General features: G+C 41.1%; 67 protein-coding genes, 1 pseudogene and 2 riboswitches (1 of these 70 cut by a window edge). Of the genes and pseudogenes, 9 read left to right on the top strand and 59 right to left on the bottom strand.

The features are described 5' to 3' along the window. On the top strand, positions 1-97 hold a 97-nt coding region (locus SB660_RS07155; protein WP_326376927.1), incomplete at its 5' end, for an IS3 family transposase. A 63-nt stretch (positions 98-160) separates the two neighbouring features. Here the strand turns inward: SB660_RS07155 and prsW are convergent. The 10 genes from prsW to SB660_RS07205 all read right to left on the bottom strand — a co-directional run bounded on the left by prsW (position 161) and on the right by SB660_RS07205 (position 9574). Beyond that, complete coding sequence (gene prsW, locus SB660_RS07160; RefSeq protein ID WP_169057080.1) at positions 161-817, bottom strand: glutamic-type intramembrane protease PrsW; 657 nt, start codon at positions 815-817, stop codon at positions 161-163. Between the two features lie 155 nt (positions 818-972). Then, a complete protein-coding gene (locus SB660_RS07165; protein WP_058014797.1) occupies positions 973-1944 on the bottom strand; it encodes a YpdA family putative bacillithiol disulfide reductase in 972 nt (323 codons plus the stop codon). A gap of 122 nt (positions 1945-2066) precedes the next feature. After that, entirely contained in the window at positions 2067-3341 is a 1275-nt protein-coding gene (locus SB660_RS07170) for a Glu/Leu/Phe/Val family dehydrogenase (RefSeq protein ID WP_058014796.1), read from the bottom strand. Between the two features lie 195 nt (positions 3342-3536). Next, positions 3537-4118 carry a genetic competence negative regulator gene (locus SB660_RS07175; RefSeq protein WP_058014795.1) on the bottom strand — a complete coding sequence of 194 codons (582 nt, stop codon included), beginning with the start codon at positions 4116-4118 and terminating at the stop codon, positions 3537-3539. A 165-nt stretch (positions 4119-4283) separates the two neighbouring features. Then, complete coding sequence (locus SB660_RS07180) at positions 4284-5072, bottom strand: metallophosphoesterase (RefSeq protein ID WP_410581954.1); 789 nt, start codon at positions 5070-5072, stop codon at positions 4284-4286. Positions 5073-5159: 87 nt separating this feature from the next. Beyond that, complete coding sequence (locus SB660_RS07185; RefSeq protein WP_058014794.1) at positions 5160-5612, bottom strand: DUF2663 family protein; 453 nt, start codon at positions 5610-5612, stop codon at positions 5160-5162. A gap of 64 nt (positions 5613-5676) precedes the next feature. Then, positions 5677-6438: a LysM peptidoglycan-binding domain-containing protein gene (locus tag SB660_RS07190; RefSeq protein WP_058014793.1), complete on the bottom strand. Its 762-nt coding sequence runs from the start codon at positions 6436-6438 to the stop codon at positions 5677-5679. After that, positions 6383-7024 (bottom strand): CPBP family intramembrane glutamic endopeptidase, encoded by a 642-nt coding sequence (locus tag SB660_RS07195; protein WP_058014792.1) that lies wholly within the window; start codon positions 7022-7024, stop codon positions 6383-6385. Before SB660_RS07195 ends, SB660_RS07190 begins: the two co-directional genes overlap by 56 nt. After that, entirely contained in the window at positions 7021-8529 is a 1509-nt protein-coding gene (locus SB660_RS07200; RefSeq protein WP_410581957.1) for a RecQ family ATP-dependent DNA helicase, read from the bottom strand. Before SB660_RS07200 ends, SB660_RS07195 begins: the two co-directional genes overlap by 4 nt. Beyond that, positions 8522-9574, bottom strand: a complete 1053-nt coding sequence (locus tag SB660_RS07205; RefSeq protein WP_410581959.1) for a YpbB family protein — start codon at positions 9572-9574, stop codon at positions 8522-8524. Before SB660_RS07205 ends, SB660_RS07200 begins: the two co-directional genes overlap by 8 nt. Positions 9575-9841: 267 nt before the next feature. On the opposite strand from SB660_RS07205, the gene SB660_RS07210 reads away from it, so the two are divergent. After that, entirely contained in the window at positions 9842-10090 is a 249-nt protein-coding gene (locus tag SB660_RS07210; protein WP_003215700.1) for a ferredoxin, read from the top strand. Between the two features lie 34 nt (positions 10091-10124). Here the strand turns inward: SB660_RS07210 and fmnP are convergent, their stop codons facing one another. Next, positions 10125-10706 carry a riboflavin transporter FmnP gene (gene fmnP, locus SB660_RS07215; RefSeq protein ID WP_012010414.1) on the bottom strand — a complete coding sequence of 194 codons (582 nt, stop codon included), beginning with the start codon at positions 10704-10706 and terminating at the stop codon, positions 10125-10127. 143 nt (positions 10707-10849) lie between these two features. Continuing rightward, positions 10850-10981: riboswitch (FMN riboswitch) on the bottom strand. Between the two features lie 287 nt (positions 10982-11268). On the opposite strand from fmnP, the gene serA reads away from it, so the two are divergent. Then, positions 11269-12843, top strand: a complete 1575-nt coding sequence (gene serA / locus SB660_RS07220) for a phosphoglycerate dehydrogenase (RefSeq protein ID WP_058014789.1) — start codon at positions 11269-11271, stop codon at positions 12841-12843. 35 nt (positions 12844-12878) lie between these two features. Here the strand turns inward: serA and SB660_RS07225 are convergent, their stop codons facing one another. The 16 genes from SB660_RS07225 to SB660_RS07300 form a co-directional block, all read right to left on the bottom strand. Beyond that, positions 12879-13523, bottom strand: coding sequence for a M23 family metallopeptidase (locus SB660_RS07225; protein WP_169057071.1), 645 nt, complete (start codon positions 13521-13523; stop codon positions 12879-12881). Positions 13524-13623: 100 nt separating this feature from the next. Then, positions 13624-14730: a sigma X negative regulator gene (locus SB660_RS07230; protein WP_410581962.1), complete on the bottom strand. Its 1107-nt coding sequence runs from the start codon at positions 14728-14730 to the stop codon at positions 13624-13626. Then, entirely contained in the window at positions 14642-15250 is a 609-nt protein-coding gene (gene sigX / locus SB660_RS07235) for an RNA polymerase sigma factor SigX (RefSeq protein ID WP_003215976.1), read from the bottom strand. The genes SB660_RS07230 and sigX overlap by 89 nt, the downstream gene beginning before the upstream one ends. Positions 15251-15453: 203 nt before the next feature. Further along, positions 15454-17235, bottom strand: a complete 1782-nt coding sequence (locus SB660_RS07240; protein ID WP_180310574.1) for an ATP-binding protein — start codon at positions 17233-17235, stop codon at positions 15454-15456. Next, entirely contained in the window at positions 17232-17954 is a 723-nt protein-coding gene (locus SB660_RS07245; RefSeq protein WP_003215596.1) for a response regulator transcription factor, read from the bottom strand. Before SB660_RS07245 ends, SB660_RS07240 begins: the two co-directional genes overlap by 4 nt. Before the next feature lie 87 nt (positions 17955-18041). Further along, the gene (ccsB, locus tag SB660_RS07250; protein WP_058014785.1) at positions 18042-19220 is read right to left on the bottom strand and encodes a c-type cytochrome biogenesis protein CcsB; all 1179 of its coding nucleotides are present in this window, start codon (positions 19218-19220) and stop codon (positions 18042-18044) included. Next, positions 19204-20883, bottom strand: a complete 1680-nt coding sequence (resB, locus tag SB660_RS07255) for a cytochrome c biogenesis protein ResB (RefSeq protein WP_410581965.1) — start codon at positions 20881-20883, stop codon at positions 19204-19206. The genes ccsB and resB overlap by 17 nt, the downstream gene beginning before the upstream one ends. Position 20884: 1 nt before the next feature. Beyond that, complete coding sequence (gene resA, locus SB660_RS07260) at positions 20885-21415, bottom strand: thiol-disulfide oxidoreductase ResA (protein WP_058014783.1); 531 nt, start codon at positions 21413-21415, stop codon at positions 20885-20887. A gap of 90 nt (positions 21416-21505) precedes the next feature. After that, entirely contained in the window at positions 21506-22240 is a 735-nt protein-coding gene (gene rluB / locus SB660_RS07265) for a 23S rRNA pseudouridine(2605) synthase RluB (protein WP_058014961.1), read from the bottom strand. Between the two features lie 137 nt (positions 22241-22377). Further along, on the bottom strand, positions 22378-22914 hold the full coding sequence (locus SB660_RS07270) for a spore maturation protein (RefSeq protein WP_061408402.1): 537 nt from the start codon (positions 22912-22914) through the stop codon (positions 22378-22380). Between the two features lie 4 nt (positions 22915-22918). Further along, positions 22919-23506 (bottom strand): nucleoside recognition domain-containing protein, encoded by a 588-nt coding sequence (locus tag SB660_RS07275; protein WP_106037951.1) that lies wholly within the window; start codon positions 23504-23506, stop codon positions 22919-22921. Next, on the bottom strand, positions 23494-24645 hold the full coding sequence (locus SB660_RS07280; RefSeq protein ID WP_410581969.1) for a D-alanyl-D-alanine carboxypeptidase family protein: 1152 nt from the start codon (positions 24643-24645) through the stop codon (positions 23494-23496). Before SB660_RS07280 ends, SB660_RS07275 begins: the two co-directional genes overlap by 13 nt. A 180-nt stretch (positions 24646-24825) precedes the next feature. Continuing rightward, a complete protein-coding gene (locus tag SB660_RS07285; RefSeq protein WP_410581971.1) occupies positions 24826-26181 on the bottom strand; it encodes an IS1182 family transposase in 1356 nt (451 codons plus the stop codon). A gap of 107 nt (positions 26182-26288) precedes the next feature. Further along, positions 26289-26768, bottom strand: a complete 480-nt coding sequence (locus SB660_RS07290) for a YpuI family protein (RefSeq protein WP_003215803.1) — start codon at positions 26766-26768, stop codon at positions 26289-26291. A gap of 113 nt (positions 26769-26881) precedes the next feature. Then, on the bottom strand, positions 26882-27475 hold the full coding sequence (scpB, locus tag SB660_RS07295) for an SMC-Scp complex subunit ScpB (protein WP_034661126.1): 594 nt from the start codon (positions 27473-27475) through the stop codon (positions 26882-26884). After that, the gene (locus SB660_RS07300) at positions 27465-28223 is read right to left on the bottom strand and encodes a segregation/condensation protein A (RefSeq protein ID WP_012010429.1); all 759 of its coding nucleotides are present in this window, start codon (positions 28221-28223) and stop codon (positions 27465-27467) included. The genes scpB and SB660_RS07300 overlap by 11 nt, the downstream gene beginning before the upstream one ends. A 208-nt stretch (positions 28224-28431) precedes the next feature. Here SB660_RS07300 and SB660_RS07305 point away from each other — a divergent pair, with 208 nt between their 5' ends. Together SB660_RS07305 and SB660_RS07310 are read left to right on the top strand one after the other, a co-directional pair. Further along, complete coding sequence (locus SB660_RS07305) at positions 28432-28524, top strand: YjcZ family sporulation protein (RefSeq protein ID WP_012010430.1); 93 nt, start codon at positions 28432-28434, stop codon at positions 28522-28524. An 87-nt stretch (positions 28525-28611) separates the two neighbouring features. Further along, on the top strand, positions 28612-29136 hold the full coding sequence (locus SB660_RS07310; protein WP_180310570.1) for a DUF309 domain-containing protein: 525 nt from the start codon (positions 28612-28614) through the stop codon (positions 29134-29136). Between the two features lie 24 nt (positions 29137-29160). On the opposite strand, the gene SB660_RS07315 is transcribed toward SB660_RS07310, so the two are convergent. The 7 genes and pseudogenes from SB660_RS07315 to SB660_RS07345 form a co-directional block, all read right to left on the bottom strand. Further along, complete coding sequence (locus SB660_RS07315) at positions 29161-29514, bottom strand: GNAT family N-acetyltransferase (protein WP_003215830.1); 354 nt, start codon at positions 29512-29514, stop codon at positions 29161-29163. 113 nt (positions 29515-29627) lie between these two features. Beyond that, positions 29628-30092, bottom strand: coding sequence for a 6,7-dimethyl-8-ribityllumazine synthase (ribH, locus tag SB660_RS07320; protein ID WP_012010433.1), 465 nt, complete (start codon positions 30090-30092; stop codon positions 29628-29630). Between the two features lie 66 nt (positions 30093-30158). Further along, positions 30159-30746: pseudogene (ribB, locus tag SB660_RS07325) on the bottom strand (3,4-dihydroxy-2-butanone-4-phosphate synthase); the annotation flags it as partial. Between the two features lie 11 nt (positions 30747-30757). Then, on the bottom strand, positions 30758-31408 hold the full coding sequence (gene ribE / locus SB660_RS07330) for a riboflavin synthase (RefSeq protein ID WP_410581977.1): 651 nt from the start codon (positions 31406-31408) through the stop codon (positions 30758-30760). 254 nt (positions 31409-31662) lie between these two features. Beyond that, a riboswitch (FMN riboswitch) is annotated at positions 31663-31804 on the bottom strand. Between the two features lie 106 nt (positions 31805-31910). After that, a complete protein-coding gene (locus SB660_RS07335) occupies positions 31911-32255 on the bottom strand; it encodes a hypothetical protein (RefSeq protein WP_058014778.1) in 345 nt (114 codons plus the stop codon). Between the two features lie 224 nt (positions 32256-32479). Continuing rightward, positions 32480-32713, bottom strand: a complete 234-nt coding sequence (locus SB660_RS07340; protein ID WP_003215556.1) for a DUF2164 domain-containing protein — start codon at positions 32711-32713, stop codon at positions 32480-32482. Between the two features lie 212 nt (positions 32714-32925). Beyond that, positions 32926-33507 carry a TetR/AcrR family transcriptional regulator gene (locus SB660_RS07345; protein WP_180310568.1) on the bottom strand — a complete coding sequence of 194 codons (582 nt, stop codon included), beginning with the start codon at positions 33505-33507 and terminating at the stop codon, positions 32926-32928. Positions 33508-33753: 246 nt separating this feature from the next. Between SB660_RS07345 and SB660_RS07350 the strand changes: the two genes are divergently transcribed. Next, positions 33754-35013, top strand: a complete 1260-nt coding sequence (locus SB660_RS07350) for an MFS transporter (protein ID WP_180310567.1) — start codon at positions 33754-33756, stop codon at positions 35011-35013. Between the two features lie 42 nt (positions 35014-35055). Here the strand turns inward: SB660_RS07350 and SB660_RS07355 are convergent, their stop codons facing one another. Continuing rightward, the gene (locus tag SB660_RS07355; RefSeq protein WP_003215505.1) at positions 35056-35493 is read right to left on the bottom strand and encodes a peptidylprolyl isomerase; all 438 of its coding nucleotides are present in this window, start codon (positions 35491-35493) and stop codon (positions 35056-35058) included. A 321-nt stretch (positions 35494-35814) separates the two neighbouring features. On the opposite strand from SB660_RS07355, the gene SB660_RS07360 reads away from it, so the two are divergent. Beyond that, positions 35815-36699, top strand: a complete 885-nt coding sequence (locus SB660_RS07360) for a DUF1002 domain-containing protein (protein WP_180310566.1) — start codon at positions 35815-35817, stop codon at positions 36697-36699. A 39-nt stretch (positions 36700-36738) separates the two neighbouring features. Here SB660_RS07360 and lysA read toward each other — a convergent pair whose 3' ends face one another. From lysA to SB660_RS07475, 23 genes are all read right to left on the bottom strand, one after another. After that, a complete protein-coding gene (lysA, locus tag SB660_RS07365; RefSeq protein WP_180310792.1) occupies positions 36739-38064 on the bottom strand; it encodes a diaminopimelate decarboxylase in 1326 nt (441 codons plus the stop codon). A gap of 116 nt (positions 38065-38180) precedes the next feature. Then, positions 38181-39653, bottom strand: coding sequence for a spore germination protein (locus tag SB660_RS07370; protein ID WP_050943818.1), 1473 nt, complete (start codon positions 39651-39653; stop codon positions 38181-38183). Further along, positions 39607-40215 carry a stage V sporulation protein SpoVABEA gene (gene spoVAEA, locus SB660_RS07375; RefSeq protein ID WP_058014774.1) on the bottom strand — a complete coding sequence of 203 codons (609 nt, stop codon included), beginning with the start codon at positions 40213-40215 and terminating at the stop codon, positions 39607-39609. The genes SB660_RS07370 and spoVAEA overlap by 47 nt, the downstream gene beginning before the upstream one ends. A 6-nt stretch (positions 40216-40221) precedes the next feature. Then, positions 40222-40572, bottom strand: coding sequence for a stage V sporulation protein AE (gene spoVAE / locus SB660_RS07380; protein WP_003215479.1), 351 nt, complete (start codon positions 40570-40572; stop codon positions 40222-40224). Further along, the gene (spoVAD, locus tag SB660_RS07385; protein ID WP_003215736.1) at positions 40572-41588 is read right to left on the bottom strand and encodes a stage V sporulation protein AD; all 1017 of its coding nucleotides are present in this window, start codon (positions 41586-41588) and stop codon (positions 40572-40574) included. Before spoVAD ends, spoVAE begins: the two co-directional genes overlap by 1 nt. Before the next feature lie 12 nt (positions 41589-41600). Next, positions 41601-42053 (bottom strand): stage V sporulation protein AC, encoded by a 453-nt coding sequence (spoVAC, locus tag SB660_RS07390; protein WP_058014773.1) that lies wholly within the window; start codon positions 42051-42053, stop codon positions 41601-41603. A 19-nt stretch (positions 42054-42072) separates the two neighbouring features. Beyond that, positions 42073-42489 (bottom strand): stage V sporulation protein AB, encoded by a 417-nt coding sequence (locus tag SB660_RS07395; RefSeq protein ID WP_058014772.1) that lies wholly within the window; start codon positions 42487-42489, stop codon positions 42073-42075. Next, a complete protein-coding gene (locus SB660_RS07400; RefSeq protein WP_058014771.1) occupies positions 42479-43099 on the bottom strand; it encodes a stage V sporulation protein AA in 621 nt (206 codons plus the stop codon). The genes SB660_RS07395 and SB660_RS07400 overlap by 11 nt, the downstream gene beginning before the upstream one ends. Positions 43100-43213: 114 nt before the next feature. Then, the gene (sigF, locus tag SB660_RS07405) at positions 43214-43981 is read right to left on the bottom strand and encodes an RNA polymerase sporulation sigma factor SigF (RefSeq protein WP_003215778.1); all 768 of its coding nucleotides are present in this window, start codon (positions 43979-43981) and stop codon (positions 43214-43216) included. A 13-nt stretch (positions 43982-43994) separates the two neighbouring features. Beyond that, a complete protein-coding gene (gene spoIIAB, locus SB660_RS07410) occupies positions 43995-44435 on the bottom strand; it encodes an anti-sigma F factor (protein ID WP_012010447.1) in 441 nt (146 codons plus the stop codon). Next, positions 44432-44785: an anti-sigma F factor antagonist gene (gene spoIIAA, locus SB660_RS07415; protein WP_044141066.1), complete on the bottom strand. Its 354-nt coding sequence runs from the start codon at positions 44783-44785 to the stop codon at positions 44432-44434. The genes spoIIAB and spoIIAA overlap by 4 nt, the downstream gene beginning before the upstream one ends. 162 nt (positions 44786-44947) lie before the next feature. Beyond that, on the bottom strand, positions 44948-46102 hold the full coding sequence (locus SB660_RS07420) for a D-alanyl-D-alanine carboxypeptidase family protein (RefSeq protein ID WP_218976400.1): 1155 nt from the start codon (positions 46100-46102) through the stop codon (positions 44948-44950). Between the two features lie 157 nt (positions 46103-46259). Then, on the bottom strand, positions 46260-47072 hold the full coding sequence (locus SB660_RS07425; RefSeq protein ID WP_180310564.1) for a purine-nucleoside phosphorylase: 813 nt from the start codon (positions 47070-47072) through the stop codon (positions 46260-46262). Positions 47073-47083: 11 nt separating this feature from the next. Next, positions 47084-48268, bottom strand: coding sequence for a phosphopentomutase (gene deoB / locus SB660_RS07430; protein WP_058014767.1), 1185 nt, complete (start codon positions 48266-48268; stop codon positions 47084-47086). Between the two features lie 151 nt (positions 48269-48419). Next, the gene (xerD, locus tag SB660_RS07435; RefSeq protein WP_003215982.1) at positions 48420-49310 is read right to left on the bottom strand and encodes a site-specific tyrosine recombinase XerD; all 891 of its coding nucleotides are present in this window, start codon (positions 49308-49310) and stop codon (positions 48420-48422) included. A 6-nt stretch (positions 49311-49316) separates the two neighbouring features. Continuing rightward, positions 49317-49544, bottom strand: coding sequence for a YqzK family protein (locus SB660_RS07440; RefSeq protein ID WP_003215798.1), 228 nt, complete (start codon positions 49542-49544; stop codon positions 49317-49319). A gap of 117 nt (positions 49545-49661) precedes the next feature. Continuing rightward, on the bottom strand, positions 49662-50114 hold the full coding sequence (gene fur, locus SB660_RS07445; RefSeq protein WP_058014766.1) for a ferric iron uptake transcriptional regulator: 453 nt from the start codon (positions 50112-50114) through the stop codon (positions 49662-49664). Positions 50115-50232: 118 nt separating this feature from the next. Continuing rightward, a complete protein-coding gene (gene spoIIM, locus SB660_RS07450) occupies positions 50233-50880 on the bottom strand; it encodes a stage II sporulation protein M (RefSeq protein WP_034661156.1) in 648 nt (215 codons plus the stop codon). Positions 50881-50995: 115 nt separating this feature from the next. Next, a complete protein-coding gene (locus SB660_RS07455; RefSeq protein ID WP_180310563.1) occupies positions 50996-52126 on the bottom strand; it encodes a S8 family peptidase in 1131 nt (376 codons plus the stop codon). Between the two features lie 105 nt (positions 52127-52231). Continuing rightward, complete coding sequence (locus SB660_RS07460) at positions 52232-52453, bottom strand: hypothetical protein (RefSeq protein WP_058014765.1); 222 nt, start codon at positions 52451-52453, stop codon at positions 52232-52234. Between the two features lie 67 nt (positions 52454-52520). Continuing rightward, complete coding sequence (locus tag SB660_RS07465; RefSeq protein ID WP_058014764.1) at positions 52521-52973, bottom strand: GNAT family N-acetyltransferase; 453 nt, start codon at positions 52971-52973, stop codon at positions 52521-52523. Next, positions 52960-54141: a TIGR00375 family protein gene (locus SB660_RS07470; protein ID WP_180310562.1), complete on the bottom strand. Its 1182-nt coding sequence runs from the start codon at positions 54139-54141 to the stop codon at positions 52960-52962. Before SB660_RS07470 ends, SB660_RS07465 begins: the two co-directional genes overlap by 14 nt. Beyond that, positions 54138-54695 (bottom strand): NUDIX hydrolase, encoded by a 558-nt coding sequence (locus SB660_RS07475; protein WP_058014762.1) that lies wholly within the window; start codon positions 54693-54695, stop codon positions 54138-54140. The genes SB660_RS07470 and SB660_RS07475 overlap by 4 nt, the downstream gene beginning before the upstream one ends. Before the next feature lie 167 nt (positions 54696-54862). Between SB660_RS07475 and SB660_RS07480 the strand changes: the two genes are divergently transcribed. Next, complete coding sequence (locus SB660_RS07480; protein ID WP_410581987.1) at positions 54863-55786, top strand: aldo/keto reductase; 924 nt, start codon at positions 54863-54865, stop codon at positions 55784-55786. A 180-nt stretch (positions 55787-55966) separates the two neighbouring features. On the opposite strand, the gene SB660_RS07485 is transcribed toward SB660_RS07480, so the two are convergent. Then, positions 55967-56188, bottom strand: coding sequence for a YqkE family protein (locus SB660_RS07485; protein ID WP_044141056.1), 222 nt, complete (start codon positions 56186-56188; stop codon positions 55967-55969). A gap of 125 nt (positions 56189-56313) precedes the next feature. Here SB660_RS07485 and SB660_RS07490 point away from each other — a divergent pair, with 125 nt between their 5' ends. Then, on the top strand, positions 56314-57025 hold the 5' portion of the coding sequence (locus SB660_RS07490) for an alpha/beta hydrolase (protein ID WP_061408438.1). The gene runs 221 nt beyond the window's last position; only the first 712 of its 933 coding nucleotides appear in the window; its start codon is at positions 56314-56316; its stop codon lies beyond the right edge, outside the window.

Here is a 57025-nt window from a genome sequence, read left to right on the forward strand (position 1 = left end):
CACTGTCAAAGAATACATTTATTATTATAACAACATTCGTATTCAAACGAAACTAAACAACCAATCACCGATAAACTATCGGCAATTGGCTGTATAAAGGTGTTTTGATCCCTGTCTCAATAACGGGGGTCAGTCCCAACTGATAGGACGTTTTTCCACATTAAATCTGCACCATTTTCACGGAACGAGCCTTTTTTGCTTTTCGCAGGCCAAACCACCATAAAAAAATCATGAATGGCAGCATGATATATCCCCAATTTTTCATCCCTAACAATATAAAATCATAAAGGCCGTGAAAAAGCACAGGAAGCGTTAAAGAAAGGATCAGCCATTTGCGCTGCTCCTTTTTTTCAGAGAAGCGGGCTTTGCCGATATAAAACCCCATCACAACACCGAATAAAGCATGACTTGAGACGGGTAATAAAGCACGGGTAAACGCATATTCAACCCCGTGACCGACCAAATAAAGAATATTTTCAAGTGTTGCGAAACCAAGTGAGACACTTGTTCCATATACAATCCCATCATAGTGTTCGTCAAATTGGGCATGCGCATAGACGCTGACCATTAAAATAAACCATTTTAAAGATTCCTCTAAGAAGCCCGACGTCACAAATGAAATCAAGATAGGGTTCGTTGCGATATGCTCCTCTTGAAGGACATATTGAATAAACATGGTTGGAAACACAAGAATAACGCCTAGCATAAAAGATCTGATGACCATGTGAACCGGCTCATTGTCGTATTGATCTTTCAAATAAAAATAACTTAAAAGTGCGATGCCGGGAGCTAATCCTGCTGAGATGATTGCGATCATAACCAGACCTCTTTCCCTACATTATCCTTCATTATCGTACCATGATTTACCCTTTTTTTATATGACTCGAGCCCATTTTTATGAAAATTACTTTCTATATAATCCCATTTTATATCAAAAAGAACCGAATCCCTTAGAAGGATCCAGTTCTTTATTTATCCGTTCATTCTTTTGTTGATTTCTTCTGCAATAAGCCCCCCATGAAATCTTCCATTTTCAATGAAAATTTCATTGGCATTGTTTCCAGCTGCAATCACTCCTGCGATGAAAATACCTTCTACATTTGTCTCCATCGTCTCTTCATCAAATGCTGGACGACCTGATTCTTGATCAATTGTCACACCCATTTTTTCTAAGAAAGAATGATCTGGATGATAGCCTGTCATGGCAAAAACATAATCACTTTTCACTCGCTCTGTTTGCTCTTGCTGGTTAGTAAAAATCACTTCTTCTTCTGTGATTTCCTTCACCTGCGCTCCAAACTCCATTCGAATCGTTCCATTCCGCACAAGCGCTTCAAACTCTGGCAAAATCCAAGGTTTGATGCTAGATGAATATTCAGTGCCTCGATAAAGTACAGTGACTCTGCTTCCACATTTCACAAGTTCTAGCGCAGCATCGACACTCGAGTTTTTCCCGCCGATCACCGTTACATCTTTATCAAAGTATGGGTGTCCTTCTTTAAAATAATGATACACATGTGGAAGGTCTTCTCCTTTGACGTTCATATAGTTTGGATGATCATAGTAGCCAGTAGCAATCACGACATAATCACATACATAGTCGTCTTTTGATGTGCTCACGGTAAAATGACCGTCTTTTTTCGTCACAGCGTTCACTTTCTCAAAAGCATGTACACGCAGGCTTTTTCGTCTGACTACTTCTCGATAATAAGAAAGTGCCTGGATACGAACGGGCTTGCGATTTTCAGTAATAAAAGCGACATCACCAATCTCAAGCTTTTCACTTGAACTAAAAAAGGTTTGATGTGTTGGGTAATGATAAATACTGTTGACGACATTCCCCTTTTCAATGACAAGTGCATCAATTCCAATTTGCTTGAATGCGATGGCAGCTGATAGCCCGCATGGGCCGCCTCCTATTATGATCGCTTTTTCTTGTTTCATTTGTTCCACTCCTGTCGTTTCAATGCAATAACAATTGCTAGCTGTTTATGAGTTGTTCCATTCCATAAAAAAATCTCCTATTTAAGGATAGGAGATTTTAAGGCACGATGCAAATGAGCCGCTTAAATCCAGCCTCTGAATCGAGAAGCTTCAGCCATTTTACGTACGCCGACCATATATGCAGCAAGACGCATATCGATGCGGCGATTTTGCGCCATTTCATAAATATTATTAAATGATTTCACCATCATATCTTCTAAACGAGTTTCGACTTCCTCTTCAGTCCAGTAGAACCCTTGGTTATTCTGCACCCATTCAAAGTAAGAAACCGTTACACCACCCGCACTCGCAAGTACGTCTGGGACAAGCAGTACTCCACGATCTGAAAGAATTTTGGTTCCTTCAAGTGTCGTTGGACCATTTGCTGCTTCTACGACAATTTTAGCTTTAATGTTTGCCGCGTTATCTTCAGTGATCTGGTTCTCAATGGCTGCAGGTACTAAGATATCACAATCGAGCTCAAGCAGCTCTTTGTTTGTGATGGTATCGTTAAATAATTTAGTAACGGTTCCAAAGCTGTCACGTCGGTCAAGCAAGTAGTCAATATCAAGACCATCTTCATCGTATAACCCGCCGTAAGCATCTGAAATCCCTACGATTTTCGCTCCGGCATCATACATGAATTTAGCCAAGTAGCTTCCTGCATTTCCGAATCCCTGTACGACAACACGTGCTCCGTTAATGTCAATTCCTTTTTTCTTCGCCGCTTCTTTGATGCAGATCGTCACACCTTTTGCTGTTGCAGTATCACGTCCGTGTGATCCTCCAAGCACAATTGGTTTTCCTGTAATAAATCCTGGCGAGTTAAATTCATCCATTCTAGAATATTCGTCCATCATCCATGCCATAATCTGAGAGTTTGTAAACACATCTGGTGCTGGTACATCTTTCGTTGGACCAACGATTTGACTGATTGCACGAACATAGCCGCGGCTTAGTTTTTCAAGCTCCCTAAATGACATTTCTCTTGGATCACAGATAATACCGCCTTTTCCTCCGCCATAAGGAAGATCCACAATACCACATTTTAAACTCATCCAAATTGAAAGCGCTTTTACTTCTTTTTCAGTAACGTTCGGGTGGAAACGGATACCGCCTTTTGTCGGTCCGACAGCATCATTGTGCTGCGCACGGTAACCAGTGAAAATTTTCACTGATCCATCATCCATTCGTACTGGAATTTTCACAGTTAATAGACGAATTGGCTCCTTTAGCAATTCATACACTTCTTGCGGATACCCTAATTTGTCTAGCGCTTTATGTATGACGGTTTGAGTTGACTTTAAAACATCTAGCTTATCTTCTGCGTTATGAGCGGCGTTTTGATCGGCTGCCATTAAAATAAACCCCCTAGAAATCTTTCATGATCTACTGCTCCCTTTCAAGCAATAGTATACACCTTCGTACTGGTAAAGCAAAGGTAAAAAACGTTTTTTATCAAAATAAAATATCAGCGTTTATAAATATAAAAAGGATATAAAAAAATACTGTTGTTTCATCACAACAGTATTAAATATAATAGAAAAAAGTGATTAAAAATACATTTGAATCGTTTTCACTGCATCATCTTGCATGATCACTTTTCCGTATTCTTTTAGCCGATGGATCGTTAATGTCGTAGGAGAACCGAACTCCGCTAAAATGGAAATGACGGTATCAGCAGACAGTTCTTCAAAATCATCTAGGCTGAGAAAATATTGACCTTCATAATGGTAAACTGTACCCCCTAAAAGTCCAATACGACTTAAACTATGGGACAGTTGAATCACATCTTCAAACGAGGCAAATTGATAGAGCACATGATGACTCTCGTCGAGCTTGACTTGCATCTCAATGTAATCTTCATCAAACTCTTCATCATCATCCTCATCCTGCTGACTCTTTGTGACAATGACGACCATCCCCTGCGCCTGAAGTGAAAATACTTCAACAGCAATCGGTCCACTCGCTTCAAAACCGAGCTCCTGATTCGCTTCGTTCATCATGTCTTTAAACAGTTGATGGACTTTGAACGAATCTTTCCAAAGGTCTTCTTTCGTAAGACCCCGGTCTGTCAGGTCATCTAGTGTGAGAAAAATTTTGATTTTATTATAATTCAGACGCTCCAGTCGCATAACGTTCCCTCCTGCCTCTTCTAAACACACATCATACTGTAGTATATGAGATGATAAGTCATAGGTTCTTAATTTTGTATTCAGTTTACACTGTGTCAAGACGGAAGACAAGCATGAAGCTATGCTTCCGGTGACTTTTATGGAAAATATTGAGGGCGCAGCAAGTCATCGCGTTTTGACAGGCATTAAATAGATCAGATGAGTTTCTGGTTCTGCCCCGAGACGCATTGGAAACTTTGTTGTTCCATAGCCATTACTAATGAGAAAAAATGCGCCTTTGACCTGACCTGTTCTTCCTTTTTCATACGGACCAAATTTCCCAATTCTGATCTGACCTCCATGCGTATGACCGCTCAGAACAAGGTCGATCCCCTCATCTTCACTCATTAAATGATGTATATCTGGGTTGTGTGATAAGAGAATATTTACGTCATCTTTTACAAACTCAGGCCGTATCGCTTCATAATCCGCCTTTTCAAGCCGAATATCGTCGATGCCTCCAATTTTGATTGGCTGGCCTTCGAAATCCCACACAGCTGTTTCATTTTGCAGAGTCGTCACATCGCAAGCATGAAGAATCTCTTTAAGCTTTTGCTGGTGCAGCTCGTGATCATTATTTCCCCAAACAAAATAAACGGGTGCAATTCTTGATAAACGTTTCACATTTTCTTCAATTCTGGCGTAGGGTACACCTTTTTCTGCTAAGTCCCCGCCTATCATAATGACATCCGGTTTTTCTTGTGTGACTTCCGCTAATAATGAGTCACTAATCAGCCGCCGGTGTGTATCAGAAATAAAGAAAATCACTGCTGGTCGATCTGATTGAAGTGCTTCTATTGTAAAGTAATGCTTTTTGATGTTGTTTTGTTTTGCCGTTTTCACCATTTTTGCCGTTACACACACACCTGTTGTAACAGCCGCAATGGCGGCAGTAAATCCGATGGCATATTTCATCATAAATGGCTCCCTTGCATATGTGTCGTTCATAAGACGCTTGAATGAAAAAAGACGTTTCAACTATTAAAACGTCTTTTTACACATTTATTTACTTTCATAATAGAGATTAATGTCATATTGCTGCTGCATATAGTGAAAAACCGCTTCACGCTCTTTCCACTGGTCTGATTGCGGCCATAAGTCTGTGCTTTTTTGTATAATCTCACATCTGAGGCGATGATATTCATCCTCAGCCTTTTCTTCTTTTTTCTTATAATAATAAGAAGCATAAAAAGCAAACACCTCAGCCATTATCCAAAATAGAAAAACCTCATGACCGAGCAGTGTTGCAATCATCGCTTCTGGCTGAAGAGAGCCTCCCTTATTTGCCGTTATCACAAAATAAAACAAAAGAATCGCCAGTGACAAAAGGGCTGTCCATTGCCACCTTTTGCACTGCTTGGCAAAGCCCTCATATTTGTGCTTTCTTTTGATCAATGTTTCCATCATTTTCAGTGTCGGCTGATCCATATAGCGGCTGATTGCGTGCAACGTCATCACATACACCCTGTCCCTTTTTTCTACATATGTATGTGCTTTTTCATTCGTTCATGTCAGGTAATTAGTTTTCCAATGGAATGTTGAGCACTTGACCACTGTATACACTGTTCCCATTTAAATGATTGTAGGCTTTTATTTTCTCTTCACCTGATCGGCTTTTGTAATATTTCATCGAGATTCGATACAGGTTTTCCTCTGGTCCAACAGTGTGCTGCACGACACGGACTGGCTTTTCTTCCTGCTTCTTTTTCTCTTCGGCTTCTTTTCGTTTTTTCTCTTCTTGCTGTTTTTGGAGAGCTAGCTGCTGCTGTTCACGCTTTTTCGCAGCTGCGGCTTTTTCGCGCTCTTTTCTCTCTTTAGCAGCTTTTTCTTTTTTCTTTTGTTCTGCTTTTTCTTTTGATCGCTGCTTTTCTTTTTCTTCATCTTTCTTTTTCTTCTCTTCATCAGACGCATCCGCTTTATCAGCGGTTGCGTCATTTTTTGTTTCGGCTAGTGCTGACGGAACTGGGTCTGTGTCAGCACTTGAGGTTTTATCAATGTATACACCTTGATTGTTATTATCGTTAATTTCCTTTGAAGTGTAGTAGATCAATAGAAAGAAAACAGTGATGACGATGATTGGAAAAATAATAGCCAATGTCGTAAATAAAGGATTGCGCACTTTTTTCGTACGCTGCTTCTTATATTCATGAAAGTCTTCTCGCGTAGGAAAGTGAGAGTCATCAGAAGGATGTACTTTTTCTTCAAGAATTTCCTCTACATTGTCGTCATGATTGTTTGTCAGCTGCGCCTTCTTTCTCTGCATTCTCGACATTTCTTCCATGTTCATCCCTCCCCTTATATTTCAAACGAATTTGACAAGCAAAGACTAAGTCAATGACAAAATGTGTCATGACAGGAACAAACAAATTCCCCGTCCACTCGTATAAAAGTCCTAAAAAAATACTAATGGAAACCACGAGGATAAACAAGAGTATTTTTGATAAATAGCGAAAGTGAAGAAGCGCAAACACGATGCTGGCAATCTCAAGTCCAAATTGCTGTTGAACAATTCCGCGAAATAGTATTTCCTCTGAAAAGGCAATGAGAAGTGCTAACCAAACAATATGCGGGATGCTTCGGTTTTTGAACATCTTTTCATTTAAACCGCCATCATCATACATATGAGCAGGAAACACCTTCATGACAATTGCATCCACAATAATGACGAGCAAAGCACCGCCAATTCCATATGTCAGAATGCGCATATCACGAATCTGCCAAAGGGCTGTAAATTCCGTCCATTGATCGAACATAAATATGCCTAGTAAAAAAGAAACGATAAGCATGAGCAACTGAGTGAAATACAGCTGTTCTACGACTTGTCGATCGGTTAATTTTTCAATGATTCGGCGATGTTGTTCAATCAATGCTGCGCCTCTTTTGTCAGATGAAACATACGATCCAGCACAGTCTTCCAGTGTTTCATTTCATTCAGCTCCAATGATTGTTCTTTTTTTTCATAATCAGACAGGTTCAGCCCGCAAGAAGAGCAGCAATAATCAGAGGATTCGCGCTCTGTTTGATCAAACTGTTCGTGAAAATATGATAACAGAGATTGTCTAAAGCAGTCATGATCCATGATCAGCTCTTTAAATTGCCACACTTTTCTCAGCTTTTCTGTTTGTCTGTCCTGTAATTTTTCTTTTAGATTCATAAGGATTGCCAGGCGCTGTTCGGACTCATGCATCATGTAATAATGCGTCAGCATTCTTGCACGCGTCTCCTGAAGCCCTGTTTCCATCAATCGTTCACGTAATTTTTTTTCATCATTTGTCTGCATTTGTGTCAGTTGGGCTAAATAGAAATCAATTTCTGGCTCGTCAAATCCTTCTGCTTGGATCAAGTGTTGCTGAATATCTGCATCCTCTTCTGTATATAAAAGAATGCTCACACTGTTTTTCCCGTCCCTTCCCGCTCTTCCAATCTCTTGCATAAATGCTTCAATCGATTGCGGAGGGCTCATATGAATGACAAATCGGATATTCGCTTTATCAATTCCCATGCCAAAAGCACTCGTACAGCAAATGAGATCAAGCTGACCGCTGATAAATTGCTGCTGAATGAGCATACGGTCTCCTGCATCCATTCCGCCATGATAAAACTCAACACGCTGATTGGTTTTTTGTTTCATACAGAGAGCAAGCTCTTCTGTCATTTGCCGGGTTGGGCAATAAATAATGCCTGGTCCTTGCAGAAAATCCGCAAGCTCAATGGCCCGTTTCTCTTTTGCTTCTTTCGATTCGTGCACTTCTTTGACTAAGGCAATGTTCGGACGGTTGACAGAATGAATATGAAAGTCTGGATGCTGTAATCTTAGCGTTTGTACAGTATCTTTTAGTGTTTGTTTCGTTGCTGTAGCTGTAAGAGCTAAAGCCACAGGATGACCTAACGCTTCTCTCCATTCTCCGAGCTTCGAATATTCAGGACGGAAATCATGCCCCCATTCTGATATACAATGCGCTTCATCGACGACAAACAGACCAATACGCATCGATTTGAGCTGTTCAAGCAGCACTTTTGACATTAATGCCTCAGGTGCGACAAATAGAAATTTATATGATGGCAAATGCCGAATGATATGTCGCTTCTCCTGAAAAGACAATGTGCTATTAAGCGCCGCCACTCGTTTTTCTCCGCGCATTTTCATTCGTTCGACTTGGTCCTCCATAAGCGATAAAAGCGGCGAAATAATCAGAACCAACCCGTCTGTCATATAACCGGGAATTTGATAGCAAAGTGACTTCCCTCCACCAGTAGGCAGCATGGCAACCGTATCTTTTTGTTGCAGTACACTTCGAATAATGTCCTCTTGACCTGCTTTAAATGTGTCATGGCCAAAGTATCGCATGAGCGTCTGATGAAGCTTATCCATTTGCTTTCACCATCCTTGTCAGTGCCAATCGTATTTGAAAATAAGTAAATGGATGCTCGAGTTTTTCTTTAATCAGCTTCATTTTATTTGTTTGCAGCTCTCTGGCTACAGTAAGGATCTCCCGCTGCTCTTTTATACTCACATAGGTATCTATTGAAAAGCTTGGCTCGTGTATCGACAGCTCCACGATATGATCTTCAATCGTTGCCTTTTTTAATGAACGAATGTGAGCAATTTGTTCAATATCAAATCCTTTTTGGACAAGCTCAAGTGTTTTGTGAGTAGAAGTTGTTAACACGCGTTTGAATTCAAGGTCACCTACGAGCTGCTGCAAAATCGGCGCCTCACCTTTTTGGGCAGATTGAATAAAATAATGGAGTACATTCCAAAAAAGTATGTACACATACCACACATCTTCTTTCATCCACTCCGCCATTTGCTGATACGTACGCCCGATTCGTTCATTTGAGGTCAATGAGTAAACAAAAATCAGTGCCTCTTGATCACTTAGGTTGATTAGGAGGTGTTCCATTTCATGATGCAGATCTTCTGAAAGCTTGCTTTTCTGCTGATGCTGTTTCAAAAAAGACTTCGTCCAGCTTTGAACCGAGACATCTCTTTGTATTGGAACATATTGATGCGATCCAGCCATATGGTGAGAAAGTACTTGTACAAGTAAAGAGAGCCTCATCCATAGCATCTTTGCTTTATCATGGTATTTGGCACCATGAAAATAAGCAGGCATCGGTTTTTCAGAAAAATGCTGATACAGCATTTGCTTCCCTGCTTCAGTGATGCTGAGTGTCTCATCGATTTTTCTAATGTAGTGCTTCTCTTCAAGCTTTAAAGCAGAACGATTCAGCTGATCCCTCGTAAACCCCGGGTAACAGCCGAAGTACCTGGAAAGCTCAAACAAGCTGGCATCCTGTATGGTTTGTGATGATTTTTTTCCTTTAAAAAGATGGTAGACAGCACTAATGGAGCGTTCGCCGTTCAATTTATATACGCTGTCCATTAACATGACATCCAAATAATGAAGAGTCATTCATCAAAGCACCTGTCTTCCTGACAAAATTCGAATATTTTCTCCCTTTATTTTAACAGATTTCATACAAGAAGAAATGTTTAAACTCAATTTATGGGGGAAAGTTATGAACAAACCCTTATGTGATAAGCATTCTCAATCACTTTACAGTTGAAATGTGAATTTAAAATCATTACAATAAGGTTTGAGGAAATCGTTTTTTATCGGTGAAACTAAAAAGGTTAAACCATGTGTTCCATCGAACTATTTGGGAGGTATTTTTTTAACATGGCAAAATATACAATTGTAGACAAAGACACATGTATTGCTTGCGGCGCATGCGGTGCAGCTGCTCCAGACATTTATGATTATGATGATGAAGGCATTGCATTTGTTACGCTTGACGACAACCAAGGGACTGTAGAAGTTCCAGAAGTACTTGAAGAAGATATGCTTGATGCATTTGAAGGATGTCCAACTGACTCAATCAAAGTTGCGGACGAATCTTTCGAGGGTGACCCACTTAAGCATGAATAGTATAAAAGCCCCTTATGCAGGGGCTTTTTTTATATTAACTATTTTGAAGTCGGCGCTTATTTTCAAACCATGGACGCATTTTCACAAAAATGAAGCTAAATACGATGGTAATGATGATTCCTTTAATAAAGTTAAAAGGTAAAATCCCTGCTGTAATGGTCGTCTTGAGCGCATGATCTGATAGTTCTGGTGCGTTTAAAAACCATGTGTAAGCTGGCAGGAATAAGAAGTAATTTAAAATGCTCATCATCACAGTCATAAGTAATGTACCCATGATCATTGACCAAGCCATTCCTTTTGCTGATTTAATTTTTTTGAACATAAAGGCGACTGGTAAGATGAATAGTGTGCCTGCAATGAAGTTCGCGACTTGCCCAACTGGAACGCCGGACATACTGCCTTGAATGAGATAATGCAGAACATTTTTTAATGCCTCAACGGCAATTCCTGCACCTGGCCCATAAATTAAAATCGCAATAATCGCTGGGATATCGCTGAAATCAATTTTCAAATACGCTGGAAGCCCTGGGAAAGGGAAATCCAATAAAATTAACACGAACGAAATACTGCTAAGCATACTGGTGACGACTAAACGTTTTACTTTACTTTGATTCAATATTCTCTCTCCTTTTCGATCAAATCTTTCGAAAAGAGGATTGTTCAATTTCAGCCACAAAAAACCGCTCATGAAAACAGGAGCGGGGAATTTAGGCTAGACAAATAAACGTGTGAAAAACCAAGTTTTCAACGTTTACGAACCTCCATCTTCTCCCATCCAGACTATACTGTCGGCTTCGGAATCACACCGAATCCTGCCAAAAAAGGCTCGCGGGCTTAGAGACTATGCTCATCACCGCCGGTAGGGAATTGCACCCTGCCCCGAAGATTGATCATTATTCAATTCGACATCATTATATATGATATATGAGCATTTGTACAGATAAAAATCCTGAGCAATTTCATCAGTTTTAAGAAATCGCAAAAAACTTAAAAATTATAATGACAAATGCGAAAAAATTGGTTATCTTTTGTTTAAAGGTGTCCATTCTTGATAAAGACACCAAGAAATGTTCGTGTTTTCTTTTTCGCTTTACTGCTTTAATTTGATTGACACAGTGAAAAGGAATATGGTAAATTATCAGATATTTATGACGTTTATTTTAGGAGGAAATCTTACGATGTTTCGAGTATTAGTCTCAGATAAAATGAGCAATGACGGTCTTTTACCACTTTTAGAATCAGATTTTGTTGAAATTGTCCAAAAAAATGTAACAGAGGCAGCAGATGAATTACACACATTTGATGCTTTACTTGTCAGAAGTGCGACGAAAGTAACGAAAGAGCTTTATGAAAAAATGACTTCATTAAAAATTGTCGGCCGTGCCGGTGTGGGAGTAGACAATATTGATATTGATGAAGCAACCAAGCATGGCGTCATTGTGATCAATGCACCAAACGGTAATACGATCTCCACAGCTGAGCATACATTTGCGATGATCTCTTCACTCATGCGTCATATTCCACAAGCCAACATTTCTGTGAAATCAAAAGAATGGAACAGAGGTGCATATGTTGGTGCTGAGCTTTATGGAAAATCTCTTGGGATTGTTGGACTTGGCAGAATCGGAAGCGAAATTGCCCAGCGCGCAAGAGCATTTGGCATGACAGTCAACGTATTTGACCCATTTCTGACAAAGGAACGTGCAGAAAAAATTGGTGTCAATGCCAAGTCACTTGATGAAGTACTCGAAGTATCAGATATCATCACTGTACATACCCCGTTAACAAAAGAAACAAGAGGGCTTCTCAATAAAGAAACAATTGCAAAAACGAAAAAAGGCGTCCGCTTAGTGAACTGTGCACGCGGTGGTATTATTGACGAGCGTGACCTTCTTGAAGCGCTTGAAAGCGGCCATGTTGCAGGAGCTGCACTCGATGTATTTGAGGTAGAACCTCCTACTGATAATCCGCTTGTAGATCATCCGCTCGTCATTGCGACTCCGCATCTTGGCGCATCGACGAAGGAAGCACAATTAAATGTAGCGGCGCAAGTATCTGAAGAAGTACTTCAATTTGCAAAAGGACTCCCTGTTATGTCATCTATTAATCTACCAGCGATGACAAAAGATGAGTTCAAAAAAATTCAGCCTTATCATCAGTTTGCAGGAAAGCTCGGACGTCTTGTCTCTCAATCTATGAGAGAACCGGTAAAAGAAGTAGGCATCTCTTACGAAGGCTCTATTTCAAAACTCGAAACATCCTTTATTACAAAAAGTCTCCTGTCAGGCTTTTTAAAAGAGCGTGTTGATTCGACTGTAAATGAAGTCAATGCTGGAATGGTGGCAAAAGAACGCGGCATTAGCTTTAGTGAAAAGATTTCTTCCAGCGAATCTGGTTACGAAAACAGCATTTCTATTGAAGTCAAAGGCGACCTTTCAACCTTTACTCTAAAAGCAACCTATATCCCGCATTTAGGAGAACGCGTTGTTTCCATTAATGGATTTAATATTGATTTTTATCCAGATGGACACCTTGTCTACATCCAGCATACTGATGCACCTGGTGTGATTGGAAAGGTTGGACAAATTTTAGGCGACCATGATGTCAACATTGCGACAATGCAGGTAGGACGTAAAGAAAAAGGCGGCGAAGCCATCATGATGCTTTCTTTCGACAAGCATCTTGAGGACGAAATTGTCAAAGAATTAACCGAAGTGCAAGATATACTTTCTGTGCGTCTGATCGACCTATAAAAAATCATGATAAACCTCATGCAAATGCATGAGGTTTATTGTTTTGAAATCATTAAACGATCTCCCGTTCGGATGAGATGAGTGGACAGCTCATTGATCTTTTTCAATTGTTCCACAGTCATCTCATGCGCCTTTGCAATCGACCAAAGGGTATCTCCTTGTTTAATGAGATATGTATTGTTCTCTTGTCCGTTTACATGTAGAGCCGGCTCTTGGAAGCGATCCATCGCAATGATTGTGAGTGGATCTACCGCATCTTCTTTGCTGGCTGACCAATGACCCCTGTGCACCTCAAAATGCAAATGAGTGCCTCTAGACGCCCCTGTGTTGCCGATAATGCCAATTGGCTGTCCTGCTTCTACATGGTCACCCTTTTTAACAAAACGCTCATGTAGATGTGCATAGACGGTTTCATATCCATTTGGATGCTGGATAAACACAACCTCGCCATATGTAGCAGATACATACGAACGCGAGACCACACCTTCACTTGCAGCAAAGATGGATTCTCCTTCTGGCGCAGCTATATCTAATCCCATGTGCGAGCCGCCTCTTGTCCCAAACAAATCCGTGACTTCTCCTTTTATCGGCTCCACCCATTCGCTTGTTTCCTGTGCATGAGCAAAAGGCGAAAAGATCATCAAAAAACAGCTGGCACATATGAAGCAATACCTTTTCATCAGTGACTCCCCTTCTTTGAGGTTCTTTTTATGACAGCTTAGTATACAGCAAGGAAGCTATTTTCTATACATCAAAAAAGAACGCAATTTCTCGCGTCCTTTAACGGTCTTTTATGACAACTGGATTCGGCAGAGCCGGCACCTCTATCGGTTCTTCTAATTCATACGGCCCCACTTGATCTGTTCCTGCCTGTTGAATGGTAACCTCTGTAAAACCAAAATCTTTTGCTGAGAGCAGCAGACCTTCAATGAGTAAAATATGATCATTTGAGTCCGATAATCGCGCTGATGCTCCAAACGTAATGGTCACATGTTTTCCTTTAGACGTCACTTCTTTAATCGGTTCGTCTTTAATTAATGGATCAAGTCCTGCATCGCTTGTACGCTTCATGGCTTCTACCGCATCTTCATACGATGAATAATGCGCTTTTGACGGCACCAAAAAAGTCCCGCTCTTATTCTCTAAAACATAATAAGCGTGCTTTGTTTGTTTTTCAATCGATATTGCTCCAACGCTTCCATTTGCCAGTTGAAGGTGAGACCCTTTGGCTGTCTTGACTTGCACCTGCTTATATTTGCTCCATTTTAGCGTTTCTTTTACCATATCTTTAAACCGGTTGGCTTCTTTTAACGTATCAAGGGACAAATCACTTTTTAATTGAAAAATAAGTGTATCTCCTTTTTCGCGAAGGTCCACCATATCCATATAAGATTGAAGGGGCTTTGTCATTTCAGGCAGCTGCACCTGTTCATATGTGTTCACCATATCCTGCAAATGATCATACCCATCCTCTTTTTCAATGCTAATTGGAACCACTTGAGAGGTCGATTCATCTATGTATGCAATGGTCATATACTTTTGCTGCTGCTTATAAGAAACAACGTGTGAGGGCCCATCAGTCTGCTTGACCGCCTCTAATGTGGCGTTCACCTGACTTTTGTCAGCACTTGAATCCATTTTCATTTGCTGTTGATGATCTTGAGCAGCCGGCTGAAATAAATGAGGAGAAATTAAAAACGCCATAAATAAAACCACAACGGTTGCGACCGCTGGACCGATCCATTTGGCACTTTTCTTTTTCTGCCCGCTTGCCATCAGCATCTTCTGGTATATTTGCTTAGATGAACGGTTGTCCTCCACCTTTGGAAGCTGACTTAGTAACACCTTGATTCGTTCTTCGCTCCAATCGGACCTGTTCGTTTTCATTCACTAGCTCCTCCTTCAAAAGCTCCATATGTTTTCGGAGCACTTTCAGGCCTCGGTGCTGAGTTGTTTTGACTTTGCTTTCCGAGAACTTTAGCGCCTTTGCCGTCTCCATGATTGAGTAGCCCTGGATAAATCTTAAAATGATGACAGCTCGTTGATCAATCGTGCACTGATCAAGTGCGGCATAGATTTCTTTTACATTTTCATCCTGCACAGCCAGTTCGTCCGGGAGCAAGTCTGGGTCCTTTACATCCTGCTTATCCCAATCAAACGTGCCGAGTACCCGTTGTCTAATGGTTTGCTGTTTGCGAAACCAATCAATTGCCACATGCCTTGCAATCGAAAACAGCCATGTTTTCTCGCTGCTTCTTCCTTCAAAAGTTTTATATGAGTGAAGTACCCGGATGTAAACCTCCTGAACGAGATCCTCTGCCTGATTTTTATCTTTAACCATATAAAATAAAAACTGGTACAAATCTTGATGGTACGAATCATATATTTTTTGAAAGGTTTCATGCATAGGAAACCCCTCCGTTCACTTATTTTTGTCGAGTGACTCTTACAAAACGTTACATTACAACTTTATGACAAATATATTACAAGTTCGACAATTTTGAAAGGGCTTTTTGTTTAACTTCTCCTTAAAAATATGAAAATAAAAAAAAACACTTCTTTTTCTTTCGAAAAGAAGTGTTTCTCATGTAACAAGATTCTTCGTCAGGATTAGACGAGTTCCTGCTTTTTTCTCGGAATATAAAAGGTAAAGTGTGTACCTGTACCCGCTTTGCTATGTGCATGAATGGAGCCTTGATGCGCTTCTACGATGTTCTTCACAATCGCAAGACCAAGTCCAGTACCAGAACGCCCTCTTGTTCTTGCCTTATCCGCTTTATAGAAACGTTCGAAAATAAATGGCAGATCCTCTTCTGGGATTCCGCTTCCTGAATCTTTTACATCCATTTTCAGACCGCTTTCCACCGATTGAACCGAGAAGTGAACCTCTCCGCCCTCTGGTGTATGACGAATGGCGTTATCAATAAGATTCGTAAACACCTGCTCAATCTTATCTGGATCGAGTACAAAGTGGGGTTCATCCACTTGAATGTCATATGTGAGATCAACTTGCTTTTCTTTTGCAATGCCGAGAAATTTGCGGTAAATCTTCTCGATCAGCTCTTCTGTATCCGTTGATTCAAGACTCAGTGTAATATGGCCAGCTTCCATTCTCGCTAGGTCTAGAAGATCGTTCACAAGACGTCCCATTCGAAGCGATTCGTCGTAAATAATTTGCGCAATCTCTTTCTTTTCCTCTTCTGACCCTGCAATATCATCTACAATCGCCTCACTATATCCTTGCAGCATAGCAATTGGAGTACGAAGTTCATGACTGACATTGGCAATGAAGTCTTTTCTCAGCTTATCAAGTCTTCGTTCCTCTGTCATATCACGAAGGACCGCAACTGCTCCCCTAACGTCCTGCTGATTATAAAGCGGAGACATGAGAAGAACCCAAGTACGCCCTTGCAGCGTGACTTCGATCATTTGCTCTTTTTCCGTGCTGACGGCTGTATGAAACAGTTCTCGCGCTTCTGGAGGCAGTTCATCTCCATCTTTGATCTTCATATTTTGCTCGTAATACCATGCCTGCAAGAATCGTTCTGCAGGAGGATTCGTCATAAGGATCGTTCCATCAATATTAATGGTGATGACACCATCGGCCATACTGCTTAAAATATTGGACAGATGCTCTTTTTCTTGATTTAAGGCTGTGATATGAAATTTAAGCTGCTTGCCCATTTGATTAAAGGCGATGGCCAGTTCTCCAATTTCGTCTTGCGTTAATATAGGAATCTTTGTATCAAATTTCCCTTTCGCCAGATCCTGTGCTCCCTCTTTCATTTTTCTAAGAGGATAGGTGACACGTGTTGATAAGAAGAAAGCGAATATAGTGGTCAGAACAATGGCAATTCCGGCTGCTAGGAAGATATAACGCGTCGTATGTTTTGTTGTTTGCTCTACAGCGAGTAATGATTGAGAAAGAAAGACCATGCCTTTTTTCCCGTTTGCCTCAAATGGAACACCGACGACAATTCGTTCATCTTTATGGTTGCCTGCATTTGGTTCTGCACGTTTACTGATTTTTTTACGATTTTTTAGCGCTTGATTCAAATCACTGTCTGCTTCAATTTGTTTCTTTGTAATCGCAGGAAGCTTCCCGTCTTTTTCAGACGAGTACCACTCTAGCCCGTCCTCTTGGATAATCGCAATACTCGTCAATTTGTCAGCAAGCTCTGATGTAATCGACCTTGCGAGTGATTGATCGTCATGGCTTTCTAAAATGACCGCCACTTTATTTGCCATTTGCGTTAAATCTGACTTTGCTTCTTCTACATGGTAATTTTCAATGAACTCTAAAAGAAGCACGGTTAAAATAGATAAAACGATGAGGACGAGGAAGAGAATGGTTAACCATAGCTTTCCAACGACACTTTTCCACAGTTTCATTCAGCGCCGACCTCAAATTTGTACCCGACACCCCATACCGTCACGATTTTTTTCGCAGCTTCTGGTGACACTTTATTCAGCTTTTCCCGTAGTCGTTTGACGTGGGTATCAACTGTTCTCAAGTCTCCAAAGAATTCATACTGCCATACTTCTTTTAACAGCTTCTCTCTGTCATAAACCTTATCCGGTGTTTTCGCAAGGAAATATAAAAGCTCATATTCCTTCGGCGTGAGACTGACTTCTTTGCCATCAGCTGTCACTCTATGCGCATCGTGGTCAATTGAAAGATGAGAAAACACAAGTACATCTTTTGTTGTTGTCCCAGTATTGAGATAAGATGTTTGAGAAGATCTTCTGAGCAATGCCTTTACACGTAAAACAACTTCACGCGGGCTAAAAGGTTTGACGATGTAGTCATCCGTTCCTGCTTCAAACCCTTGCACGCGGTTGGCTTCTTCTCCTTTTGCCGTCAGCATAATGATTGGAGTTGCTTTTTTGTCTCGAATTTGATTACACACTTCGATCCCATCTGTGCCAGGCATCATTAAATCGAGCAAAATGAGGTCATAATCTGTTTGGAGTCCTTTTTGAATGGCCTCATCTCCATTTTCAGCTTCATCGATTTCATAATTTTCACGTTCTAAATACATTTTTAAAAGGCGGCGAATTCTTGCCTCATCATCTACGACTAATATTTTCGTTTGAGTTGTGTGTTCCATTAGACAATCCTCCTGCTTTCTCCGTTGTTACATTCATTTTAACAAAAAGCCGAATCGATTCATAAAAAGTTGGCCTTTTTCATGTGATTACGCGTAAGAATGAAGCCCTGCAATCACGAGATTGACAAAGATGAGATTAAACATAATGATGGCGAATCCGATGACAGCTAACCAAGCGGACTTTTCGCCATGCCAGCCCCTGGATAAGCGAAGATGAAGGTAGGCTGCATAAAAGAGAAACGTAATCAATGCCCATACTTCCTTCGGGTCCCAGCCCCAGAACCGAGTCCATGCAATTTGCGCCCAGATCATTGCAAAAATGAGTCCGCCTAACGCAAATACAGGGAAACCAATGGAAACAGCTCTGTATCCAATTTCATCGACTAAATCTAGGTTCACCTGTTTCACGAGCGGTTGAAGTAGAGCGCTTAGTCGTTTGCGAATGATCAACCGAATCAGCCCATACAAGATCAGCCCCGTGCCGAATGACCATAACACCGTATTGACCTTTCTTCCTGAAAAAACAGGCGGCAAATCAACAAACGGTTCCAAACGATCTTGCGTCACAAGCTCTCCTTTATGAGGTCCAACTAGAGCTGGCAGCTCATAGACCATCACACTTTCCTCTTTATTTTTATCGACCCAATTAAATTTCGCTTCGTATCCTGTCATTCTAAAGATGGACGTGACTGCGATAAATGCAAGTGTCACAACAATCATAAACATGACAAGCTCTAAACCAAATGTCTTCTTACCTGGTTTAGTTTGATCGACATGCTTTAATAAGAAGATGACACCCGCCACAAAGCTGATCGCTAAAATAGCTTGCCCTAGTGCTGCTGTTGTCACGTGAATATAAAGCCAATTACTTTGTAATGAAGGAATTAGCGGTGATATATCAGATGGGAACATGCTTGCATAGGCAATAATCAATAAAGCGATTGGAAGTGTAAATAAACCAAGTACCGACACTTGATACACAAAATATAAAATGATGAATGCGAGCACAAGCATCATGCCAAAAGCCGTTGTGAATTCAAACAAATTACTGACTGGTGCATGACCAGACGCCATCCATCTTGAAATAAAGTAACCAAATTGACTTAAAAAACCGATGATGGTGAGCGTAATACCGATAAGTGCCGCCTTATTTTTGCGCGGTCCATCAACTTTCTTTTTTCCTTTAATGGCACCACCAAAAAAAGGAACTGCCGCTAAATACAATAGAAAAGCTGCAAATAACAGGTTTTCACTGACTGCTGCCATCTAATCCTTCCCCCTTGCTTTTGCTGATACTTGTTGTATCAGGCAGTTCTTTTTGATCAACTGGCTGTTTGATGCCACTGTCACTTAGGATCACACCAAGATCAGACTTTAAGCCAAACCAGTTTTTGTTTGTGTGTCCTGCCACGAATACTTTTCCATCCTTTGCAGACAGCCAAATTCTTCTATGCTGCCAATACATCCCCTGCACGACACCAATCATGAAGATGATCCCGCCTACGATGAGCACCCCAAGAGTTAAATCTTTTCTCACCGTCAATCCCGTGACGTTTTTGGTTTCCACTCGATCAAACTTCATTTTATATAGGTTGTTATCAGAACCCTCAACTGTCTCTTGAATCGCCACAAAGCTTTTTTCACCTTTAGGCTTTTCAGGAGAAAACATTTCAAACACAAAAGCAGGATTATTCGGATTCCTTGTTTTCGTACTTGGCGTTCCATCATCGTCAAAATAAAAATCAGGGAGATAGCTCATCACTTTGACTTTGTAACCGCTACCAAGATCATATTCTGACTTAGGCTCCAGCAGATTAATCTTCACTGTTCCGAAAGATTTTTCAGTATCTTTACGAATCAGCTGAAAGACCATTTGATCGAGTTCATTTTGTTTAAAATCCACTTGATATAATGAGAAATGATCAAACTTGAGCGGTTCGTTCACTTTAATATCGTGTTCTGATACCTGCTTCAGCTTGGGCTTTTCACCAAACACAACTTCCCCTTCACGTTTGTATAAAGTGGCATCGGTTTTATAACTTTTCACTACTTGACCGTCGCCAGCTCTTTCAATCGCATTCTCAAACACTTCTTTTTCATTTTCAGTTTCATAGCGGTCAATTGAAAACGCATTATTTTTCAAAAAATATTGACCATCTGTGCCTGGAATTGGGGCAGTTTCACCCTCTCTAACCCACAGCGTTTCATCCACATACATGCCTGGGACAAACCGGAGCATTGATCCAATGAGAAAGATGATTAATCCAATGTGATTGACGTAAGGGCCCCAGCGTGAGAAGCGGCCTTTTTCCGCTAAAATATGTCCGTTTTCCTCTCGTACTCGGTAACGCTTTTGTTTCATTGCTTTCATGATGCCTTCATATGTATGCTGATCTAACGTTTTGTCTGTCTCACTGAACAGACGCTGTCTTCTCATAAAGCCTTCTTTTTTGATAACCCCTTGGTTTTTGAGTGCTCGATAAAGAGGAATAACCCGGTCGAGACTGCAAATGACAAGGGAGATTCCGATGGATGCAACTAGAGCTAAAAACCACCAAGAATTATAAAGATCATGGAATCCAAGTGTGTAATACAGCTTGCCAAACGATCCATATTGCTCTTCATAGTAGGTGGAAGCAGATGCACCTGGCGGAATAAATCGCTCCTGCGGAAAAATCGTTCCTAATGAGGAAGCAAGCAGTGTAATGACAATCAGCCACACACCCACCTTAACGGAAGAAAAAAAGTTCCATACTTTATCAACAATCGTTTTGTTGTATGTTTGCGAGCGTCTCGCACTGCCGTCGTATCTCATATCAAGCAGCTTTGAAGAGTTTTTCTCTTTAGCCGCAATAGGATTCCCGCAGGATTCACATAAAACAGTACCGATTGGATTAATATGTCCACACTCGCATTTTACCTCTTTCATTCTATGACCCCTTTGGTTTAATCAAATTCATATATTCATAGACATTGCGTTCTGTCATGGTTCCCTTTATGACTTTGATTACCTTGCCTTCAGGATTAATTAAAAATGTGGTTGGCAGCGGCGTAATATCATATGCCTCTGTCACTTGACGATCTTTGTCCATGGCAACAGGAAAATTCACGCCATAGGATTCCATAAAATTTTTCACGGCAATATTGGATTCCCCAACATTCACTGCAACAATTTCCACACCGCGATCCTTGAACACTTCATATTGATTTGCCATGTAAGGGAATTCTTGTTTACACGGACCACACCAGGTCCCCCAAAAATTAAGAAAGACGCCTTTGCCTTTTAAGTCCTTTAGTTCAATCCGTTCCCCATCCACAGATTGAAGGACAAAGTTTGGCGCAATAGATCCTTCTTTCACCCGATCCTGTTTGGCAAATACTGAGTTATACATGGTATAACATAATGCAGCAAGCATCACGAGGAGAATGCCCGTCCGTATGAAAAACCGTCTTTTTTTCATCTGAAGTACCCCTTCCCCATAGACATTCAGGTAAATTATAGCATTCTCCTTCTTTTGATGCTTCTTCATTTTTTGAAGTTTATGTGAAAATTAAAAAGCGCTTTTCCCGTGATCCGCAATCGCTCTCAGACGCTTCACTTCATGTGGAGACAATTCTCTGCGGTCTCCTGGTCTCATGCCTTCAATATGAAGGAACGCATATTGCTCTCTTTTTAGCTTTAGCACATCATGACCGATCGCTTCAAACATGCGGCGCACTTGTCTGTTTCTGCCTTCATGAATGGTTAATTGAACAATAGATGTCTGCTTTCGTTTATCAATCGAAAGCATTTTCGCACGGGCAGGTGCAGTTTTTTTATGATCTAACATAATCCCTTTTTCTAGCTTTCTCAGCAATTCCTTTGATGGGATTCCTTTTAGCTTCGCTGCATATGTTTTATCAATTTCGTATTTCGGATGCATGAGCTTATGGGCAAATTCCCCGTCATTTGTAATTAAAATCAAACCGCTCGTATCATAATCTAACCGGCCGATTGGATAAAGGCGCTGCGGGACGTCATCAAAGAAATCTGTGACCACCTTACGTCCTTTATCATCCTCGGCAGCTGAAATGACGCCGCGCGGTTTATAAAGCATAAAGTAAACCGGTTCTTCTCTTTCAAGCTTTAATCCGTTGACTTCAATTTTATCTGAAGAGCCCACTTTTACTCCGAGCTCTGTCACTGTTTGACCATTAACGGTAACTCGTCCTTCTTTAATTAATTCTTCTGCCTTTCGTCTTGAAGCGACGCCGGCATGTGCAATTACTTTCTGTAAACGTTCCATTTTGTCTTTCACCTCATGTACTATCTTACTTGCTTGACTTAAAACAAACAAGCATTCGTGGAAAAATAAGCGATTCGTCTGTTTAATTTCAGCTAAAAAGCAATTTCCCATCCATTGAAAGACAAAAAAGCGCCTCTTTAGGCGCCGCTAAATAACAAACTAACGATGATGACAGATGCAATGATTCCAATAAGGTCCGCTAACAAACCTACTTTCAGCGCATCTCCCATTTTTTTAATACCAACTGCCCCAAAATAGACCGTTAAAACGTAGAGAGTGGTATCAGTTGACCCTTGCATGACAGCTGCGAGCTGTCCGATAAAAGAATCTGGTCCATATGTTGCAATGAGGTCTGATGTCATGCCGAGTGCAGCCGTGCCAGATATCGGACGAATAAACGCAAGCGGCACCACTTCTGCCGGGAAGCCGATCGCTGTAAACACGGGTTTTAACAGGCCCATGACAAAATCAAGCGCACCAGACGCACGGAATATCGTAATAGCCACGAGCATGCCGACTAAATAAGGAATGATTGAAAAGGCAATTTGAATACCCTCTTTCCCGCCCTCGACAAATGTTTCATAGGTCGGTACCTTTTTAATGGTTCCCGCAATTAAAATTCCTGCGATGATCAGTGGGATCAAAGCAAGTGACAGCCAGTTAATAAATGACACGAGATCACCCCCGCCTGCTTCTGCGATAGTGGAAATAGCGATCAATTAGAATGGCACCAATGCCTGAAATGAGTGTCGCCAAAATGGTTGGCCCTACAATGTCTGTTGGCTGATCTGCACCATAGGTCATTCTAATCGCAATGACGGTTGTTGGCACGAGTGTGATAGAGGATGTGTTGACCGCTAAAAATGTAATCATGGACCGGCTTGCTTCATTTTTCCCGCCGTTTAATGCTTTCATCTGCTCCATCGCCTTAATCCCAAGCGGTGTAGCGGCATTCCCAAGACCAAAGAAATTCGCCATCAGATTGGACAAAATATATCCCATCGCAGGATGGTTAGGCGGAATTTCCGGAAATAGCTTTGAAATAAAGGGACGGCACAATTTACTAAAGAAATTTAACAAACCTGCCTCTTCTGCAATCTTCATCAGCCCGAGCCAAAAAACGAGGACACTAATCAGACCAATTGAAATGGTCACTGCTTCCTTTGATCCCTTAAATACAGCTTCGTTTACTTCCTCCATCGTTCCGTTGAACATCGCATACACAAGACCGATGACAGTGAGGAATACCCAAATTAGATTGACCATGAAGATCCGCCTATAGATGTCTGAAAGACAGACTTAAACATTTCTTGAAAGCTTTTTTGTGGCATTCGATTTCGTTTATTTTCATAAAAAATCGGTACTTGCTCGATCACCTGACCATCTAGAAAAAACGTCATTTTCCCTACAACATCCGGGATGGCTTCGGCGTTTTTTTTCCACTTTTTTTGAGGAGTAAGCATTTCCGTTTCAATTTCTACTAGTTTTTTCTCATCTTCATTTAAAAAATAGTCCACATCACGTTTGATAAATGCCTTTTTTTCGTAAAAGGTTCCCTTTAATGAAGCGAGTCTTCCTTTTTCAGCAAGTACGTACGTTTTATAGTGATCAAATGCATATTCAAACATAGAGATATGATCCTTCCAATCATCTGGCGCATTAATGGTCACAGCGATCAGCGCCGCATCTCCTTTTGCAGCTGTAGAGACAAGTGTGCGTTTCGCAAGCTTCGTATATCCCGTTTTCCCTCCAGTAGAATATTGATATAAACCAGTAAGGAGCTTGTTTTTATTTTTCCAATAACCCTCCATCGTTTTTGCTTTATAGAAAGTCGTGCCCGCAATTTTTTGATATTGTTTATGCTCCATGGCGTATTTTGTTAAGATGGCCATGTCATAGGCTGATGAATAATGATGTTTATGATCATCCAGTCCATGCGGATTTTGAAAATTCGTATTCTCCATTCCAAGTTCAGACGCTTTTTGATTCATCATAAAAATAAATCCTTCTAAGCTGCCGCCCACATGCTCTGCAATGGCAACAGCTGCATCATTTCCAGAACGCAGCATAAGCCCGTATGTCAAGTCTTCTAGGCTCACCTTCTGCCCTTCTTTTAAATAAATCGATGAGCCCTCTGCTTGAATCGCGCGCTTTGATACTTTGACGGTGTCTTTCATTTTCCCTGATTCAATGGCTAATACCGCCGTCATTATTTTTGTAATACTGGCGATTCTTCTTTTTTCATGCTCGTCCTTTCCAAATAGGACTCTGCCTGACTGTCCATCTATTAAAATGGCGCTTCTTGCACTCACCGATAATGACATATCTGCTTTGGCATGTGAGGAAAAGGGCAGTAAGAGTGTAAATAGAAGAAGGACTGCTGTTCCAATTTTTAAATAGGGCATGTTCATTCACGTCCTTGTCCGTTTTGTACAAGTGTATGCGCGGCTGAAAAAGTTATGATGCCTCGTCCATAAAAAAAAGCGTCTCTAAATGTAGAGACGCTTCAGACCGTAGACAAACCCTACCTTTACTTCAAGTAAAAGTGGGGTTTTCACTTATTTTGATAAAATTGATCAGTTACTTTACGCTGGACATGGCTCTTCCCATGTCCAGTTTGCTAATTTCTTAAGATTCATGGCAGCGAAAGTAAGCATCGCCTGCATCGAAACTTTTTTCAATCCTCGCAGTTTCGTCCAACGCATTCCATGCTTTTCTTTTGCATCCGCAAAAACGCGTTCAATCGTTTCTTTCCGTTTTGCATAGATGTTCTTATTCATTTCAGTGAGTCTCAGATGGTCTGCTTCGTCTAGGTAGTCCTGCCAAATATGTCGATGGATCTGTTTAGTGTGATTTTGACTTTGTGTACAGTTATCAAGAAACGAGCAGGATTTACACACCTCTGAATCAGACGCATATTGTTTATATCCCTCTCTAGTCGTTGTACGATAAGAGAGAATTTGCCCGTTTGGGCAAATGTAACAATCAAAATGTGCGTCATATACGTATTCATTCTTTTTCAAGTAACCAACTTTTGTTCTCGGGCGAGTGTAAGGCATGACAGGTCTTATCTCTTGATCCATTAAAAACTTGGCGATATATGGTGTTTTATATCCAGCATCCACTGCGACTACATTGGGTTTCCCGACTTTCTTTGTCACCTTTGATACGAGTGAATCTAACATACGACTATCATGAACGTTTCCGCCAGTGACCAGTGATCCTAAAATAAATCCTTTTGAATCACAGGCCGTATGAAATGAATAAGCAAATAACTTTTCACGTTCATCCTTTACATAGTAGCCACTCTCTGGGTCAGTTGTACTGACCTTGATTTCTTTTTTCTCTTCTTTATTCTGTAGGGGTAACGGCTTTTTTCCATGTTCCTCACGATCAACATTGATCTCCTCATGAAGCTGATTTTGATAATTTCTCGTTTCTACTCGAACAATTTTCTTTTCAAGTTTTTTCTTATTGGCGTTCGCTTTTACATGAGTTGAGTCAATAAAAGCGATAGATGGATCAACGAGACCTTTTTTCACCGCTTCTCTTAAGATTCGATAAAAAATTTGTTCGAATAAATCTGTATCATGAAAGCGTCTCACGTAGTTCTTACCGAAGGTAGAAAAGTGCGGAATTTTCTCAGAAAATCCATACCCAATAAACCAACGATAAGCAACATTGGTTTCAATTTCTTTAATGGTTTGACGCATGGAGCGAATGCCGAATAGGTATTGGATCAAAACCATTTTAATAAGAACAACGGGATCCACACTTGGTCTGCCGTTATCAGAACTATAATGATCTTTGACAAGATCATAAATGAAATCAAAATCAATCACTTGATCAATTTTTCGTACAAGATGATCTTCAGGCACTAATTCATCTAAGGCCACGACTTCTAATTGATTTCTTCTTTCTTCTTCACGTTTCGATAACATGTTCATCCCCCACAGAAATGTGTTATTACCCTTATTATACAAAAAAGCTTGTAGACTTTGTCTACAAGCTGAAGCGTCTCTAAATGTAGAGACGCTTTTTCCTCTTGCTATACCATTTTCATTTGCTGATGAGATGTCGTATATTCTAGCTCTTCTCTCATCGCTAAAAAATCTTTTTCTAATGAAGAAAATAATCGTTTGATCTCAGCGGATACTTCATGGTGGAAAACAATGCTGCTTTTTCCTGTATACGCGGAACGGCTGTCTTCATACCATGTATCCTTTTTCGGCGTGAAAAACTCTTCAATACATTGATGATAAATACGGTGAAGCGTCTGCTGCGCGGCTTGCTGCGGGAATGTCTGCTGCTGGCTGATTTTCCTGCAAACTGCCGCTGCATCCTCGCTGTACACTGCAAGCTTCCGTAATGTATTCAATATGTCACAATAATAGGCTTCCGCTTCAGGGTTTAAGCGTTTCATACTTGATAAGGTAGCTTCATTCAGAAAACCATTCATTTCAGTTGCAACCTTTGATAAAAAGACGCCTGCTTGATCAACTTGAGCCTTTACATTCATATGTGCCATTTGTTTTGTGTTTACCTTCCCCTCATGGCTTTATGACCATTTTATCTGACATCAATAGATGTTAGACCTAATATCTTTTTTATATTTTATCATACCTTTTTCATTCTTTTGAACTATTTTATCTCTTCAAATGTTTGATTGAAGTTTTCAAAAAATAGATCAGCTTCTTCTTGTACACCATCTGCTTCTACATTCTCTGGAAGCGGCGGTAATTCATCCAATGCCTTTAAGCCAAACTGCTCTAAAAAGGTCGGTGTTGTCCCATAAAGAATTGCTCGCCCAGGTCCATCGGCACGTCCAACTTCACAGAGCAGTGCTTTGGCTACTAAACTATGTAGCACCCGCTCTGATTTGACTCCTCTAATTTCTTCCACCTCACTGCGTGTGATCGGCTGTTTATAAGAAACGATTGCGAGTACTTCAAGCGCTGCCTGAGACAAACCTTTGGATGGGGTCTCGACTAATTTTTTCAAATAAATACTGTATTCTTTTTTCGTCAGCAGCATATAAGAATCTGCATATTCAATGAGCTCAATTCCTCGTTCTTGTTTTTGATATTCTTCCTTTACGGCAGACATCATGTCGAGTAACGCTGCCTCTTCTACTTCAAGAACAGACATGAGCTGTTTTTTTGTTAAGCCTTCGTCACCTGCTGCATAAAGCAGCGCTTCTATGATGGCTTTCCAATTCACGATATCAAGCGTCATGAATCGTTTCACTCCCTATTATATAAATGTCTTCAAAGTTTCCTTCCTGCTCTAACATGATTTGATGACTTTTCATCAATTCAAGAACAGCAAGAAACGTCACGACAAGGTGCTCCTTTTGATCATGTTGAAATAGAGTCATGAAATTGGTGCGCTTTTTCGTTTTTCTTAAATGGTTCATAATCTCATTCATTTTGTCTTCAATCGGAATTTCTTGTCTTGTAATCCTAGATGGTGCTGGTTTCGTTATTTTTTTTCGGTTCAATACCTTTTGGAACGCACCTAACATATCATACACCGTGACATGCAAGTTTGTGTCCTTCGCTTCCGATTCTTTTGCAAATTCGCTTAAATCACTCGGGGGTTTTGTAAAGGCATTTTGCCTTTCTTCCTCGCGTTCCTTTAGTTCTTGTGCTGCATCTTTATACTTTCGGTATTCAATGAGTTTACCAATCAGTTCTTCTCGAGGGTCCTCTTCTTCTTCAAGCAGGTCTTCATCAAATAGCTCTTCCTCTTGTTTCGGAAGGAGCATTCTGCTTTTAATGCTCAGGAGGGTTGCAGCCATCACCAAATATTCACTTGCCACATCAAGTTCAAGCTCCCTCATGGTGTGGACATATAATAAATACTGCTCCGTAATTTTAGCAACGGGAATATCATAAATATCAATTTCCAACCGGTTGATTAAATGTAAAAGCAAGTCCAAAGGACCTTCAAACGAATCTATTTTCACCTGATATTCCAGCATTTTTTCTCACCATTTCTACTGTCTTCTAAGTACCGTTTCACCGGCTAACCTTTAGTATAAGACAGGATAAAGCTCTCGTCCAATATAATTTCGACCATGATGTCCTAGGCAAAATGAGAAAAACATTGGATTCGCCCATACCACTCAGGGCATTTATACATAGAATACCATTGTAAACAGAACTGATGAAAAAGGAGGCCGTATCATTATGGGAGATGGCTATAACTTTGGCGGAGGTTTCGCGCTTATTGTCGTGCTTTTCATCTTGCTGATCATCGTTGGCGCGGCTTGGGTTTATTAAAGAAACAGAGCGTCCTTTCACGAAGGGCGCTCTTTCTTCTTTTCTTTTCAATATGTTAGACTGAGAGTGGAAAAGGAGATGACCACTGTGTATCCTGAAGCGTACGTGGCTTTTTTACATGAATTTCATACGACAAGAGATTATTTTGAGTGTCATGAAATTCTTGAGGAATATTGGAAGGAAGACCCGCCTGAGCAGCGCAAAGAATATTGGGTTGGCTTCATTCAGCTTGCCGTTGCTTTGTATCATCAAAGACGGGGAAATGGAAAAGGAGCAAAACGGCTCATTTCAAATAGCCTCCACTTGCTGGAAGCAAACCGGCCGGTATTATCGAACCTCGGTCTGGATGATGAGGCGTTTCTCATACTTCTTAGAACGCTGAAGAAGAAAATGGCTGAAGATATGTCATACGAAAGTGTGATGCTCCCGATTAAAGATAAAGCGCTTCTGTTTCTATGCCAAGAAATGGCTCAAAAAGAAGGACTGACCTTTGGCCAGGAGAGCAACTTATCCCACACATTTTTGATCGAAAAACATAGACTGCGCGACCGAACAGATGTATTACTTGAACGAAAAAAGCAAATCGAACGTAAAAAAAGCAGAGGACTGTAGCCTCTGCTTTTACATGTGTGATATTTAGTTTGTTTCGCTGTGACACTTATGAAAGAAGCCTTGCGTTAATTCATTTGGAATGAGTGTTTTGGTTTTGAATACCTCTTCCACGGCTAATACCATTTCCTTGCCGATTCCTTGATCACGATGGGATGGATTCACACTAATATGCTCGATTTGTACTTGGTCGTCTGTTTTCAACACACCAATGGCACCAACGATATCCTCGCCATCTTTCCAAAGGAACAGCTGCCGATTTTCATCCATTTCATAAGACTTCATCGTCTGCTGAAGCTGTTTGACGTCTTTCTCACCCGGCATGAAGGAAAGTAGCCCCATGGCAATTTTTTCAAAAGACCTCTTATAACGAATTAACATATATACCCCTCAATATTCAAATTATCCTTATGTCCAGCAAATGTCTCACGAATCATTTGCTCATCACACATTATAAACATTTTTATACCGTTTTTAAACTCTTTTTCACTAAATTAACGAAAGGTACGATTGAGATTCGCCATTTCAATGGCAGCTGCAGCCGATTCGCTGCCTTTATTTCCAGCTTTTGTGCCGGCTCTTTCGATGGCTTGTTCAATGGATTCTGTTGTTAGTACACCGAAGATAATCGGTACACCTGTTGACATGGCACTTTGAGCAATTCCTTTAGCGGCTTCATTACAAACATAATCGTAGTGAGTTGTTGCGCCCCTGATTACAGTTCCAAGTGTAATGACAGCATCGTATTTCTCTGTTTCAGCTAGTTTTTTTGCCATGTACGGAATTTCAAAAGCACCCGGTACCCACACAACATCAATATCGTCACCGTTCGCTCCGTGTCTGAGCAATGTATCTTCTGCTCCGTCAAGCAGTTTACTTGTAATAAAGTCATTAAATCTCGCGACGACAATTGCAAATTTTAGTCCTTCTGCTACTACATGCCCTTGTATTGTATTCATATGTTGATCATCCTTTTTTGTGATTTTTTATTTTGTTTCGATAGAAGCTGTTTCTTTATGATTTAAATAGGTCTGTAATGCTTCTATTGTCAGCATTTTTAAACCGTGCTGTTTTTGGATTTTTTTTAGTTCTGGAACCCGCGCCATTGAGCCATCTACATTCATAATTTCACATATGACACCCGCTGGCTCTGATCCTGCCAGTTTCGCAAGATCTACCGCTGCCTCTGTATGACCTGGTCTTTCTAGTACGCCGCCTTCTTTTGCAATGAGCGGAAATACATGACCTGGGCGGGCAAATTCTTCTGGTGTTGCGTCTTTATTTAACATGGCAAGCATGGTCATAGAGCGCTCAAAAGCACTAATACCAGTCGTCGTTGTCACATGATCGATGCTCACAGTAAAAGCTGTATGGTGTGCATCTGTATTTTGTTCTACCATTGGATGCAGGTTCAGATGTTTAGCAATCGACGCTTGAACCGGTGTACAAATGAGGCCTCTTCCATATAAAGCCATAAAGTTAATCACTTCAGGCGTGGCATGCTCAGCAAGTGCCACAAAATCTCCTTCGTTTTCTCTGTCTTCATCATCCACAACGATAATGATTTCTCCTTCTTTTAGAGCGTTTACTGCTTCTTCTACTGAATGATACATACAATCGCCTCCTAGAATCCGTGCTCTTTTAAAAATGATGGGGTCAATCGAGATGGCTGCTTTTCGCCTTGTTCTTTTGTTAAAAAGCGATAGATGTATTTACCGATCATGTCACACTCTATATTCACAGTCTCTCCCATAGATTTAGTCGGGAAAATAGTTCCTTCAAGCGTATGAGGAATAATAGAGACTGTGACGTGTGAATCTTGCAAATCGAAAATGGTTAAGCTGACACCATCTATTGCAATCGAACCCTTTTGCGTGAGCATATCTGTGAGGGTCTTGTCCATCTCTAAATCATAGTAAATGGCATTACTTTTCTTTTGTATTCGGGTAATGACTGCCGTCCCGTCAACATGGCCTGAGACAAAATGACCGCCGAACCGTCCATTCGAGGACATGGCCCGCTCTAAATTCACTGGACTGCCTGATGTCAGCTGATCCAGTGATGTCGCTTTGACCGTCTCTGGCATCACATCTGCTGCGAACTGTGCTTTTGTAAAGCTTGTGACTGTAAGACATACACCATTGATCGCTATACTGTCTCCAAGGTGAACATCTTCTAGCACACGGCTGCACTGAATGACAATTTCCATGGCATCTGCTGACTTTTTGCTTAATGACTGAACGGTGCCTACTTCTTCAATTATCCCCGTAAACATGTGATCCTCCCTTTCTTTTCATTTGTATTTCTCACTTTTAAAAAAAGCGATGTTAGGGACATGTGATCGATTGAGCACCTTCGTCGCTTTTTATGGTCCATACAAGGTAGATGAGGGATCACCTAATAAACACTGCATGCCAGTCTATTCACTACATGTACATACAGAAAGCCCCGGAAAAAATTCCGGGGCTTTGGCTTTTTTGCATCAGAAATAAAACTATGATCAACAAATATTTTTCGTTCATAGCTTTCTTTATCCTTCTCCCATCCAGACTTTCACTGTCGGCTTCAGTTTTTCACTGAATCAACCGTTAATAAATTAACGGGTCACGGGCTGTAAAGCATTTGCTTTATTACCGTCGGTCGGGATTTTCACCCTGCCCCGAAGGATACAATCGATATTTAGCTGTCCTTAGGGGATATTATAGCGATCCTTGTTGGCAAATGCAACAATCAAGATTTTTCACAAAAAAAAGACTCCTTATAGGAAAGGAGACTTGTTAATTAACGACTTTTACTACTTTTATAAGACCATCTATTCTTTTTTCATTACTAAAGTAGGCTTTAATACGATCGCCTTTCTTCAAGTCGGCCACATCATCTTCGAATTTCTTTCCATTAAAAATGATTTTCGTGCCGTTTTTTGCTTGACCGTAATATTCATCTCCGTCAATTTTCGTAATGGTATATTCATAGATGGTATAATCTTTATCATTATTTGTTAAGCTCTCACCAATGGCTGTTGGCACATCTTCAATTTTCATGCCATTCATGTATAAATAACCTACGCCTAAAAAAAGCAGTAAAACAAATAAAATGGCCATTTTCAATTTAATTTTCCCCATATTTAGAACCTCCATCATCTGCACTTCGCCTATTTGTATGTTTTATTCCTTCTTTTGTTGAAATAAAACCAAAAGAGCTGATTTCCATTAATGGTTACTTATATAACGATTGAGATGGACCTTTGGTTCCACCTTTTCATCATTACATATGTTACGAATATGCGTTCTTTATTAAGGGGGTCTCTTTCCTCTTTATCAGTTAGCAAGGTACACATCATTGATGATCATCTTTTTTCGAGTGCGAATAAATCTTCCTCTAACAATTGTGATCTCTGAACAGCGATGTTTCGGCTGTCACGAACCCCTTGATTATAATAGTAGCTTCCAAGATTTTTTGTGATAAATTCTAGTATATTGATGGCTGCTAATTCACCAATTTCTTCTTCTCGTTCTTCGGCAAAATAACGCTGAATGGCAATCATCATTTGATTTTTTTCTTCTTTTGTTAATGGTTTCAAATTATCTCCTGCTTTCTTTCAGCATGACCACGCTTTTTTGATTTGTACTGACAATGTGGTGACACCCACAAATACGAATGTTTGTTCCCTTATCATATCACAAAATCGAATTTTGTCCATCACTGACCTAAAAGAAAAAGCGTATTTTGATATTTAGTTCAAATTACGCTATCACTCTTATTGAAGGAGGATGCCATAGCATGTTGTCCATTTTATTTTAATATGGAAAGTATCGTCGCTACAGAATGATCTACAAATGAACGCTCTGGACGAGATTTCATGAGAACGGTCAGTCCTATGAAAGAAACGACCAGTGTTTGTGCTAAAGCTTTCGCATTCAGGCTGCTTTTGAGCTCACCCGAGCGAATACCTTGAACAATTCTTTCTTCGAAAATGACGGAAAGATACATCTGATGCTCTCTTGTCAGAATTTCAAATTTCTCTTCGTGTGGCGCAAGTTCCACTATTGTATTGATGCAAAAACATCCTTTACTCGGACCATCTCTATATTCCTCTTCTACTAAATCTGCAAATAATGCATGAAATGCTTCCTTGACAGAAAGATTGTTTTGAAGTTTTGTTCGAATATGGGCAGCATGCTGCTTTGTGTATTTGCGTAATGCAGCCTCAAATAATTCCTCTTTATCTCCAAACGCTGAGTATAAACTTGGCCGCTGTATTCCCATTTTTTCAGTCAAATCGCTTAATGTAGTGGCCCTATACCCTTTTTCCCAAAAAAGCACCATTGCCTCATCCAACGCTTTTTCCTTGTCAAATTCCCGTTGTCGAACCATCAGTAATTCCTCATTTCAACATTAAAATTTCTTCACAAAGTCAGGCATCTATTTTTTGATATTATTCTCTATTTGATTACCAATCGGTACATTATAATTTTATTTTATCGATGTACGATTGTCAAATTGTCTTCCTCTTTCAAAATGAAAGTATTGACTTTAAAATGTTTTGTTGGTTATCCTTAACAGGAATCATAATATACTGATCGGTATATTATACTTTTTAGTACAAAAGGAGACGATGACATGCATGGTGAAAGAAAAAACACTCCCATTGAACATCTTGATTTGGAAACGGCTCATTTACAAAACAAACCGAAACAAGCGATGACTCGCTATATGGCTCTGCTGTTTGCGTCAGCCTGCGGGATGGCAGTTGCAAACATATACTTTGCACAACCGTTATTAGACTCCCTCGCATCCGAGTTTGGTATCACCTATTCATCCATTGGCATGGTCATTACGATTACTCAACTTTGTTATGCACTAGGACTGCTACTGATCGTACCACTTGGTGATCTGTTTAATCAAAGGCGGCTCATCATGGCTCAGATGCTAGTATTCGTGTTATCTCTGATTCTAGTCGGCATCGCCCCTACTGCCACCGTCCTGTTCATAGGGCTGGCTGCCGTCGGCATGCTTGCTGTGGTCACTCAGGTACTCGTAGCGTTCGCAGCTACATGGGCTGCCCCTGAAGAACGAGGCCGTATCGTGGGCTTGGTTCAAAGTGGCATTGTGATTGGTATTCTTCTCGCACGAACGTTTGCTGGTGTACTAACCGATCTCGCTGGCTGGAGGTCAGTCTATCTCGTGTCTGCCGTTATGATGCTCATTATAACCGGCGTGTTATACCGGTATCTCCCGCGTGCTCACAGCAAGAGAGCGTCTATATCCTATATGAAGCTGCTCGCTTCAATGTTTATATTGTTCAGACAAGAACGAATCCTTCGCATCCGAGGCATACTGGGTTTTCTGATCTTTATCGTGTTTGGTACGTTGTGGACTTCACTCGTGCTGCCTCTCAGCAGCTCGCCACACAATCTTTCACATACGGCGATCGGTGCATTTGGTCTTGCCGGAGTTGCCGGGGCATTAGGCGCTGCCCGGGCTGGAAGCCTTGCTGATCGAGGTTTAGGACAATTAACAACTTTTATAGCTCTTGTCCTATTATTCATTTCATGGTTTTTTATCTATTTAACAGAATATTCACTCATTTTATTAATCATCGGTATTATCATTCTTGACCTATCTGTACAAGCTGTACATGTGACCAACCAAAGCATGATTTTCACAGTGCTGCCTGAGGCGAGAAGCCGGCTCACTGCTGCTTATATGATTTTTTACTCCATCGGCAGCGCGACTGGTTCCATTGCTTCCACCAGTATATACGCAAACAATGGCTGGGGCGGAGTATGTTTATTTGGCGCCTCTGTCAGCGCCATTACCCTTTTATATTGGTTCATCACCTACCGCCTCACGGAACAAATAACCGTAAAATCAGATTGATAATAAAAAACACCGCGTTTAAGCGGTGTTTTGGATTAAGGATTAAGCATCGAAAACTTCGACTTTTTCCATTCCTTGACCTTGTTCCATATCTAGAACAGCCTCGATACCAGATGTTACTTTGCCAAAAACAGTGTGAACACCGTTTAAGTGCGGCTGCGGGTCATGGACGATAAAGAATTGGCTGCCGCCCGTGTCTTTACCAGCATGCGCCATTGATAATGAACCTCTTTCGTGTTGATGTGGATTCCCTTCTGTTTCACATTTAATTGTGTAACCAGGACCACCAGTTCCATTACCGTTTGGATCGCCGCCTTGGCTTACGAAACCAGGGATGACGCGGTGGAATTTCAGTCCATCGTAGAAGCCTTCATTCGCTAATTTTTCAAAGTTTGCTACTGTACCAGGAGCAGCCTCTGGATATAGTTCAAACTCAAGTTTCTTACCATTCGTTAGTTGTATGTATCCTTTTTTCGCCATTTTTCACATTCTCCTTTCAGGTTAAACAACGCTCATTATAGCACATTTTTGGTCATGTTAAACATCCTCTGCTCTTTGATTGTGATTTACCTCTTTTCTTAGGATTGATACAATAGAAGAGCTTGATCCTTTTTTCCTATTAAATTGGTGACAGAATGAGCAACATGTCTTTATTTTTTGGAAAAGGAAAACATCTTAAAAAGAAAATTGAAACGTCGAATCGATTTGTTACGTCTATATGATGGAGTACATTTCTTTACGTGTACTCAAAAGATGAGTTTCTCTTGAAAGAGGAACCCTTTCGACTTGAAGGAGGTCAACATGTTTAAAAAATCAATGCTTAGTATGATGGCAGCGCTCCTTTTCCTCATTGGTGCGCCAAAAGTCAGCTTAGCGGATGCAGCTGTCGGCGATGTCATCGTCACACTTGGGCAAGACTTAACTCCGGCTGATCGCCAGAAGGTGCTTGACGAGTTGAATCCACCTGAAAATGCGACAAAAATTGAAGTAACCAATAAAGAAGAGCATGAATATTTAGGAAAGTATATCCCCCGTTCTTCTATCGGAACGAGAGCATTATCATCTTCATCGATCACCATAGAAAAATCAGGTACTGGTCTGACTGTGGATACTCATAACATCAAGACCATTACAGATGAGATGTATTTAAATGCTTTAATGACAGCCGGTGTCAAGGATGCCAAAGTTGTTGTGACTGCACCGTTTGAAGTCTCTGGTACAGCCGCACTGACGGGTTTATTAAAGGCCTATGAAGTGTCTAGCGACAAAGCCATTCCAGAAGATGTGAAGCAGGTAGCAAACGAAGAGCTTGTGACAACGTCTAAATTGGGTGACTCCATCGGGAAAGACAATGCTTCTGCCCTTATCGCAAAAATTAAGGATGACATTGCGAAAAATGGTGTCCCTAAAACAACAAAAGAAGTAGAAGAAAAAGTGGATCAGGCTGCTTCTGATTTAAACTTAAATCTAACGCAAGAGCAAAAGGATCAACTTGTTTCACTATTCAATAAAATGAAGAACATCAATATCGATTGGAACCAAGTAGGGTCTCAAATCGATAAAGCAAAAGACAAGATTACGAAATTCATAGAATCAGATGAAGGGAAAAACCTACTTCAAAAGATTTGGGATTTCTTTGTCTCCATTTGGAACGCGATCGTCTCTGTATTTACTGGAGGAAAATAAGTCATCATAAAAAGCTGCCTGTACATCAGGCAGCTTTTTTTACGTAGATGATTTTACTTTTGATTGATAAGGTAAATCAAGTTTGACAATATCCGCATATGTTTCGCGTTCAACCACAAGCTGCGCTTCCCCGTCTTCTACAAATACAACAGCCGGGCGCGGGATACGGTTATAATTATTTGACATACTGTAGCCGTAGGCTCCGGTACAAAAGACCGCTAATAAGTCTCCTTGTGATAACTCTGGCAGATCGATATCCCAAATAAGCATATCTCCACTTTCACAGCATTTCCCTGCAATGGAAACCGTTTGATCATGCGATTGGCTCATTTTGTTGGCACTTGCCGCTTCATATTTCGCTTGATATAAAGCTGGACGAATGTTGTCACTCATTCCCCCATCTACCGCAACATAATCGCGAATACCAGGTACGTGTTTTGATGAACCGATCGTATAAAGCGTTGTCCCTGCATCTCCAACAAGAGAGCGGCCTGGCTCAATCCAAATCTCCGGCATATCAAACTCATAGCGTGTCACGTTCTCTTTTACAGCTTGGATAATTTTCTCGACGTATTCTGTCGCAGGAAGTGGTTCATCTTCTTCTGTATAACGGATACCAAAGCCGCCGCCTAAGTTTAACACAGTCGAAATAAAACCAAATGATTCTCTCCATTCATCCAGCTTCAAAAAGATCTTGTCTGCTGCAAGGACAAAACCAGCTGTATCAAATATTTGTGAACCAATATGGCAATGTACGCCTAAAAGTTCGATCACTTCTGATCCAAGCACTTGTTTCACCGCTTCATCTGCTTGTCCATTGTGAAGGTCAAAACCGAATTTGGAATCCTCTTGGCCAGTTGTAATGTAATCATGCGTATGCGCTTCGACACCTGGTGTGATACGCAGCAGTACTTTCACCTTTTTTGAGAGCTCTTGACCAAGCTCTTCAATGAGTTTCATTTCGTAAAAATTATCTACGACGATACAGCCGATCTCTTGCTCTAACGCCATTTTTAATTCATCTCTGCTTTTATTGTTGCCATGGAAATGAATTTTTTCTACCGGAAACCCGGCGCAAATGGCTGTGTGAAGCTCCCCGCCTGATACGACATCAAGAGATAATCCTTCTTCCTTAGCAAGCTGAAACATTGCGATGGAGGAAAATGCTTTACTCGCATATGCTACCTGCGCTTTTAACTCTTCTTCTATAAATGCTTTTTGAAAGCTTTTTGCACGCTCCCGTATTAAAGCCACATCATATACATAAAGTGGTGTCCCATACGTTTCAGCTAAAGAAACGGCATCAACACCACCAATTTCTAAATGACCGAGTTCATTTTGTCTGCAAGTGCCGTGTAAATACAATGTCATTCCCTCTTTCTCCGCCTCGGCTGAAAAAAGACAGCTGCGTGAGCTGCCTTTTTGCCGTTTCTCAAAGTTAAAAATACAATATCACAATCTTCAGCCACTTTCAATGAGCGTTAAGAATTTGGCGGAATTTTTGATCTGTTTTGAGGGTGAACAATGCTTGGCCTTACTTTTGAGCCAGGTACAGACGTCCGAATCAGCACTTGCCACAAAGCCTTCCCGTTAAAAGGAAGAAATGGCCACATATAAGGCGTCTGCAATGAACGAATGGATGTTAAGTAGATGAGTAACAACGTAAAACCAATGATGAGTCCATTCAGCTTAAAGATCGCCACGAGCGCTAATATGATGAGTCGTACAATCTTATTGGCGACACTCAGCTCATAGCTTGGGGTAGTAAATGTACCAATTGCCGCTAGTGAGACGTATAAAATGACCTCTGGTGTAAATAAACCGACATCAATGGCAATTTGTCCAATTAAAACAGCCGCAATCAGCCCCATGGCGGTCGACAATGCAGTTGGCGTATGAATCGCAGCCATCCTTAAAAACTCCACTCCAAAATCAGCTAGAAACACTTGTAAAATCACAGGAATATGGGACGGTTTGTTAAAGCCAATATAGCTTAAATTATCTGGCAGAAGACTTGGTTCAAGGATAAACAGAAACCAAATCGGTAAAAGAAACGTTGAACATAAAATGCCTAAAAAGCGTACCCATCTTAGGAACGTACCAACTGCAGGTGCTTGGCGGTATTCTTCTGCATGTTGAACGTGGTGAAAAATGGTGGTTGGCGTAATGATGACACTAGGAGATGTATCCGTGATGATGATGACATGCCCTTCTAGTATATGGTTAGCGGCGACATCTGGACGCTCGGTGTAACGTACAAGGGGAAAGGGATTGTATCCTTGTTTAATAATGAATTCTTCAATTGTTTTATCAGACATCGTCAGCCCGTCGACTTTGATTCCTGACACTTCTTTCTCTATGATATCGACAAGATCTGGGTCCGCAATATCTTCAATGTAGCAAACACATACATCCGCTTTCGAACGTTCGCCTACTTTGAGCATTTTGTATCTCAGTTTTTCATCTCGCACCCGTCTTCGTATGAGTGCTGTATTGACAATAATGTTTTCAACAAAACCGTCTCTTGCGCCCCGGACAACCTTTTCTGTATCCGGCTCCTCTGGCATTCTGCCAGGATAGCTTCTGACATCAATGATAAATGCGTAGTTTTCACCTTCAACTACAACTGCCACAAGGCCCGACAGCACTTGGTCTACCGCTTCATCAAGTGTTTCAACCTTTGAGACCTGCTGATTGACAAGACGATTCTCAATCACACGGGCCATGTCATCAGATTCAGGTTCGTTGTCATTGATTTCAACTAGCTCTTTTAATAAGTAGATGACATACTGTGTGTCACATAGTCCATTTACATAGTAAAGTTGGATTTCCTGATCGTGTATATAAATTTTTCGCACGCCAAGGTCAAAGCTGAGACCCATTCCGACATTTTCTTTAAAGTAATCTTCATTTTTCTTCGGATCTCGGTACACGTTCACCTTGTCTTTCTTCATGGAAACCACTCCTTTCTAAAATTAATTCAACCGCTTTCATTGTAATTGGAGATCCTTTGCTCAGATCATCTTTCCGTCCCATTTTGCCAATATCTCCAATTCCAACAACAAACGGAAGATCGAGCGAATCAAGACAATACACGGTATCTCCGCTCATTTTATGAGGTTCCATCTCAGGAAGACCATGCTTGTCGACACCGTATTCTGTCAGTTCACCCTCCCGGTCAATGGAAACATGAACCTTTGTCCATTCAGCTTGATGCGTTTTGGATGCAACGGCGATCGCCCCAATGACTTCAATTTCAGGATGACGCGCCACATGCTTCATCGCTATCTCCCCTGTTCCTTCACCTGTCAGGCCAGAATCATCAAACATGACAAACACTGGATCATTCGGCGTTTTTAAAATCATCTGCACAAGTTCAGGTCCTGTTCGTTTGCTTGGATTTCCTTTTGAGCTGGAAATACATCGCCCGCCGACATTTTTAGCAGCAAGCTCAATGGTTTTGGCAGCATATATATCTCCGTCTGTCACTAAAATGACTTTCCGTCTTTGCGCCATATTAGGTTATCCTTTCGGTTTAAAGATAAGAGCGATAATAAATGAGAATAAAATCGCAGCTGAAATTCCAGCAGAAGTTAATTCAAAAATACCGATCCCGATTCCGATGAACCCGTGTACATCTGCCTGATGCATCGCCCCATGAAGTAAGCTATGACCAAAGCTGACGATTGGTACGGTTGCGCCCGCACCCGCAAATTCAATAAATTTATCATAAATACCGAAACCGTCTAAGATGGTACCCGCCACAACAAAAGTGGTCATGACATGTGCAGGCGTAAGTTTGAGTATGTCTAGTAAAAGCTGGCCAATGACGCAAATAAGTCCGCCTGCAACAAAAGCGATAAGATAATCCATTAGCTCTCTCCTCCTGCACGCTCAAATACGACACCGTGCGCAATGGTTGGAATGGTCTCTTTTTGCTGAACCATCATTGGACTAAGAAGCGCTCCGGTTGCCACAACGAGTACTCTTTGCAGATTTCCTGCTTTCATTTCTTGAAAAATGTGACTAAATGTCACAACAGCTGAACAAGCACAGCCGCTCCCACCAGCGAATACATTTTGATCGGGTGTATAGATGATTAAACCGCAATCATCATGCTTCCTCCCAAGCTGAATGCCTTCTTCCTTCAGAAGATCCTTTAAAATTGGTGAACCAATACCAGATAAATCCCCTGTTAAAATCAGATCGTAATCGTCCACCGTTCTTCCAAGGTCTTCTAAATGCTGCTTGATGGTATCTGCCGCTGCCGGAGCCATGGCCGATCCCATGTCAAATGGATCTGTAATTCCAAGATCCATCACCCTGCCTACTGTAGCGCTTGTAATTTGAATTGGAGAGGTCTCCTGGCTAATAATAACGGCCCCGCTCCCAGTGACGGTACTTGTGGCTGTATCTGGTTTTTGTCCGCCGTATTCTGTTGGATTACGAAATTGGCGTTCTGCCGTTGCATTATGACTGCTTGTCGCTGCAATGGCTCTATTGGCAAAACCGCCATCAATGAGTGCTGACGCAATGGCGACCGATTCCATTGAGGTTGAGCATGCCCCAAACAAACACAGAAACGGGATTTTCAGTTCTCTTGCCACATAGTTTGCTGTGACGTTTTGATTGAGTAAATCTCCTGCCAGCAATAGATCAATATCGCTTTTTTGCAAATTTGCTTTTGATAAAGCACTGGATATCGCATCTTCCATCAGTTTTCTTTCAGCCATTTCCCAGTTCTTTTGATCACAATGCATTTCGTCATACGTTTTATCAATTAAATGACCAATTGGCCCTTCTTTTTCTTTCGGCCCTGCAGCTGTTCCCTCTGCATTGACGTAAAGCTTGTGCTCAAAAACCCAAGATTGTTTACCTGTTAGTTTCATGTTTCATTCCTCCTACGAAAACATCTTTTCCAAGACGTATCGAATGATCCCTACGACATATGCCGAGACGACACCAAATACAATGACGTTCCCAGCGAGCTTAAACATATTGGTGGCAACCCCTAAAACAAGCCCTTCACTTTTATGCTCAAGGGCAGCGCTTGTCATACTGTTTGCAAATCCTGTCACCGGAACAGCCGATCCCGCTCCAGCAAACTGGCCGATTCTATCGTAAATACCGATACCAGTTAATATAGAAGAAATTAAAATGAGAGTCGCCACTGTTGGGTTCCCTGCTGTTTTTTCATTAAAATCAAAAAAGTGAATATAGAAATTTTGCAGCCCCTCACCTATGGCACAGATCAATCCACCAACAAGAAAAGCCTTGATGCAGTTGAGGACATAAGGAGGTTTAGGCTGATACGTTTTCACCTTAGATGGATAGTTCTCTTTTAAACTCGACACGGTTGTTCCCTCCAAATTTTTAAATATAAATCAGCCAATGGAATAGTGAACCAAATACTTTACCTAAGACAATGGCCATGAGAAGCAAAACAATTTTCCCGTCCATTCCAATTCTTTTCGTTAATATAGGAAGCACATTTAATACTTCAGTCAGCGCAGCTGCAAGCATGCCGATGAAAATGCCAGCCAATAGACCGATTGGGAGCGCCAGCCATTTGGATAAATGCAAATGCAGTTCGCTCAAGGTTGCCCAGCCGCCAACGACCGCCCCGGTGATGACAGCTGCCTCGTATCCTTGTATGAAGCGCTGCGTTTTCGTTAATTGCATTAAACGAGGGATGATGCCAAGTACTGTGAGAAATGCCACAAATCCTGCTCCTACCGTTAAACCGCCGCCAAGTCCAACTAACACGACAAAAAGCCACTTACCGATCATGGATATCTTTCATTGTCTCTTTATTTTCTTTAAGGGCGACATAATGATCGAGATCGAGCTGATATTTAAACATCTCCACTTCGAGCGGACTTGGTTCTTCATTTAAACGCTTTTTAAATACATGATTGAAAAATAAAATCATGCCAAAGCCTAGTCCGAAGCTATATGGAATTTGCAGTAAATAAGGATGCTCAACCGTTTGACCTGTGATCATTTCATATAGACGGATATGAACAAGCCGCATACTGACATCCTCGTGGAAATTCATAATGGCAAGCGCCGCTCCAACAAATAATAAGAGCCACACAAACACAAATAAAACGGGAGAAAGCTGGCGTTTGCCTGTATCAATTTCAACAATGGCTTCAGCGCCTCCGACGGTTTGAATGTCGATATCTGGCCATGATTTTTTGATCGTTTTGACCACATGCATGATATCAAGAACGGCGATGTGACGATCTTTTTTACTGACATGATATATCGGCATCTTGCTAAGTTTTTGCACAGCAAACTCATCACCAGTGATTTGGGCGATATCTTCTAAATAAATGAGCTGATCATTACCGGTCTTAATGCGATGGCGCAGCCGAAGAAAGATTTGTCCGTCCATCCAAGTCACTTCCTATACGATGGGTTAAAAATAGTATGTGGTGAAAAATGGTTCTCATACCGAGAGAACTTGATTTACCGGTAATTACCACACGAAAAAAGCCAGCCAAATCGGCTAGCTCTCTTTTTGATCCATTTGCATTTGAATTTGCTTTAAAATTTTCTTTTCGAGCCGCGAGACTTGTACTTGTGAAATGCCGAGCCTCTCCGCTACTTCAGATTGTGTTTGATCTTTATAATATCTTAAGTACACTATGAGTTTTTCTCGTTCTTCTAATTCCTTGATCGCTTCTTTCAGCGCGATTTTATCAAACCATCTTTCTTCTGAATGATCGGCAATTTGATCAAGTAATGTAATCGGGTCCCCGTCATTTTCATACACCGTTTCATGAATCGACGACGGCGTTCGGACCGCTTCTTGGGCGAGGACAACATCCTCTGGTGTGATATCAAGATATTCGGCTATTTCCTGAACGGTTGGCATTCTCCCGTGAGACTTAGACAATTCATCTCTTGCCCGCCGGATTTTATTTCCGAGTTCCTTTAGTGACCGGCTGACTTTGACTGTTCCATCATCCCGAATGAATCGCTGGATTTCACCAATGATCATTGGGACAGCGTAGGTCGAGAACTTCACATCATATGACAAATCAAATTTATCAACAGATTTTAGCAGTCCAATACAGCCAATTTGAAACAAATCATCTGGTTCATATCCTCTATTTAAAAAGCGCTGAACAACGGACCAAACAAGACGCATGTTTTTTTCTACGAGGAGGTCTCTTGCTTGCTGATCACCGTCTTGGCTTTTTTTGATGAGCTCTTTAACTTCATCATTTGACAGCTGGGCTTTTTTTGCTTGCTTTTTTACCTCCACATCCATATGAGCAGCTCCTTTAATTACAAAGCGCTTTGCTTTTTGATAGATGCTTTGTTAATCGGATGGTTGTGCCCATTTCTGGAGATGAGTCGATCATGACATCATCCATAAAATTCTCCATAATGGTAAAGCCCATTCCAGAGCGTTCTAAGTCTGGTTTTGTCGTGAAAAGCGGCTGCCTTGCTTCCTCAAGATCTGTAATGCCCATACCTTCGTCACGGATGGTGAGGTACACAACGTGGTCATCAAGTGTGACTTCAATATGCACCTTGCCATCTGGATTCCCATCATAGCCATGGATAATGGAGTTTGTCACCGCCTCTGACACAACGGTTTTGATTTCTGTTAATTCATCTAATGTCGGATCAAGCTGGGCGATAAACGCCGCGACTGTCACCCTCGCAAAGGATTCATTTTGACTTAAAGCAGAGAAGGTCAGGTTCATTTCATTCCTCATGATGCCACCCCCAATGTTTGCAATGCCGTTTGCTCTGAAGGCTCCATACGGATGATTTTGAATAAGCCAGACATATCAAATAACCGGTTCACTGCCGGCGAAATAGCACAGACGACCATTTCTCCGCCAAGCTGCTTAATTTCTTTATATCTTCCTAAAATCACTCCGAGACCCGAGCTGTCCATAAACGTTAAATCAGCCAAATTCAGCACAATGTGGCGAATGTCCTCTGTTTCCAAATAATTCGTCACCTTTTGTCTCAATGTTTCTGCGGAGTGATGATCGAGCTCTCCTGTTAATCGAATGCAAAGTACGCTCTCTTTTACTTGAAAATGAATATCAAGGCTCATCTTTTTATTCCTCCTTGCTCTAATTTCGGATAAAGATTGTTTCTCTTTTTTATCAATTAAATCCTTCACCATGACAAAACTAGTGACCATTCGTCACATTTAGATGTTCTTTTCTTCTTCCTCATAGCAAAAAGACTGCCTGTTTCAGCAGCCTTTCACATTTTATTTCCATTTCACAAATTCAGCCATCGCTCGTTTGAAGAACGTCCAAACGCCCGCTTTTTCCATTCCTTCTTTGGCTTGTACAGGGCTTTCATGCAGCACTTTTCCGTCTTTTTTCAAGACAATGGTTCCAAGTTCCGTTCCTTTTGAGAATGGGGCCGTAACATCCTGAGACAGTTTGATTTCTTTTTTAATCTGATCCACATTTTCGCCTTTTTTCGTTAAAAGGGAGATTGGTTCAGAGGTGACAAGCTGAATTTTTTTCTTTGTCCCTTTGCTTACCTTGATTTCGGCTACATCTTGTCCTCGTTTGTAAAGCGGGTGTGTGGTGTATTGACTAAATGCATAATCTAACATTTTGACCACTTGAGCGTTTCTGTCTTTCGGTGTACTTGCGCCGAAGACAACAGCAATGACGCGCATGTTTCCTTTTTTAGCGGTTGCGGTCAAACAATATTTGGCTTCACCTGTAAAGCCTGTTTTCAACCCATCGACACCTGGATAAAATTTAATCAATCGGTTCGTATTCACAAGCCAGAATTTTTTATCCGTGTTTTGACGGAGATAGTCTTCGTAAACACCTGTGAATTTGGTGATTTGGTCATATTTCAACAGCTCTTTTGCCATTTTTGCCATATCATGAGCTGTACTGTAATGGTCTTTTTCAGGGAGTCCTGTTGGGTTTTGAAAGACCGTAGAGGTGAGGCCGAGTTCTTTTGCCTTTTTGTTCATTTGCTCCACAAACTGTTCTTCAGATCCTGCAATATGCTCTGCCATGGCAACTGAAGCATCATTTCCAGACGCAATTGCAATGCCTTTCAGCATTTCTTTCACAGTCATTTCTTCTCCAGGTTCAAGGAAGATTTGTGACCCTCCCATTGAAGCTGCATAGTCACTTGTTCTTACCTTGTCAGTCATTTTCAGTTTTCCTTGATCAATGGCTTCCATGATGAGAAGCATCGTCATGATTTTGGTCATACTTGCGGGTGCCAGCTTTTCCTCGCTGTTTTTGTTGTAAAGCACTTTTCCCGTGTCACGTTCTATTAAGATGGCTGATTTGGCTTCGTGCACCAATTCTGATGTTTGTTTTTCTTCTGGTTTTTCAATCTTTTCTTTTGCTATCGCTGATGGTGAAACCATTGAGATAAGGATCATTAAAGTAAACAATGCACATATATGACGTTTCAAGTGGCAGACCTCCATTATCGTAATCCTTTCTATTTTTTCCTCATCGAGGCTGTTTTATTCAGAGATCGTATGATTGCCATAAAAAAAGCCTTCTGTCGGTAAACAGAAGGCCTCTTAAAACATACTATGAGAGTTGTTTGACAATGTCTTTTACTAATTCAAGGAAACTGGTTTTCACTTTTTCCGTTACTTCAATGACTTCATCATGAGACAGCGGCTGATCTAAAATACCTGATGCCGCATTAGAAATGCATGAAATACCTAACACTTTAATTCCTGCATGACGCGCAACAATCACCTCTGGGACCGTCGACATGCCTACAGCATCTGCGCCAAGTGTTCTGAGGAAACGAACTTCAGCCGGTGTTTCATATGAAGGACCTGTCATCCCTGCATAAACACCTTGCTGAACAGATATGCCTTTGCGCTGAGCTGTTTCTTCTGCAAGTGCGAGCAAATCTTTATCGTATGGGGCAGACATATCAGGGAAACGAACGCCTTGACTGTCATTTGGTCCAATTAATGGATTGGTCCCCATCATATTGATATGATCTGTAATCAGCATGAGATCGCCTGGATGAAATGAAGTATTCACACCGCCGGCTGCATTTGTCACAATGCATGTCTCAATGCCAATTTCTTTCATCACACGAACTGGAAACGTCACTTGCTTCATATCATATCCTTCATAGAAGTGAAAACGTCCTTGCATCGCACATACGACAGTGCCTTTCAGCGTCCCGATGACGAGCTGTCCTGCATGACCCTCTACTGTTGAAACAGGGAATCCAGGAATATCTTCATATTTCAATTTGATTGGATTTTCAATCTCATCTGCTAAAATGCCAAGCCCTGAACCTAAGATTAATCCAACTGTTGGTACGTATGTCGATGCTTGTTTAATGTATGCCGCCGCTTCTGAAAACTGTGCTCCCACGAGATTTCCCCCTATTTGAGTTTAGATAAAAAGCTTGTGCCGTATTTTGGCATCGTTGTTTTGAAATTGTCTGCGACCGTTGCTCCAAGATCAGCAAAGGTTTTTGAAGTTGGCAGTTCATTTGCTCCTTGATGCTTTTTGCTGTAAGCAATGAGCGGAACGTATTCTCTTGTATGATCTGTTCCGTGATGTACTGGGTCATTTCCATGATCTGCTGTAATCACTAAAAGATCATCCTCTTTTAACAGGTCAAACACTTCAGGAAGACGGGCGTCAAATTCCTCTAGTGCTTTTCCGTAACCCTCTGGATCTCTTCTATGTCCATAAAGGGCATCAAAATCAACAAGGTTTAAAAAGCTGAGTCCTGTAAAGTCTGCTTTAAGCGTATCGACCAACTTGTCCATTCCGTCCATGTTCGACTTTGTTCTGAGAGAAGAGGTGATTCCTTCGCCATCATAAATATCAGAGATTTTGCCGATCGCAATCACATCGAGCCCATCATCTTTCATCTCATTCATCACTGTTCGGTCAAATGGTTTTAAAGCATAGTCATGACGGTTTGGTGTTCTGACAAACGCACCAGGCTCCCCGACAAATGGACGAGCGATAATGCGGCCAACCATATATTTTTCATCTAATGTGAGCTCACGTGCAATTTCACAAATACGATAAAGTTCATCTAATGGCACCACTTCTTCGTGCGCAGCAATTTGCAGCACAGAATCCGCAGATGTATAAACGATTAGATCGCCTGTTTTCATGTGCTCTTCGCCAAGCTCGTCTAAAATTTCAGTACCAGACGCAGGTTTATTTCCAATAATGCCTCTGCCTGTTTTTTCTTTTAGTTCATTTAGTAGTTCATCTGGGAATCCGTCTGGAAAAACTCTGAACGGTGTGTCTATGTAAAGACCCATTATTTCCCAGTGTCCAGTCATTGTATCTTTCCCATTTGATGCCTCTTGCATTTTTCCATAATACGCAAGTGGTTTCTCATCCGCTGGAATTCCTTTGATTTCTTTAATATGACTCAGCCCAAGCTTCGCCATATTTGGCATATGAAGCCCGTTCATTTTTTCAGCAATATGTCCTAGTGTATCTGCACCTACATCATTAAATTCAGCAGCATCAGGTGCTTCCCCAATACCTACTGAATCCATTACGACGAGGAAAATGCGTTTATACTGATAATCAGGCATTAAAAAGCGCCTCCTTCAATATTCTTGTCTTTTAACCTTTCAAAAAGAGAGGTCTGACATCTCAAGTATAAACCGTTTACAAGCCGATTGACAACCATAAACGGTGCAAACATGAAAAAGCATGACACACGTTCACCGTACCATGCTTTACTTATGCCCTTGGATGGAATTTGTGATACACATCTTTCAATCTTGTTTTCGTCACATGTGTATAAATTTGTGTTGTCGAGATATCAGCATGCCCGAGCATCTCCTGCACAGCTCTTAGGTCGGCACCGTTTTCAAGTAGATGTGTTGCAAATGAATGCCTGAGTGTATGGGGTGTGAGTTCCTTTTGAATCCCTGCTTCGAGAGCTCTTTTTTTCAAATTCTTCCAGAAACCTTGCCGCGACATTTTTTTCCCGTGATGATTGAGGAATAAGGCATCTGCCGGCTGTTTTTTTAACAGCTTGCTTCTTCCCTTTTCGAGATATTCTTCAATCGCACTTGCAGCTGCTTCACCAATTGGCACAATCCGCTCTTTTCTTCCTTTACCGAAACAACGGATAAAGCCCATTGTGAGGTGTACATCGGCAAGGGTCAAATCCAGCATTTCACTGACGCGAATGCCTGTTGCATATAAGAGTTCGAGCATCGCTTTGTCACGGTAGTCAAATGGAGTGTGCTGATTTGGTGTATCAAGCAATTTTTCGACTTCCCCTAGTGATAGAACTTTCGGTAATTTCCGCTCTGTTTTTTGCGTTTCAATGTTCCATGACGGATCATCTGTGGTCACTTTTTCCCGGAGCAGAAATTGGTGGAAGGATCGGATCGAGGAGAGATGCCGCACTGACGTTTTGCTCGATTTCCCTTCCTCTTTTAGCTTTTTTAAATAATGAATGATATGCAGGCGCGTGACATCTTTTATATCCGTCAGCTGCTCATGTGTCATTAAAAAAGACAAGTAGTTCTGTAAATCTCGTTTATAAGAAACAATGGTATTTTCAGAGAGTCCTCTCTCTACTGTCATAAAATGAATAAAGTCGGATAATTGATCGTTCAATGATTTCTACTCCCCGTTTTGATAAAAATAAATCAATCGGTCTTGCCAGTTGTCTTGATTCGGCTGATCCATTTCCATCACTTTAATTGCTGCACCCTCTGGTTTATCATAACGATGGTAGCTTTCATATTCTGAATTTATCCATATCATAGCATAATAGAACAGGACGGTAAAACCAGTGAACAAGATAAATACCTTCATCACTTCACCTGTTGTTTTGAGCCATTTTCGCATGATTCTCATGTCCTTTCTCAGCTTCTCATTACTTCAGCATATGCCAGGTGGGACAAGGAATATACAGCGAAAATGCAAAAAACCTCTTCATCTTAAATGAAAAGGTTCCAATTCGGATTAATTGCCGGATTCATCATCATGACACCGGTGGCAAATACCATGGAATGTCAATCTATGATCCTTAATTTTAAATTTCCAGTCACGTTCAATAATCTCTTCAACATCTTCTAATAAATCATCTTCTATCTCATCGACTGTCCCGCATTCCATGCAGACAAGATGATGATGGAAGTGAGCGGCTCCTTCTTTGCGAAGATCATATCGCGAAACGCCGTCTCCAAAGTTAATTTTATCAACAACTTTCAGTTCAGTTAGCAATTCTAACGTTCGATAAACAGTAGCAAGACCAATTTCAGGAGACTTCTCTTTTACGAGGAGGTATACATCTTCTGCACTTAAATGGTCTTCTTCATTCTCAAGCAGTACTCTTACTGTTGCTTCACGCTGTGGCGTGAGCTTATAGCTGGAAGAATGAAGCTGTTTCTTAATTCGATCAATCCGATTTTCCATTGACTTTCCCTCCTACGCCACATTACTTGACCATTATATCAAATGATGTGCTGGGAGCCAACTATAATCATTTTAAATTGATAAATAAATTGATTATTATTTAATAACAATTATAAAATCATGAGAAAAGAACACCTGCCAGCTTTTTCATGAGCATGAAGGAGACGTACGATTCAAAAAAGGACGAAAGTGCAGCAAGTGCTAAAATCATCAGTAGAACAGATGCATACCGGGCGAACCACTGCACAGGTGCTTGACTGATGGTTTTTTTCATAAACAGCTGCCCAATGAGACGGATGGAAAACGCAATCGCACATGTCCCAATCACTAAATAGGCTGGAATAAGTAATATGTTTTGCGGAAGAACCGATACGAACGAAAGGAAAAAGCCACTCAGCCCCATTTGATTTACTAAAAAACCAACTGTAAACCCAACGACAATTCCTTTTAAAAAGATCATGAGAAAGATGAGCGGCAGGCCAATGATAGATATTCCTAGTATCCACATAAGACCTAAATATTTCATGTGATGCAAGAAGCTTTGCAAAAACATTTCTTTTGATTCTGCAGCTTTCTCATTTGTCAGCTGACCAAAAAATTGATTTAAATAATAGAATAAATCCTCTTTCTGACTAATTGTCATACTATTGACGATGATGGCCCCAAAGATCACGCCCATTAAAAAGAGTACAGAGACAAACAAATAAATTGATAGATGGTCTTTTACGTGCTGAAGAAGATGTTCCTTCCAAGACTTTTTCCGCATGCGTCTTCCTCCCAAATAGTAAAGGTTACTAGATTCTATGAGAGAGATTACGAAACATGACAGTTTTATTGAAAGAAAAAAGAGAGAGCAGCCTAACACTGCTCTCTCTTCTCATTTATCGTGCGGCTTTTTGTACGTTCACAAGCCCAGCACCATAGTAAAAAGGGTCTCCAAGCTGTGCAGCCGTTTTTGAAAGTCTCTCGCGCACTTCATCGTTTGTCAGATTCGGATGTTTTGATAGAATGACAGCCGCAGCTCCTGCTACATGCGGTGATGCCATGGATGTTCCGCTCTTGTAGCCATATTCATTATGAGGAATAGTGCTGAGCGTTGAAACGCCCGGTGCTGAAACTTCCACTTCTTCGCCGACAGAAGAATCAAAGGCTCTTTGTTTTCTTTGGTCAACAGAAGCAACCGCTATTACTGAGCTGTATTTGGCTGGATAATCAACCGTGTTGAGAGAGCCATAACTTCCTGCATTCCCAGCAGAAGCCACAATGAGAATACCCATGTCATATGCTCGATCTACCGCTTCTTTCAGCGCTTCAGATTCACTTGCTCCACCCATACTAATATTGATGATATCCATGTCATTCTCAATGGCCCATTCAATTCCTTTAATGATCCAGCTATAGTAGCCGTCACCATTTTCATCTGCCACCTTGACCGCATAGATAGAAGCTTTTGGCGCAACACCAACGACACCTACCTTATTATCTAACGCTGCAATTGTGCCCGCCACATGCGTCCCATGTTCATGCGGGTCAACAAGCGGATCTGACTCTGTTGGAACAAAGCTGACTCCCCCAGTGACATGTAGATCTTCATGTTTGCCATCAATGCCGCTGTCAAGAACAGCTACTTTGACATTTTGTCCAGCGTATCCCCGTTTATGTACCTTTTGTGCTTTGATGCTTTTGATGCCATATGGAATCGTTTGACTGTTTGTTTTTGCCTTTTGGTCCTCCTCAATGAAGGTCACTTCTTTTGCCCGATTTAGTTTCTCTTTCGATGCCTCATTCAAGGAAACTTTCATCATATCTATTTGCTCTATGGATTCTTTTACATGTCCACCAGCTTTTTCAACAAGCTGTTTTTGTGTATGATCTTGAACGGAAGAAGAAAAGCCGATCATGTACTCTTTTTTCGCTTGCTCCTTTGCAGAAATATGTGAGGCGCCGAACGTGACCGATGCCAGCATCATACTTGCCATACAAAGCCCTGCTCCAATTGACTTGATGTTCACAATACTCACTCTCCCTTTCATCTTTTTGTCATTTAACTACATTTTCAGACAAAAAGAAACGATCGTTTGTCCTATTTTTAAAAATTTTTCCATTTGAACTGGTTGTCACAAAAAAGCAAAATAAAAATGCTTATGATCCTCTTGATAGTGATCATAAGCATTCCTTCTTTTATGTTTATTCATCATGTGCTGCAAGGCTTCTTGTTTAGTTTTTGTCTTTCTTTCATGTGTACTAAAGTGCGGAATGTTTCCTCTCGACAGTTCCGGGTTTCGGCTGTGCTGCCTTTCAATATGTTCTCGTTTTTTCTTTGCATTGCTTTTTCCCATTTGGCAAAACCCCTTTCGTTGACGTTATGATACACGATGTGACATAAAAAAGATAGACGTCTCACGCCTATCTTTCTGTTTTCACCATATCAAGATGCGGAATTCCATCTTCCTCATAACAATCAGAAACGGCCTTAAATCCAAAGGATTCGTAAAACGACTTCAAGTAGGCCTGCGCCTGAATTTTGACACTTGTTTCACCTAATTCACTCAGCTTTTCCAAAGCCTTGCTGAGCAGCATTTTTCCATAGCCCTTTTTTCGGCCTGCTTGCGTCACAAGAACGCGGCCAATGGATGCCTCTTCGTATATGATTCCACTTTGGAAAATTCGGCAATAAGCCACAATCGTGCCGTCCTCTTTTGCCATCAGATGAAGCGCTTCTTGGTCCCGTTGATCAATTTCAGGGTAAGGGCATGTTTGTTCAACAACAAATACATTGACTCTTTCCATTAAGATTAGGTAAAGATCCTCTTTTGTCAATTCTTCAAACGTTTCACATGTCCAGTTAACTTGATTCATGATTGATATCCACCTTACCGTACACGCCGCCCCCGCCAGCGATCAGTTCGACTTCACCTTTTCTTGCTTTGATGATGTAATTGGCTGTTTTTTCTGGCAGGACAGCTTTTAGTTCTTGTTCTGTAGCTTGATGAAGGATATTCATCTCTGTGTGAAACACGGCTTTTAGCTTCTCCAGCGTTTTGGCTCCAACACCCGGAATAAATTGAAGAGGAAGCTGGTGAACATAAGGAGGTCTTGTTCCATTGTCACTTTCTTGGTCGGCAAGCTCCTTTAAACGCTCACTCACTCCTTTTGTCATCCGTGTATGTCCGCATGCGTGGCACTTTTCTTGATCTAGCGCGTAAGGTCTTACTCCGCACTTCTCGCAGGTTGTATGATAGTACTTCCCAAGCCGCGGGGCGAGCCCATAATTTCCTGTGATGGCTCTCCCCTCTTTCCCTTCAAGGGCTAGTTTAAATTCGGCAAAAGAGGCATGGTCCATGCGGATTTTTGTATATTCTCGCGCGATTTTCCCTAAAGAATGAGCGTCTGAATTCGTTAAAAAGGGATAACGGTTCAGTTCGCTTAACTGGGACGCCATTGACGTATCACAGCTAAGTCCTAGTTCAACAGCATCAATGAGGTCCGGATCGAATACTTCCGTTAAAGACGTGCTGACTCCTTTGCCAAATAAGCTTTTATGCGGGGTGAAAATATGAGCAGGAATAAATAAGCCTCCTAGCTCCTTGACCTTATGCTGAAGTGTTTTCCCATCCACATAGAGGCGCTGTGAACTTAAATGCACATTTTTCATATGAAGCGCGAGCCATGCGGAGAACTCAGTCATTTTGCGCAGTGTGGGCATAAATGCAAGCACGTGAATCGGACCTTTTGAATGGTTATCGTTAATTTCTAATTCGCTGCCTAAAAGCAGGACGGTCTGTCCAAATGAGAGACCGCCATCACTTAATTCAGTGTACTTGCCTTCCTCTACACCTTCTATTAATTCTTCTAGAACTTCTGGAGATTGTGCATCAATCACACCAATCATCCCCATCCCTTTACTTTGCGTTGCTTCAATGAGAATTTGGTCAATAGTCAGTGACCTTGCACCTGTAATTTTAACAGCTCTGCCTGTTCTTGTTCTGCCAATATGAATATGGATGTCTGCAAAAAACTCCCTCATTTTGTTGACTTAAGTACCTCTTGCAGTTGTAAGTACTGAATGGCATAGGCTGTTTTTGCATCATAAATATGCTGCTTTTCAACGAGGTGCAAGGCTTCTTCTAATGAAACTTCCATCACTTCAACAAATTCATCTTCGTCCAGCTCTCTTTTTTCTTCAAGCGGAACTAGCTGATCTGCAAGATACATGTGGACAATTTCATCTGCAAAACCTGGTGATGTATAAAAGGCCGTCAGCTTTTGAAGCTTCTGAGTGGTGTATCCTGTTTCTTCTTCTAATTCTCGCAGTGCTGTATGTGCCGGCTCTTCCCCTGGCTCTAATTTACCAGCCGGAATTTCAACGATGGCTCTCTCAAGTGCTTTACGGTATTGCTTGACCAAGATGATTTTATTTTCGTCTGTCCGAGCAATGACGGCTACTGCACCAGGATGTTTGATGATTTCGCGTTTGCCTTGTTTTCCGTTTGGCAATTCTACATCTTCAAGAACCAAATCAATGATTTTTCCGTTGTATAATTCTTTAGTCGATAATGTTTTTTCTTCAAAGTCCTTCAATTTTGTCAGCTCCTCGTTCTACTTTCACTTTTTACTTCATTCATTTTAACATAGATGATTTAAGAGAAGCGAAATGCGGACGCTTGCTTCAATGCGCCACTTGAAGTCACCTAGCTTGAATTCCAGATTTTTTTCACTTAATGTGAAGGAATAGGAGTGTGATGGAATTGAAAAAAAGACGAATTGGTACATCGGATCTTTTGGTGAGCGAAGCGGCTCTAGGATGTATGTCCCTAGGAACAGAAAAAGGAAAAGCGTTCTCTTTACTAGATGAAGCGATTGATCTTGGAATTAACTATTTGGATACAGCCGATTTATATGATTTTGGAACAAATGAGGAAATTGTCGGGGAAGCGATTAAAAACAGGCGGCAAGATTTAATTTTGGCCACAAAAGGCGGGAACCGCTTTGAAAAAGGCAAATCCGGCTGGAACTGGGACCCTTCAAAGGCGTACATAAAAGAAGCCGTAAAGCAAAGCCTCAAGCGGCTGCAAACAGATTATATTGATTTATACCAATTGCACGGAGGCACGATCAACGATCCTATTGATGAGACGATTGAGGCTTTTGAAGAATTAGTGGAAGAAGGCGTTATTCGCTATTATGGCATCTCTTCTATCCGTCCGAACGTCATTAAAGAATACGCCAAAAAATCGAACATCGTCAGTGTAATGATGCAATATAGTTTACTCGACCGCCGTCCAGAGGAATGGTTCTCTCTTCTTGAGGAACAAGGCATTAGTGTCGTGGCAAGAGGACCTTTAGCAAAAGGGCTTTTAACCGAAAAACCACTTTCACAAGCAAGTCCATCAATTCAAAAAAACGGCTATCTTCAATATTCATTTGACGAGCTACAGCAGGTCATTCCTTCTTTAAAGAAAGTCGCTTATGACCTATCTCTCACAGAGCTGTCCATTCAATATTTGCTTAAGAATTCTGCGGTCAGTTCCGTTGTATTTGGCGCAAGCTCGGTGGAACAATTAAAAGAAAATGCGGCAGCGGCCAATGCACGTTCTTTAAGTGACCAAGAAGTAAAAGCATTGACTTACTATACAAAACCATCTGTGTACGAGGCGCACCGGTTTAAATGAGATAAAAGAAGAGGTCACCCGATGTGATCTCTTTTTCATATTCTACAGGCAAAAGCAAGAAGAGGCTAAAAGCCCTTTGTCAGGGGTTGAAATGAAGTAAGAATTACAGGAGTCAGAAACTCTTGTGTGTTGATCAATTTCAATGATGACATCAAAAAAGAAGCATCAATGCTCCCTTTTTTAGCTTTTATATTTTCTCCAGTCCAAATGACTTTCATCTAGCAGCTCGGAGAAGCTTTTGTTTTTTTCTTTTTCTTTCTGCTGCCGAAGGAGGTCTTGTCGTTTTTGTTCTTCTCTTTTTTCTGTTTCGGCGGCCAGATTCTGCTTCATTTGAAGGAGCTGCTGTTTGAGATCCTCGTTTATGCCGTCCTTTAATTTCGCTTGATCATTGTTTTTTTTCATTGTGCCTCTCTCCTTTTGCCTCTAAGTGTATCATCCGTTTTATTTCCTGAGCAAGAGTCACGCCATTCTCCCAACATGTGGTATGATCGTCATAGAAAAAACCTCGGAAAGGAAGAATCAGCTAGATGAAAAAATGGATCGCTATACTTGCCTTCATATTATGTCCGCTCATTGCAATCGGCATTTTTTTCACCAATAAAATGATGTATATTCGAAAACTAACAGATGAAGAGCTCATCAAACGGGAATCAGATGAAGGGCATTATCATCATGAAGCGTTTCAACAGCTTAACAAAGAGAAAGTGTGTATTCCTTCAGCATTTGGTTATGATCTTCATGGCTATTTTGTGCCGCACTCACATCCACATACAACACGCACCATTGTACTTTGTCATGGCGTTACGGTTAGTTTAATCAATTCCGTTAAGTATATGAAATTATTCCAAAACCTTGGATGGAATGTGATGCTTTATGATCATAGAAGACATGGAATGAGCGGCGGAAAAACCACGAGTTATGGATACTACGAAAAAGAAGATTTAGCGAAGGTCGTAAAGTGGCTCAGACAAAGACTTGGAGAAAATGCCTTGATCGGCATACATGGAGAATCAATGGGGGCAGTCACGACTTTGTTATATGCTGCAAAGCCGGAAGCAAGCGCCAATTTTTACATAGCTGACTGTCCTTTTGCTTCTTTTGAGGATCAGCTTCTCTATCGATTAAAAACAGATTTTCGTCTTTCAGGGCAATGGATTCTTCCACTAAGTGATCGAGTGTTAAAATGGCGGGATGGATACAGCATTCGGCAAGTGTCACCGCTTGATGTGATCGATCAGG

The sequence above is a fragment of the Bacillus sp. SIMBA_005 genome (assembly GCF_046535585.1).
In the GTDB taxonomy this organism is placed as follows: Bacteria; Bacillota; Bacilli; order Bacillales; family Bacillaceae; genus Bacillus; species Bacillus pumilus.

Excerpts from the sequence above, each read along its gene's own strand:
- prsW (WP_169057080.1), bottom strand. The coding sequence starts at position 817 with ATGATCGCAATCATCTCAGCAGGATTAGCTCCCGGCATCGCACTTTTA.
- SB660_RS07165 (WP_058014797.1), bottom strand. The coding sequence starts at position 1,944 with ATGAAACAAGAAAAAGCGATCATAATAGGAGGCGGCCCATGCGGGCTA.
- SB660_RS07170 (WP_058014796.1), bottom strand. The coding sequence starts at position 3,341 with ATGGCAGCCGATCAAAACGCCGCTCATAACGCAGAAGATAAGCTAGAT.
- SB660_RS07175 (WP_058014795.1), bottom strand. The coding sequence starts at position 4,118 with ATGCGACTGGAGCGTCTGAATTATAATAAAATCAAAATTTTTCTCACA.
- SB660_RS07180 (WP_410581954.1), bottom strand. The coding sequence starts at position 5,072 with ATGAAATATGCCATCGGATTTACTGCCGCCATTGCGGCTGTTACAACA.
- SB660_RS07185 (WP_058014794.1), bottom strand. The coding sequence starts at position 5,612 with ATGACGTTGCACGCAATCAGCCGCTATATGGATCAGCCGACACTGAAA.
- SB660_RS07190 (WP_058014793.1), bottom strand. The coding sequence starts at position 6,438 with ATGGAAGAAATGTCGAGAATGCAGAGAAAGAAGGCGCAGCTGACAAAC.
- SB660_RS07200 (WP_410581957.1), bottom strand. The coding sequence starts at position 8,529 with ATGGATAAGCTTCATCAGACGCTCATGCGATACTTTGGCCATGACACA.
- SB660_RS07205 (WP_410581959.1), bottom strand. The coding sequence starts at position 9,574 with ATGACTCTTCATTATTTGGATGTCATGTTAATGGACAGCGTATATAAA.
- SB660_RS07210 (WP_003215700.1), top strand. The coding sequence starts at position 9,842 with ATGGCAAAATATACAATTGTAGACAAAGACACATGTATTGCTTGCGGC.
- serA (WP_058014789.1), top strand. The coding sequence starts at position 11,269 with ATGTTTCGAGTATTAGTCTCAGATAAAATGAGCAATGACGGTCTTTTA.
- SB660_RS07225 (WP_169057071.1), bottom strand. The coding sequence starts at position 13,523 with ATGAAAAGGTATTGCTTCATATGTGCCAGCTGTTTTTTGATGATCTTT.
- SB660_RS07230 (WP_410581962.1), bottom strand. The coding sequence starts at position 14,730 with ATGAAAACGAACAGGTCCGATTGGAGCGAAGAACGAATCAAGGTGTTA.
- sigX (WP_003215976.1), bottom strand. The coding sequence starts at position 15,250 with ATGCATGAAACCTTTCAAAAAATATATGATTCGTACCATCAAGATTTG.
- SB660_RS07240 (WP_180310574.1), bottom strand. The coding sequence starts at position 17,235 with ATGAAACTGTGGAAAAGTGTCGTTGGAAAGCTATGGTTAACCATTCTC.
- SB660_RS07245 (WP_003215596.1), bottom strand. The coding sequence starts at position 17,954 with ATGGAACACACAACTCAAACGAAAATATTAGTCGTAGATGATGAGGCA.
- ccsB (WP_058014785.1), bottom strand. The coding sequence starts at position 19,220 with ATGGCAGCAGTCAGTGAAAACCTGTTATTTGCAGCTTTTCTATTGTAT.
- resB (WP_410581965.1), bottom strand. The coding sequence starts at position 20,883 with ATGAAAGAGGTAAAATGCGAGTGTGGACATATTAATCCAATCGGTACT.
- resA (WP_058014783.1), bottom strand. The coding sequence starts at position 21,415 with ATGAAAAAAAGACGGTTTTTCATACGGACGGGCATTCTCCTCGTGATG.
- rluB (WP_058014961.1), bottom strand. The coding sequence starts at position 22,240 with ATGGAACGTTTACAGAAAGTAATTGCACATGCCGGCGTCGCTTCAAGA.
- SB660_RS07275 (WP_106037951.1), bottom strand. The coding sequence starts at position 23,506 with ATGGTCAATCTAATTTGGGTATTCCTCACTGTCATCGGTCTTGTGTAT.
- SB660_RS07280 (WP_410581969.1), bottom strand. The coding sequence starts at position 24,645 with ATGCCCTATTTAAAAATTGGAACAGCAGTCCTTCTTCTATTTACACTC.
- SB660_RS07285 (WP_410581971.1), bottom strand. The coding sequence starts at position 26,181 with ATGTTATCGAAACGTGAAGAAGAAAGAAGAAATCAATTAGAAGTCGTG.
- SB660_RS07290 (WP_003215803.1), bottom strand. The coding sequence starts at position 26,768 with ATGGCACATATGAATGTAAAGGCTCAAGTTGATCAAGCAGGCGTCTTT.
- scpB (WP_034661126.1), bottom strand. The coding sequence starts at position 27,475 with ATGACGCTTGATATCGTGAATTGGAAAGCCATCATAGAAGCGCTGCTT.
- SB660_RS07300 (WP_012010429.1), bottom strand. The coding sequence starts at position 28,223 with ATGCTGGAATATCAGGTGAAAATAGATTCGTTTGAAGGTCCTTTGGAC.
- SB660_RS07305 (WP_012010430.1), top strand. The coding sequence starts at position 28,432 with ATGGGAGATGGCTATAACTTTGGCGGAGGTTTCGCGCTTATTGTCGTG.
- SB660_RS07315 (WP_003215830.1), bottom strand. The coding sequence starts at position 29,514 with ATGTTAATTCGTTATAAGAGGTCTTTTGAAAAAATTGCCATGGGGCTA.
- ribH (WP_012010433.1), bottom strand. The coding sequence starts at position 30,092 with ATGAATACAATACAAGGGCATGTAGTAGCAGAAGGACTAAAATTTGCA.
- ribE (WP_410581977.1), bottom strand. The coding sequence starts at position 31,408 with ATGTTTACGGGGATAATTGAAGAAGTAGGCACCGTTCAGTCATTAAGC.
- SB660_RS07335 (WP_058014778.1), bottom strand. The coding sequence starts at position 32,255 with ATGGGGAAAATTAAATTGAAAATGGCCATTTTATTTGTTTTACTGCTT.
- SB660_RS07345 (WP_180310568.1), bottom strand. The coding sequence starts at position 33,507 with ATGGTTCGACAACGGGAATTTGACAAGGAAAAAGCGTTGGATGAGGCA.
- SB660_RS07350 (WP_180310567.1), top strand. The coding sequence starts at position 33,754 with ATGCATGGTGAAAGAAAAAACACTCCCATTGAACATCTTGATTTGGAA.
- SB660_RS07355 (WP_003215505.1), bottom strand. The coding sequence starts at position 35,493 with ATGGCGAAAAAAGGATACATACAACTAACGAATGGTAAGAAACTTGAG.
- SB660_RS07360 (WP_180310566.1), top strand. The coding sequence starts at position 35,815 with ATGTTTAAAAAATCAATGCTTAGTATGATGGCAGCGCTCCTTTTCCTC.
- SB660_RS07370 (WP_050943818.1), bottom strand. The coding sequence starts at position 39,653 with ATGAAGAAAGACAAGGTGAACGTGTACCGAGATCCGAAGAAAAATGAA.
- spoVAEA (WP_058014774.1), bottom strand. The coding sequence starts at position 40,215 with ATGGCGCAAAGACGGAAAGTCATTTTAGTGACAGACGGAGATATATAT.
- spoVAE (WP_003215479.1), bottom strand. The coding sequence starts at position 40,572 with ATGGATTATCTTATCGCTTTTGTTGCAGGCGGACTTATTTGCGTCATT.
- spoVAD (WP_003215736.1), bottom strand. The coding sequence starts at position 41,588 with ATGAAACTAACAGGTAAACAATCTTGGGTTTTTGAGCACAAGCTTTAC.
- SB660_RS07395 (WP_058014772.1), bottom strand. The coding sequence starts at position 42,489 with ATGATCGGTAAGTGGCTTTTTGTCGTGTTAGTTGGACTTGGCGGCGGT.
- SB660_RS07400 (WP_058014771.1), bottom strand. The coding sequence starts at position 43,099 with ATGGACGGACAAATCTTTCTTCGGCTGCGCCATCGCATTAAGACCGGT.
- sigF (WP_003215778.1), bottom strand. The coding sequence starts at position 43,981 with ATGGATGTGGAGGTAAAAAAGCAAGCAAAAAAAGCCCAGCTGTCAAAT.
- spoIIAB (WP_012010447.1), bottom strand. The coding sequence starts at position 44,435 with ATGAGGAATGAAATGAACCTGACCTTCTCTGCTTTAAGTCAAAATGAA.
- spoIIAA (WP_044141066.1), bottom strand. The coding sequence starts at position 44,785 with ATGAGCCTTGATATTCATTTTCAAGTAAAAGAGAGCGTACTTTGCATT.
- SB660_RS07420 (WP_218976400.1), bottom strand. The coding sequence starts at position 46,102 with ATGATCCTTATCTCAATGGTTTCACCATCAGCGATAGCAAAAGAAAAG.
- deoB (WP_058014767.1), bottom strand. The coding sequence starts at position 48,268 with ATGCCTGATTATCAGTATAAACGCATTTTCCTCGTCGTAATGGATTCA.
- SB660_RS07440 (WP_003215798.1), bottom strand. The coding sequence starts at position 49,544 with ATGCGAAAATGGCTCAAAACAACAGGTGAAGTGATGAAGGTATTTATC.
- fur (WP_058014766.1), bottom strand. The coding sequence starts at position 50,114 with ATGGAAAATCGGATTGATCGAATTAAGAAACAGCTTCATTCTTCCAGC.
- spoIIM (WP_034661156.1), bottom strand. The coding sequence starts at position 50,880 with ATGCGGAAAAAGTCTTGGAAGGAACATCTTCTTCAGCACGTAAAAGAC.
- SB660_RS07460 (WP_058014765.1), bottom strand. The coding sequence starts at position 52,453 with ATGGGAAAAAGCAATGCAAAGAAAAAACGAGAACATATTGAAAGGCAG.
- SB660_RS07465 (WP_058014764.1), bottom strand. The coding sequence starts at position 52,973 with ATGAATCAAGTTAACTGGACATGTGAAACGTTTGAAGAATTGACAAAA.
- SB660_RS07470 (WP_180310562.1), bottom strand. The coding sequence starts at position 54,141 with ATGAGGGAGTTTTTTGCAGACATCCATATTCATATTGGCAGAACAAGA.
- SB660_RS07485 (WP_044141056.1), bottom strand. The coding sequence starts at position 56,188 with ATGAAAAAAAACAATGATCAAGCGAAATTAAAGGACGGCATAAACGAG.